The organism is Solwaraspora sp. WMMD406 (assembly GCF_029626025.1).
GTDB lineage: Bacteria > Actinomycetota > Actinomycetes > Mycobacteriales > Micromonosporaceae > Micromonospora_E.
Genome location: NZ_JARUBF010000001.1, coordinates 2819865 through 2877535 on the forward strand (window position 1 = coordinate 2819865; position 57671 = coordinate 2877535).

A 57671-nucleotide genomic window follows, 5' to 3' on the forward strand; every position below is an offset into this window, starting at 1 on the left:
CTCACCGGGGGCGGAGGCGCCGGAGCTGCCGGGCAGGCCGATGCTGCCGACGTACGCCGAGCCGGTCAGGTCGTGGGTGGACACCACCTGGTAGGTCCCGGTGCTGAGCCGGGTCGCGGAGACCACACCGAACCCACGGACCAGGCCGCCGGCCGAGTTGACCACCGCGAAGAACGTCTGGGCGGTCGGTGGCATCCCGGCCCCCGTGGCCGGGACGAGAGCGATGCCGGCCCGTTCGCGGTCGGTCTTGGTGGCGGGCGGTTGCTCGGAGACGGCTGCGGTGGCTGTTTCGTCAGACATGGTGACTCCTCAGGGTATGGGTGCACGGCGTGGACGACTGGCCGTGCGAAGGGGATGAGGGTGACTTCGACCCGGGGGCCCTACCGGAATCGAATCTGACTCCGAGCCTACGTTTGATTGCTCAGAGTAGCTATCTCGAGCGTTGTCCAATCAGAGACAGCCGGCTGAGGCTCTCCCTCAAGGTCGGTCGTCGGCGCTGCCCAGCAGGCGTTTCAGGAGGTCCGCGAGGGGGATCGACTCGCCGTCTCGGCCGCCGGCGCCAATCACCATCCGTGGTTCGGTCGCGGCGATGCGAGCGCCGAAGAGCCATGCGCGCAGACTCGGCGGCACCGACAACAGGTAGAGCTGACCGTCTGTGCCGACGGCGAGTGAGCGGTCCGCCTTGAGGTACCAGCCGTGCAGACCAGTGCGGTACCGAGGCCATCCACGGTATGGGCGGGCCACCAGCGGTACGGGCGCGATGTCGTGCAGCGCGGCTGCCCGAACGAAGTCGGTCAGCAGTCGGGCGGCGTCGCGCGCTTCGACCGCCCGCCGCTGTCGCTGCGCGGCGTCGTGTGCGGCGATCGCCCGTTGACGTCGGTCGGCCCAGTCGTCGGCTTGGCTGGTCTTGTCGATCGGGTCAGCGTGGCCCGCTTGGTCGGCGTGACCCGGGGACGAGTCGTCGACGGACCGGCCTGCCTCACCCATCAGCCCACTGTACGTACACCTCTGACAGCTCCGTCGATGACCCGGTCATCGTACCTGTTTGTTTAGCTTGCAAACTATTGACAGGGGTCGAGCCGCTGTGTGACTGTCTGCTTCTGGCCGGTGGTGGGAGCCGTCACCCGGTCGCGGGACTTTGGGCGACCCGCGCAGACCTCGTCGTGTCCGCATCTTCGCCTGCCGACATCCCGTCGCCGGCTCGACCCGATCTGACCGTGGTCGGCCGATGACAGTGCCCACCAGCCGATCCCGGTCGACCGCTGGTGCGCGTGCCGGCAAGGCGCTTCGTCCGTACCTCGTCAATCCCTTCACCGGATCGTGCAGGAAGGAAGCCGAACACATGCGAAGAACCCTTGCCGGTGCGCTCGCCGCCGCTGTCGTCGTCGGTGCCGCTGCCGTCGCGACCCAGGTGGTCGTCAGCGGTGCCACGTCCCCGGCCCAGGCCGCCGCCGCCGACCCCTACTCGTGGCGCAACGTTCGCGTCGACGGCGGCGGCTTCGTGCCGGGCATCGTCTTCAACGAGACCGAACCCGATCTGATCTACGCGCGGACCGACATCGGCGGTGCCTACCGGTGGGATCCGGCCGACCAGTCGTGGACTCCGTTGCTGGACTGGGTGGGCTGGGACAACTGGGGCTGGAACGGTGTCGCCAGCCTGGCCACCGACCCGGTGGAGACCAACCGGGTGTACGCGGCGGTCGGCATGTACACCAACTCCTGGGACCCCAACAACGGTGCGATCCTGCGCTCGAGCGACCGGGGCGAGACCTGGCAGGCGTACGAGTTGCCGTTCAAGGTCGGTGGGAACATGCCTGGTCGGGGGATGGGCGAACGGCTCGCCGTCGACCCCAACGACAACAGCGTGCTCTACTTCGGCGCGGAGAACGGCAACGGTCTCTGGCGCAGCACCGACCACGGGCAAACCTGGGCCGAGGTGACCAGCTTCCCCAATCCGGGCAACTGGTCCGAGGATCCGGACGATCCCAACGGTTACCTCGATCATCAGCCCGGTGTGGTCTGGGTGACCTTCGACAAGACCACCGGCGGCCCGGGCACCGTCAGCCAGCACATCTACGTCGGTGTCGCCGACTTGGACAACACCGTCTACCGCAGCACCGACGGCGGCGTCACCTGGCAGCGGCTGGCCGGGCAGCCGACCGGCTTCATGGCCCACCAGGGCAAGATCGACTACGCCACCGGGACGCTCTACATCGCGACCAGTGACAACGGCGGCCCGTACGCCGGCGATCACGGTGACGTCTGGAGGTACGCGACCGCGACCGGCGAGTGGACCCGGATCAGCCCGACGCCGTCGGACGACACCGCCAACAACTGGTACGGCTACTCCGGGCTCAGCGTCGACCGGCAGAACCCCGGCACGGTGATGGTCACCGGCTACAGCTCGTGGTGGCCGGACACCTTCATCTACCGCAGCACCGACGGCGGCGACACCTGGACGTCGTTCTACGACATGGCATACCCGAACCGGACCAATCGCTACACGATGGACATCAGCGATTCGCCGTGGCTGTCGTGGGGCGCCAACCCGCAGCCACCGGAAGTCACCCCCAAGCTGGGTTGGATGACCGAGGCCTTGGCGATCGACCCGCACGATTCGGACCGGTTCATGTACGGCACCGGAGCCACCATCTACGGCTCGACCAACCTGACCGCGCTCGACAGTGGCGGCACGGTCGCCATCCGTACCATGGTCAAGGGCCTGGAGGAGACCGCGATCCTCGACCTGGTCAGCCCACCGGTCGGCGATGCCTTCCTCATCTCGGGCATGGGTGACATCGGCGGGTTCCGGCACACCAGTGTGGACACCGCTCCCGAGCTGATGCACCAGCAGCCCAACCTCGGGGCGAACACCAGCATCGACTACGCCGAGCTGAACCCGATGCAGATGGTACGTGTCGGCAACGGCGAGGGCGTCAGCCACATCGCCTACTCGTACAGCACCGGGGAGAACTGGTATGCCGGCGGCGAGCCGGGTGGGGTGACCTCCGGTGGCACCGTGGCGGTGGCCGCCGACGGCAGCCGGGTGGTGTGGAGTCCGGGCGGCGCGGCGGTGCACCACTCGACCAGCTTCGGCGGCTCGTTCAGCCCGTCGACCGGGGTACCGGCGGGCGCGCAGGTCCGGTCGGACCGGGTGAACGGCAGCACGTTCTACGCCTACTCCGGCGGCCAGTTCTTCGTCAGCACCAACGGCGGGCAAAGCTTCACCGCCTCGCCCGCCACCAACCTGCCGACGGAACAGGTCAACTTCAAGGCGGTAGCCGGCCACGAGGGTCACATCTGGCTGGCGGGGGAGACCGGGCTGTTCCGCTCCACCGACTCCGGGGCGAGCTTCACCCCCGTGGCGGGGATCAGCGCGGCCCGTAACGTCGGATTCGGCAAGGCCGCTCCGGGCGCGGCCTACCACTCGATCTATCTGGTCGGCACGATCGACGGGGTGACCGGGGTGTACCGGTCGGACGACACCGGCGCGACCTGGGTCCGGATCAACGACGATCAACATCAGTACGGCAACATGGGTGACGCCCTGACCGGCGACCCCCGGGTGTACGGACGGGTCTACCTCGGTACCAACGGTCGGGGCATCCTGGTCGCCGACCGGCTCGGCGCCCCGCCGTCGCCCACGGCGAGTCCGAGCGTGAGTCCGAGCGTGAGTCCGAGTCCGAGCGTGAGTCCGAGCGTGAGCCCGAGCGTGAGTCCGAGCGTGAGCGTGAGCCCGAGCGTGAGTCCGAGCGTGAGTCCGAGCGTGAGTCCGAGCGTGAGTCCGTCGGTCGGGCCGACTACGCCGGCGCCCGGCGGGTGCTCGGCGACGTACCAGGTGACCGGAACCTGGCCGGGTGGTTTCCAGGGTGAGGTACGGGTGACCAACACCGGCAGCTCCGCCTCGACGGGGTGGACGGTGACGTGGAGCTTCCCGGACGGGCAGACGATCAGCCAGCTCTGGGGCGGTACGCACACTCAGACCGGTGCCACGGTCACGGTCGGCAACGCCGCGTGGAACGGGAGCCTGGCACCGAACGGATCCACCTCGTTCGGATTCCTCGGCAATGTCACCGGCGGCAACGGCGTACCCGCGAACGTGCGCTGCGTCCGGAGCTGACCGCGTTGGGCCCGGTCGCCGTACCGCGCGGCCGGGCCCAACGCGGAAGCCCCGCCCGGCGGGTCATCGCCGGGCGGGGCTACCAGCGGCCTCGTCGACGTCGACGAACTCGATCCGGCTGTCGACGCCGCGCGCGTCGTCTCGGGCGCTGATGGCGGAGCGGGCCATCGCACCGGCCAGCCAGCCCAGCGCGACGCCGGCCGCGCCGGCACCGACGATCCACGCCCACGGCAGGCCGGGACGGCGTCCGGCGAGCGCGTCGAACGCCGCCATCGCGCGGTGTCGGGCCTCTGTGCTGATGGGTCCGACCCGGTGGCCGGCCTCGGCGGCCAACTGAGAGGTCTGCCGGCGGGCCGAACGCGCCGAGTCGCCGGCGGAGCCCACCGCCGAGACGAGATGTTCCCAGGCCTGGTCGGTGATCCGCTGCGGCTTGCGGCGGCGTTCCAACAGGTTGGTCGCGAACATGCTGCTACCTCCTCGTGCGCCACGGGCGTTCGTGGCAGGGTGCCGACGACCGCAGCGCGGCTGCGATCGTTCTCACGTGCCCGGTGGGGGTGTGTGGCAAACGTGCAGCTGGTACCGGTCCTGGTGTTCGCGTCCGCGTCGATCCGGCACGGCGCGGTGCGTTAGCTCACGTATGGGCGATCCGCGTCGTACCGACGGGTCAGTTAGGGTCATTACCTGTCGCCTGTCGGGCGTTCGTCGACCACCCGTGGGCGAGCGGTTCGCCAGTGACGCGGCGCCTCCGACCGGCCCGACCGGCCGCAGGAGGCGCCGCACCGTCTCTCGCCCGCACCACCATCTTGTCGTACCGATCCGCTACGGTAGGAGTGACGGTCAGTCATGGCGTGTACCGCCGATCCTTGGGGGTTATGCTCCAGGATGTCTGATTGTGAGGCACTGTTGTCCGCGTAGGGCCGGAATCCGACCAGGCAGAGGCTGGCGGTGGCGCGTGCGAAGGAATACTCTCGGTCGCGGCCCGCGTACTGACGAGGCGCCCGCAGGGGCGAGTGGAGGTGCTTGCGTGAGCCTGTCGATTGGCACATCGATGCTGCCCGGTGGGGTCGTGGAGATTTCACCGCGTGGCGAAATAGACGTCGACACCGCGCACGAGGTCCGTGAGGCCGTGCAGGCGGTGTTGACCAAGGGCCGTCCGGCCCGGATCCAGCTCAACATGCGGCTGGTGACGTTCATCGACTCGGTCGGCATCAGCGCCATGGTCGCCGGGTTCCAGGCCGCTGAGGTCAGCGGGATCAAACTCGTCGTCACCGAACCCAGTCGATTCGTTCACCGTCAGCTCTGGGTCACCGGGTTGCTGGGTCTGTTCGGTGCGCCGGAGCCCTACGTCGGCGATTCGGCGGACCGCGAGGTCCCGCTACCCGGTGCCTGACGGCCGCCGCTGCCTGCGGAAGCGGTGCGGTCGCCTCGTCTTCGGATTAGCTCCGACGAACGGAGCGGTCCTCCGATGCCGAGCGTATTAGCAGCTCGTTAATCCTCGGTTGTTGACCTTGTCGGGCATGAGATCGTGCCGGAGGATGGTCGCTTGTGACATGGTTACGGGCGGGTACCACCATTCTCCGGCGCTATGTCGTTCTTTGTCCGATCGGCCAGGGCGGCGTGTCCGTGGTCTACCGGGCGGTCGACGTCCAGTCGGCGCGCCCGTTGGCGGTCAAGCTGTTGGCCCCGGCGGCGGCCGGCGATCCCCGGCCACGTGACGACGTCCGTCATGAGGCGATGATTGCCGAGCGGTTGCGGCATCCGAGTGTTCCTCGCGTCTACGACGTCGGCGAACTTCCGCTCGGTGCCGGGGCCAGTTCCTCATACATTGTCATGGAACTCTTCGCCGGCCGGCAGCTGGCGCATCGGTTGGCCGACGGCGCAATAGCCTGGCGGGACGCGGTACGGGTCGCGGCCACCGCCGCAGACCTGCTGGCCGTGGCGCACCGGCGGGGAGTCGTACATCGTGATCTGACGCCACACAACGTGATACTGGCCGCGACCGGGGCCAAGATCGTCGACTTCGGTCTGGCCGCCCTCGTCGACGGATCGAACCCGGCCGGGCCGCCCAGGCCCAGCGATGACGTCTACGCCCTCGGCGTGCTGCTCTACCATATGTTGACCGGCCGCTCGCCTTATCCGGGGCAGTCCGGATCGCCGGTGGGCGGTGCCCGGCACAGCGCCTTGGCGCCGACCCCGGTGCTGGCCGTCGCCGGCCTGCCCCGAGCCGTGGCCGACCTCTGCCGTCGCTGTATGAGCAAACAGCCCGAGGCCCGGCCGACCAGCAGCCAGGCGGCCTTGGCGCTGTGGGGGCTGCTGGACCAGCCGGCTCCGCTCGGCCATCCTGGATTGCTGGACCAGCCAGCTCCGCTCGGCCGGTCGGGTCCGTTGCGGATGCCGACCGCTGGCCCGCCGGTCGCGGCGGCATTGACGCCCGCTGGCCCGCCGGTCGCGGCGGCATTGACGCCTGCTGGATAACAGCGGTCCCGCCCCCACCGCGCTGGTTGTCAGGTGTCCTGGGAGCTTTGGGTTCTATATCCCGATTATCAGCATCTGATCTTGTTTCCGATCATGCCGTGCCGACCCCGGCCGGTACGGCATCGTCGACGACGAGGACCCTTTCCCGGCGCTGTGCGTCGGGAAAGGGTTCCTCCTTCATCGGGTGCCTACGACGCCCGTCAACCCAGCTGGAACGGCACCCGGATCGTCGACGGGGCGGCCGTGGCGGGAGCGTTCACCCGTACCGTCGTCGGCGCATTGCCGATGGCGTTCCAGAGCTCGAGCCGGACACATCCATTGCTCATCGGGGCGAAGCCGCCGCTGGCGGAGAGCAGGCCGGCGCTCTCCCGGTAGGTTTCGGTCCCCGGCACCGGGTCGGTGGCGAAGTAGCGGTAGGTCTCCACCCGCCGGTACGTCCCGGAGCCGGTGAAGTCGTAGGAGATCCGGGCCTGCACGCCCGCGCCGACCGCCGTACCCGCGTCGACCTGCAAGCTGAACGCGGTGGCCGCCGAGCGGTACGGTCCGGTCAGACCGCAGGCCCGCAAGGTGACCGGATCGCGGGGCGTGCCGTCGTGGTTCGCGCCCCCAGCCGACGGGATCGTCACCGTGGTGGCGGCCGTCCCGGCGGTGGAACTCAACACCCCGCCCGAGCGCAGATGGAACAGGTCCGAGGTGACGGGCGGACCGGTCGGCGACGGGCTCGGTGTCGGTGACACCGGCGGGGAGGCACTTGGCGAGGTGCTGGGGCTCGGCGACACCGTGGGGGGTGGGGTGGTGCCCGGGCCGCCGGTGGCGTTGCCGCCGCTCCAGGTGAAGGCGCCGGTGGTCGCCGTACGGCCGGCCGGCACGACGAGCCTGGTGCCATCGGAGAAGGTCACCGTCAATGGTGTGGCGGTGATGTTGGACGCCACGTACGTCCGGGCCCCGCCTCGGTTGAACACCGCGTACAGCGGGGTGTTCGCGGTGATGCCGGTGTCCACCCGACCCAGTGCGGCCAGGTTACGGATCCAGTGGAAGGTGTGTGCCCGACTTTCTCCCTCCTCGACCGGATAGTTAGGGTTCGCCCGCAGGTTGGTCAGGGCGGCGTCGCCGGCGCCGAGTGCCTGGAACGACCAGAGGATGTCCTGCCAGACGGTTGGCGGACCACCGTTGTTGGTGACCAGGGCGTTCCAGTTGGTCGTGACGTAGTCCGGCCGGTAACCGAGGTAGAGCGACCCGCCGGTGATCGGGAGCATGTTGATCCCCTGGATCATCTCCGGCTCAGCGCTGAACCAGGTCGCGTACGCGCCGCCGTCGCCCCAGACCATGCCGACCGACCGGTGACCGAACGCGGTGGGGAAGTTGGTGTCCGACGAGTCGAACCAGTATTCCTGGATGGCCGCCGACTGGGTGGTGTAGATGTACAGTCCCGCGTCGCGGATCGCGGTGTTGCCGGTGGCCAGGCCCCACTGGATCAGCGCGTTGGCGAAGTTCATCCCTTCCGACGACGACTCCTGGTTGTTGCCGGCGAAGAACGCGCCGTGCCCGGAGGCCCAGTCGTGGCCGGCGTAGATGTCGAAGTCGCGCAGGAACGGGAACATCGGGTCGGCCCGGTCCCAGCTGTTGGCGTCGCGGATCAACAGGTTGACCATGCCGCCGTACTGGTTGGTCGACGCCCAGGTCGGGTCGAACTTGGCCAGTGTCGCGGCGGCGGCGATGTAGTAGCCGTAGTGGAAGTGGTGGTCGTTGAGATCGGTGTCGGAGCCGTACGAGGCGGGGTAGCCGACCAGCGTGCCCCAGGCTTGGTCGTAGAAGAAGACCCGCTGGCTCTTGCCCGGGCTGGCGGTGAACCAGTCGGTCAGTCGGGTCCGGATCGCGGCCAGCAGATGATCGCGTTGCGCGGTCCGGCCGAGCTGGTCGGCGATCTCGGCCAGCCGGGCGGCCCGGCCGAGCGCCTTGCCGGTCCAGTAGGTGTCGTTGTTGAACCCGGCGAACGGATCGCCGGACGCGGCCTGGTCCAGGTGGGCGGTCAGCGTCGCGAGATCGGCGCCGGCGCTGGTCGCCACCGCTGGCACCTCAGGCAGTACGCCGTGGAACCGCATCGCGGTGCCGAACGAGCTCGCGCCGACCAGGTTGCGCATCGGGCCTCGGGCCGAGACGTAGGTCTCCGGGATCGGGCTGCCGGCGGCGAGGTGCTTCCACTGGTGGGGGTAGAGCGAGATCACGGTCCCGTTCGTTGATCCTTCGCGGGCCACGGTGGTGACGCTGTAGGTGGCCTGCACGGTGCTGGTCGCCTGCTGGTAGTTCCAGCTCACCCGGGTCCCGGTGACGTGCGCGTGCGCGTACTGGCCGTAGCTGTCCATCAGCGCGACGCGTCGGGCGGTGGTGGTGCCGGGGGTGGTCGGCAGCAGTGCGACGGAGAGGTAGCCCCGGCCGGAGAGCGTCGAGGTGATGGTGGTCCCGGAGACCGTCCAGCTCGCGCCGCTCGGTGCGTAGGCCACGTAGTCGTGGCCGCGCATGGAGAAGCCCACCCGGCTGCCGCTGTGGTGCCAGACCGTCGGGGTGCCGGGAAAGCTCAGTTGCGCGTTGCCGCCGGTGACTTGGGCGTACACGAACGGCAGACCGTGGCCGACGGTGGCCCGCAGGGTGCGGGCGCCGTCCGACCAGTAGGGGCTGACCGTCCAGTCGCTCCAGCCATCGACCTTGACGTCGGGTGCGGCGAGTCCGGCCACGCCGAGGGTGAACTCCCGGGTGTACGGGTAGTGGTATTCGCCGACGCCGGTCGAGGTGCCGGAGATGGCGGCTTCGGTGGTGTACGAGATCCCGAGGCCGCCCGAGGTCGGCTGGAAGGACATCGGGTGGGCGTGCAACGGTTCGGAGTAGGCGCAGTTGTAGCGCTTGAACAGTAGCGACGACCACCAGTCATTGGTGGGTACCGCGCCGGCGGGGGCGTTGGCGGTGACGTACTGCCGGGGGTTGGTGGCGATGGTGCCGCAGGCGGTGGGGGCTGCCGCGCCGGCGGGCCGGGTCGTGGTGTAGCTGCCGGCACCGACGGTGGCGGCATCGGCGGTACGCAGTACGCCGAAGATCAGCCCGCTGGCCACCAACGCCGTGGCGGCGGTGGCGGCCAGGAGCCGGCGTGGGACGCGGCCGGATCCCACTCCACGGATCGACAGGTTCATGGTGCCTCCGGTTTGATCGGGCGCGTCGATGTCGGTAAGAAATTTCACGCCCATTAATGAGTTATTGCCAGGAGGTCACCAGAGCGGCAGACCTCTGTCAATGTCCGGGCACCGGTTTTTTCGAAGTTCCGGACCGGTGGGTCGTCTCTGTTGACAGTGCGGCCGGTGGTGCTATATAAACGCCTGAGAGAGCGCTCTCACGGGCTGTTGGGTCGATGATTACGCTGGTGAGCGGCCATGCTCTCTCATGTCGAAAGAGCGCTCTCAGCGACAGATTGTCAACTGTGGACGGTCGGCGACAGGGTCTTGCCCTCCGCGACGGGGTGCTATTGATTTCGGACGTGGACGCGGCACGAAGGCGGGCTCACCGGTACCGGTGAGCCCGCCTTCGTGCCGCGTCTCGTGCCGCGCTGCCCGATCAGTAGACGGAGAGGTGAACGTGGTTTGTGTGGTCGCTGGACGGGTCGCCGCCCGCGCCGCTGTACGCCTTCCAGCCGCTGCTCGGCAGCCAGATGCGCTTGTACCAGATCACGTAGAGCACGCCGAGTCGGTCGGCGTTGTTGATGTAGTAGTTGGCCAGGTTGTCGCCGTAGGTCTTGTCCCCACCGCTGGCGGCCCCACCGAAGCCGTTCGGCTGGGCTGCGAAGTCGCAGGCGCGTCCCTTCGGGTGCTCACCCGAGCCGCCGTTACGGAAGCAGGAGACGTATCGGGTGAAACCCGCCGCCTTCGCCTGGTTGAGCGCATGCAGGGTCCGTGGCGTGATGCAGCCCGAGGTGGTCGGGTCGTTGATGCTGCACGATTCCGAGGGCCATGAGCCGTTCGCGTTGCGTGGTGCCGGCGTGGCGGACGCGCTGCTCGAGCCCGACGACGACCCGGACGACGACGACCCGGACGACGACGACCCGGACGACGACGACCCGGACGACGACGACCCGGACGAGCTGCTGGCGGCTCGCTCGGCTGCGGCGGCCCGTTCGGCCTCGGCACGTTCCTCGGCGGCGATGGCGACGGCGAGCGCCCGCTCGGCCTGGTTCTTGCGCTGATCCATGATGGTGAGCTGCTTTCGCTGCTCGCGGATCTCGTGGTCGATGGCAGCCTTCGACCGGGTGACCTGGTCGCGGGTGCGGTACAGCTCACGCAGCTGCTTTTCCTCGTTGGCGGTCACGGCGCTCAGCGCGGCCGCCCGGTCCAGGAAGCCTTCCGGCGAGGTGCTGTTGAGCAACGCGGAGACCGGTCCCAGCCGGCCGTTACGGTACGCGCGGTCGACGAGTTGCCCGACGTTGTCGTTGCGCACCCTCAGGTCGGCCTCGATCCCGGTCAACTGTTCGGTCAGTTGCCGTTCGCGTTTGGTCGAGTGGTCGAGCGCTGCCTTCGCGTCGATCCAGCCTTTGGACGCCGCGTCGAGTTCCTTGCGCAGGCTGGGCGTGCCGCCCTCGTCGTCGGCGTCGGCGGGGGCGCGGGTCGGCGGTGCCGCTTCGGCGGACGGGCCCGGCGGGGCCCCGGTGATCGCGATCAGGACCACGGTCAGCGCCGCGAGTAACCCGAACCGGGCTCTCCTGTCAATTGTGGATGTCACGTGCGGAGTTCCTTCCGTCAGCCGCCGACCGGGTTAGCTGACGGGTTCGGGACGGAAGATCCCTACCGCTGGCGCGGATGCACCCCAGGAACGTGGTTCCCCGGCTCGCCGTGAGGCGATTAGGCGACGGCCCCCGCGAGCGCCGGAGGGGCGCCGCCCTGACGGTGGCCGGAGCCGAGACTACCGGCTGTGGAGGCTCCTGTCTCGACATTGACCAACATGTTTTGTCCAGATTAATAGGAAATATCAGATCAGCGAGGTGGCTAGTGTCGCGGGAAGGTCACGAGATTTAAGCATCCACTAATCACCAGTGGGTCGGTCCGCAGGCGTCGGTCGGTGTCGGAGGTTCGACTTGTAGCGTAGCGTGATCGATCCCGAACTCGCGGTGCAAAGCTGTTCTGGCGTCGCGTAGCACCCCGCCGATCTCGGCCGCCGGTTCCACGGTCAGGTGCGCCGAGGCCACCTCCATCCCCGAGGTGAGCGTCCAGACGTGCAGGTCGTGCACGTCCCGCACCCCGGGTACGGCCGCCAGACAGTCCCGCACCCGCGGCACGTCCAGGTGCTTCGGGGCGGCCTGCACCAGGATCCGGATCGCGGCGGTGGCCAGTCGCCAGGTGCGCGGCAGGATGAACAGACCCACACCGACGGCGACCGCCGGATCGGCGTACCACCAGCCGGTGGTGGCGATCACGAGCGCGGCGGCGATCACGCCGACCGACCCGATCAGGTCACCGAAGACTTCGAGGTGGGCGCCGCGTACGTTGATGTTGTCCCGCGCGCCGGCCCGCAGCAGGGCGAAGGCGACCACGTTGGCCACCAGTCCGGCCAAGGCCACCACCAGCATCGGTCCGGCCGGCACCGGCTCCGGTGCCGCGAACCGGCGGACCGCCTCGACCAGTACGTAGACCGCGACCCCGCCGAGCAGGATCGCGTTGGTCAGGGCGGCCAGCACTTCCAACCGGTAGAGGCCGAAGGTGCGCTGCGGATCGTCAGTGGGTCGGCGGGTCGCGGTGATCGCGGCCAGGGCCATTCCGATGCCCAGGACGTCGGTGAACATGTGACCGGCGTCGGAGAGCAGCGCGAGGGAGCCGGTCAGCAGCGCGGCCACCGCTTCGACGACCATGAAGACCGCCAACAGGACGAACGCTGCCCAGAGTCGCCCCCGGTGCCGCAGGCCGGCGGCGCTCGCGCCGTGATCGTGTCCCGCGCCCACGCTCGCCACCTTCCGTCGTCCGGCCCACCAACAGCAGATTAATGCGCACATCGCTATATGTGCAATAAAGAGCGGTGGTGAAGTCGGCCGAGTCGTCTCGCCAAGTCGTCCCGCCGAGTCGAAACCCGCCTACCGGCCGGGGACCTCGCCGAGTCCGACCGAGTCGTCCCGTGCCTCGTCGATGGTGATCAGCCGCTGAGTCGCGCGGGACAGTGCGACATAGAGCGTGCGCACACCTGCCTCCGACTCCGTACGGATCTCGGCGCCGCCGACCAGCACCACCCCGTCGTACTCCATGCCCTTGGCCTGCAAGCTCGACACCACCCGCAGCCGGGGGTCGGCGAAGCCCTCGAGCCAGCCGGCCACCTCCTCGTGCCGGGCCAACGGCGCGATCACCCCCACCGTCCCCTCCACCGCGGTGAGCAGTGCGGTCGCCGCGTCGCGTACCGCCGCAGGCAGCGCCGCCGCCGCGACCCGGTCCTGCCGTGGCACCACGCCGGTGGACCGTACCGCCGCCGGCAGTACGGCGTCGGGCGCGATCTCCCGGATCACCCCGGCCGCCAACTCGAAAATCTCCGCCGGATTGCGGTAGTTGGTGGTCAGCACGAACTCCCGTCGCGGCCGCCGCCCCAACGCCCGGTCCCGGGCCTGGGCCAGCTCGACCGGATCCCCGGTCCACGACGTCTGCGCCGGATCCCCGACCACCGTCCAGGAAGCGAGCCGCCCCCGACGCCCGATCATCCGCCACTGCATCGGCGAGACGTCCTGCGACTCGTCGACCACGACGTGGGCGTACTCCCGGTAGTCGGCGGGCCGCTCGGCGGCCATCGCCCGCGCGGCCCGCTCCCGGTCCGCGAACGTCGTCACCTCCCGGACCCCGGCGGCGACCTGGAACGGATCCCGCCGCTGGCGGCGCGGTTGCGGCGGCCGACCCAGCATCTCGTCCAACTCGTCCAGCAACGCCACGTCGGCGATGGTCGGACCCCGCTGCGGCACGTCCTGCCAGGAAGCCCCGAGCAGTGCGACCTCCGCCGGGTCCAGCACGCCGCGCGCGTACCGGCGCAGCCGTTCCGGCCGGGCCAGCCAGGCCAACACGTGCCGGGGGAGCAGCCGTGGCCACCAGGCCCGCAGGAAGTCCCGGAAGTCGGCCCGCTCGGACAGATCGTCCTCGAACTCGGCCTGTGTCGGCAGCCGGTCCGCCGATACCAGCCGCTGGGCCTGCGCCCACAGCGCGTCGAACAGCCCGTCGATCCCGGCCCGACGTACCTCGTTGCGCCGGGCCCCCCGAGGCAACGCGCGAGCCCGGATGCCGTCCAGCTCCGCCGTCCGCAGCCGCAGCAGCTGACCCCGGTAGAGTAGCCGAAGCTCGGTGGGACCATCGGGTACCGCGTCGCGGACCGCTCGCTCCAGCACCCGCCGCATCCGCAGCGAACCCTTGACCACGGCCACCGCCGCCGGGTCGGTACGGACCGCCGACGTCCCGGGCACCAGTGAGCCCAACGACCGCAAGGTCGCGGTCTCCTCGCCCAGCGCGGGCAGCACCGCGGCGATGTACTCGACGAATACCCCGGTCGGACCGACCACCAGGATCCCGCCGCCAGCGAACCGGCTGCGGTCCGAGTAGAGCAGATACGCCGCCCGGTGCAGCGCCACCGCGGTCTTGCCCGTGCCCGGACCACCCGAGACCACCGTCACCCCGGAGCCCGGCGACCGGATGGCCAGATCCTGCTCTTGCTGGATCGTGGCGACGATGTCGCGCATGCCCCGGCCCTTGGCCCGCGCCAGGGTCGCCAGCAGCGCGCCGTCGCCCACCACCCGCATTCCCGCCGGAGCCGACCCCGGATCGAGCAGGTCGTCGGAGACCCCGGTGACCTGCTCACCTCGGGACTGGATGGTGCGTCGCCGGACCACGCCGCGCGGCTGCGCCGGAGTCGCCTGGTAGAAGGCGGCCGCCGCCGGCGCCCGCCAGTCGATCAACAACGGCTCGGCCTGTTCGCCACGTACCCCGAGGCGCCCGACGTACAGCACCCCGCCCTCGCGGAGATCCAGCCGGCCGAACACCAGTCCCTCATGTTCGGCGTCCAGCAGATGCCGCCGTCGGGCGGCGTGGAAGACCATCGCGTCCCGTTCGACGAGCGCGCCCACGTTGCCCACCCGGGCGAGGCGATAGCCGTCGCGCTCCGCCCGGACCGCGTCGCGTCGCAGTTGCGCCAGCCGGGCGTACACCCGGTCGACGTGCCGCTGCTCGACGGCGATCTCCAGTTCCAGCGTGGTGGCGTCGGTCAACGCAGTAGCTCCTGAACAGTGGGCGAGCCGGCCACGGCGGCACCGGCCGCCAACGGGCGGGTCACGCTCCGGGGACGGGTCCGGCGCAGACGCGGGTACGTACTGACGCCCGGTCGGGCCCGGCAGCCTTAAGACGTTACCGTCCGGCCGCCACCGGACTGCCGTCCGCCGTCGTCGCTGCGCGGCGTTCATACCCGGATGATCAGTCGCCGACAAGTCATGTCCCACCAGATGATCGTGATGGTGAGAAGACTCGCAACATCCTTCCCGACCGGTGGGTAGCACGCCACGCTGCAACCATGTCGTCACCCACCAATCCGTCGCCGGACCCGCGAGCACCGCGGCCGTCCGGGCCGCCGCCACCCGACCACCCCGGGCCGGCAGAGGCACTCGCCGAGCTGCTCGCCGGCAACCATCGGTTCGTGACCGGGCAGCCACGGCACGGCCACGACATCTCGGCGGCCGCCGCGAGCGCGGCCCTCGGTGAGCAGCATCCCATCGCCTTCGTCCTCGGCTGCATCGATTCCCGGGTGCCGCTGGAGGCGATCTTCGATCAGAACTTCGGCTCCATCTGCGTCGGGCGCTCCGGCGCGCAGGTGCTGGACCAGGCGATCGTCGGGTCGATCGAGTTCGCTGTCGAGGTACTGCGCGTACCTCTGGTGGTCGTCCTCGGCCACGAACGCTGCGGTGCCGTCGCCTCCACCATCACCGCGCACCGGGCCGGAACCCGGCCGGACGGCAACGTCGGCTACCTGGTGGACCAGATCGTCCCGGCGGTGACCGACGTCGGCGTCGACCATCCCGAGGTGCAGCCGTTGGCGGTCCGCGCACATGTCCGCCGTACGGTGCGGCGACTGCGGCAGATCGACGCGCTCACCGCCGCGCTGGACGCCGGCCGGATCGACGTCACCGGCGGGGTGTACGACCTCGGCAACGGCCAGGTCGAGATCCTCGACTGACGCGGGAGAACCAGAGCCGACTGACGTGGGGATAACCAGAGCGGTCGATCCCGTCGACGCGGTCGATGGCGCGCTGACGCCTCGCGTACCCCTGACCGGGCACCCGCTCGGACGAACGCGGAGCCCCACCGGCACAGCCGGGCCGGTGGGGCTCCGCGTGATCAGTCGATCGGCCCCGCGGGTCGACGACCACCGTCGGGTCGGGCGATCAGGCCTCGAAGACGCCGGCCTCGACCAGCCGCTTCTCGGCCAGCTCCCAGCCGTGACCAGGGTGCGCGGCGGCGAGGGCGTTGATCTCCGCCCGGATCTTGGCCGCGTGACCCGCACCCGCCAGAACGCGGATCTCCTCGACGAAGGCGTCCGAGTCGGTACGCAGGTGCGAGGTCTTCCCGTTCGTCAGGTTCCGCACGTACGCGTGCTTGCCACCGTTGAGCGGGATCAGGTACTTGAACTCGCCGAGGACGCTCAGGGCACCACCCTGACCGGCCTGGCCGGCGCGGACTGACGCGCGCGCGGTCTTGGAGGTGTTGCTCGCCACGGGGGGACTCCCTTGCAGGACTGACGGGATGAACGGACTGGGTCGTGCTCCGCTCACGAGCTGTGCCGCTCGCTGACCGGGTGTAGCTGGGTGACCGGACACGGCCGGCTGTTTCTCAGTCAGCCGTGTCGCGGTCGGCACACGCCGGCCTCATCCTACCTGATCGGGTGACCAGGCCAGGAGCACCGCTCCGGCGTCAGCAGGCACAACGGCCAGCCCGCGACGGACATTCCGTCGCCGGGCCTGCGGCCGGTACCCGATTTCCCGCCACCAGTTTTCCGATTCTCTGGCGCACCACCCGTCACAGCAGTCATCATTGGTCACACGCGCACCACTCGGTGGTCGAGGTCGTAGGGGAAGACGTACCTCGCTCTCCGGGAGGTCACCGTGCCAACGCGTGGCGTCGTATACGTCCACTCGACCCCGCTCGCCGTGTGCCCTCACGTCGAATGGGCCATATCGCGCGTCCTCGTGGCGCCGGTCAACCTGCACTGGACGGCGCAGCCTCTCGACCCGAGCGGCCGCCGAGCCGAATGCGGCTGGACCGGTCGACCGGGGACCGGGGCCGAACTGGCCGCTGCCCTCCGGCAGTGGCCGATGATCCGTTTCGAGGTCACCGAGGAACCGAGCCCAGGGGCCGACGGCGAGCGCTACATGCACGTACCCGGTCGCGGGCTGTTCCGGGCGACCATCGGCGCGGCCGGTGACATCCAGCTCGGCGAAGACCGGATCCGAGCCATCCTCGCCGCCTCCCCGGCACCCGAAGCCATCGCGCACGCCCTCGACAAAGCCATGGGTACGGCCTGGGACACCGAACTGGAGCCGTACCGGCACGCCGGCGAAGGCGCCCCGGTGACCCTGCTCACCCGGGTCGGCTGACCAGCGGTCGGGCGGTCACCCACGCGGATGACCCGGCTCGGCCCGGCGGACCGGCGTGGTGTCAGGTTGCCGCCGCCCCCGTAGCCTGATGTGATGGCCGGCGTGTTCTCATCACCCCGAGTAACTGTTGCCCTCGCCATGTTCGCCGTACTCGGCGTCACGAGCGGCTGCGCCGGCACTGGTACCGCCGTGCCGAACCCGAGCCCGAACAGCCCGGACAGCCCGGACGGGCCACCAGCCAGCACAGCGGCCACCAGCTCGAGCCAGTCTCCGGCGGCTCGACTCGCCTCGACCCTCAGTGACGAAGACCTGGTCGGGCAGGTGCTCATGCCGTACGCCTACGGCGCGTCGGCGACCGAGGTCTCGGCCGGCTCGGCGGCGGGGAACCAGCGGCTCGCGGGGGTGGACACCCCGGCCCAGATGATCGAGCGGTACCGCCTCGGTGGCCTGATCCTGGTCGGGTTCTCCGCCGACGACCCGACCGGGAGCAATCAGCCCACCACCAACGTCGACAGCACCACCCAGGTCCGTGCCCTCACCACCGGCCTGCAGGAAGCCGCCGCAGGCCTGCCCGCCGCCACGCTGCCCGCCGCCGGCGACCTGCCGTTGCTGATCGGGACAGACCAGGAGTACGGCATCGTCACCCGGATCACCCAAGGGGTGACCATCCTGCCCAGCGCGATGGCCGCCGGCGCTGCCGGCGAGCCGGCGCTGACCGAAGCCGCCTGGCGGGCCGCCGGCACCGAACTCGCCGCGCTCGGTGTCAACGTCGACTTCGCCCCGGTCGCCGACGTCCTGGGCGTCAACAGCACGGTGATCGGGTCGCGATCCTACGGCGCCGATCCGCGCACCACGTCGGAGCAGGTAGCCGCCGCTGTACGGGGGCTGCGGGCGGCCGGCGTGGCGGCCACCCTCAAACACTTCCCCGGACACGGACACACGGCCGTCGACTCACACGGTGACCTGCCGGTCCTCGCGCAGGACCGGGATGCTCTGGCCGGTGCCGACCTGCCCCCGTTCACGGCGGGCATCGACGCCGGTGCCGGGCTGGTCATGTCCGGGCACCTCGACGTCACCGCCGTCGACCCCGGGGTGGCGGCCACCTTCTCCCGCAAGGTGCTCACCGATTTGCTGCGCGGGGAACTCGGCTTCGACGGGGTGGTGGTCACCGACGGCATGAACATGGCGCCGGCGATGGCCCTGCCGCCGGGCGCGGCGGCGGTAGCCGCGATCAACGCCGGCAACGATCTCATCCTGATGCCGCCGGACCTGGCCGCCGCCCACCGGGGCCTGCTCGACGCGGTCCGGGACGGATCGCTGTCCCGGGCCCGGCTGATCGAGGCGGCCACCCGGGTGCTGACTCTCAAACAGCGGCTGGCGGGGTCTGCGCCGCCGCCCATGTCGGTGCTGGGCGCGGCCGGGCACTACGCGGCTGCGCAGCGTCTCGCCGCGGCCGCCGTCACCCAGGTACGCGGGTCCTGCGGCGGCGTCGCCGAACCGGTGACGGTCAGCGCCTCCGGCGGCCGGGACCGAACCCGGGCGTTGCTGATCGAGGCGCTGCGTGAGCGCGGGGTGGAGGTGGTCGCCTCCGGTGGCACCGTGGTCCACCTGGTGGGGTACGGCGACACCGCTGGCGATCTGCGATCCGATGCCCAGGTGATGGTGGCGATGGACACCCCGTACCTGTTGGCGAAGGCGCGGTCCCCGGTGCTGCTGGCGACGTACTCGTCGAGCGCGGCGTCGATGTCCGCGCTCGCGGCGGTACTCGGCGGCACGGCACCGGCACCCGGCCGGCTGCCGGTGCCGGTGGACGGACTACCGGCCACCGTCTGCGCGGGCTGACCGGCGTCGCACCCGCGTCGCACCCGCGTCGCACCCGCGTCGCACCCCAGCGGCGGCGACCCGACCTGCTCCGGCCGTTGCCGGAGCAGGTCGGCGGGAACGGCGTCGAGAGCGGAACCGGCAGATCTGACTCAGTGGTCATACCTGCGGTCAGACCCGGGTGAAGACCAACGCCACGTTGTGACCGCCGAACCCGAACGAGTTGTTGAGGGCGGCGGGGATGTCCAACGGGCGGGCCTTGTGCGCGGCGACATCGAGATCGAGCTGGTCGTCGGGGTCGTCGAGGTTGATCGTCGGCGGCACCATGCTGTCCCGGATCGCCAGTACCGTCGCGATCGACTCCAGCGCACCGGCCGCGCCCAACAGGTGACCGGACATCGACTTGGTGGCGGTCAGGACCGGGTGGTCGCCGATGGCCTCGCGCAGCGCGGTCAACTCGGCGAGGTCGCCCGCCGGAGTGGACGTGGCGTGCGCGTTGACGTGCACGATGTCGGCGCCGGTCACACCGGCGTCGGCCAGCGCCTTGCGGATCGCCCGAGCCGCCCCGATCCCTTCGGGATGCGGCTGCACCATGTCGTACCCGTCGGAGGTGAGCCCGGACCCGGCGAGCCGCGCGTAGACCCGCGCCCCGCGCGCGGCCGCGTGGTCGGCGCGCTCCAGCACCACGATCCCGGCGCCTTCGCCGAGGACGAATCCGTCCCGGCCCTTGTCCCACGGCCGCGACGCCCGTTCCGGGTCGTCGTTACGGGTGGACATCGCCCGCATCGCGGCGAAGCCGGCGATCGGTAGCCCGTGCACGACCGCTTCGGTCCCGCCGGCCACGACCACGTCGGCGCGACCCGCCCGGATCATGTCCAGGCCGAGCGCGATCGCTTCGGCTCCGGTCGCGCAGGCGCTGGCCACCGAGTGCACGCCGGCCTGCGCGCGCAGTTCCAACCCCACCCAGGCGGCCGGACCGTTCGGCATCAGCATCGGTACGGTGTGCGGCGACACCCGCCGAGCCCCTGAGGCCTCAAGGATGTCGTCCTGGGCCAGCAGGGTGAGCGCGCCGCCGATACCGGAGCCCACGCTCACCCCGAGCCGTTCCCGGTCGACGTCGACGTCCGCCAGCCCGGCGTCCGCCCATGCCTCGCCGGCGGCGATCAACGCGATCGCCTCGGACCGGTCCAACCGGCGCAGCTTGACCCGGTCCAACCGTTCGCTGGGTTCGACCGCGAGCTCGGCGGCGATCCGGACCGGCAGCGACGCGGCCCACTCGTGGGTGAGCGGGCCGATTCCGGATTTCCCGGCGAGCATGGCCTCCCAGGTCGACGCGACGTCCCCGCCGAGCGGGGTGGTCGCGCCGAGCCCGGTGACGACGACGTCGACCATCGTCACGCCTGCGCTTCGATGTAGGCGACGGCGTCGCCCACGGTCTTCAGGTTCTGCACCTCGTTGTCCGGGATCTTCACGCCGAACTTCTCCTCGGCGGCCACCACGACCTCGACCATGGAGAGCGAATCGACGTCCAGGTCGTCGGTGAACGACTTGTCCCCGGCGACGTCGTCCGGGTTGACTCCGGCGACCTCTTCGAGGATCTCGGCGAGGCCAGCGGTGATCTCGTCCTTGGTCATGGGTTCTGTTTCCTCTCGTGGATGGAACTGTGGCGCGAGCTCCGTGTCGGTGGAGCTTACGGGCAGCGAACTACCTGCCCGGCGTAGGTGAGGCCGCCGCCGAAACCGAACAGCAGCACGGGGGCGCCCGACGGGATCTCCCGCCGTTCGACCAGTTTCGACAAGGCCAGCGGCACACTGGCCGCGGACGTGTTGCCGGATTCGACGATGTCCTTGGCGACGATCGCGTTCGGCATGCCGAGCCGCTTGGCGATGCCGTCGATGATCCGGGCGTTCGCCTGGTGCGGCACGAAAGCGGCGATGTCGGCCGGGTCGACCCCGGCGCGTTCGCACGCCTGCAGAGCCAGGGGTGCCAGTGCGGTGGTCGCCCACCGGAACACCGACTGTCCTTCCTGCTCGACGTACGGCCGCCAACCCTCGATCCGGACGGCGTCGCTCTTGTCCGGGGCCGAGCCCCAGACCACCGGGCCGATCCCGCTCGGTTCGTCGCCGCTGGTGGCGGTGACCACCGCCGCGCCGGCACCGTCGCCGAATATGATGCAGGTGGAGCGGTCGGTCCAGTTGGTGAAGTCGGACAGCTTCTCCGCGCCGATGACGATGGCGTTGCGGGCGGCGCCGGCCCGTACGGCGTGGTCGACCGTGCCGAGCGCGTAGCTGAAGCCGGAACAGGCGGTGTTGATGTCGTAGGCACCTGGGGCGTGGATGCCGAGCCGCGCGGCGACCCGGCAGGCCACGTTGGGACTGCGGTCGATCGCGGTGCAGGTGGCGACCACGACGAGGTCGATGTCGGCGGGTGTCAGGCCGGCGTTGGCCAGTGCCTTGTCGGCTGCGGCGGCGGCCATGTCGGAGACGGTCTCCGAGTCGGCGATACGTCGGGTGACGATGCCGACCCGGTCGCGGATCCAGGCGTCGTTGGTTTCCACGAGTTGCGCGAGTTCGTCGTTGGTCACTACCCGCGACGGCTGGTAGTGACCGAGTGCCAGGATCCGTGATCCGGTCATCGTTGCTGCCTTCCCGGCGCGCCGCTGCGGTGCGCCCTCACAGTGGGGATCCGCTGATCCGGGCCAAGGGCTGGCCGGGCGCGACCGGGTCGTCGTGGTGGGCGAGCCATTCGGTGAGTACGCCGTCGTCGTGCGCGCCCACCTCGACCGGTCCTTGCCGGGTGGCGACGTGGCCGATCACCTGACCGGCGGAGAGCGGGTCGCCTTCGGCGAGGCCGGCGGCCGGTTCGAAGATGCCGGCGCTGGCCGAGACGACCACGCGGAACTGCATGGTGGGTTCGTGGCGGGGCACCCGTCCGTGTCGCGCGATCAGGTCGCGCGCCGCAGGCAGGTCGTCCGGTGTCTTCAGGGTCACGATCTCCGGTACGCCCCGGTTCTTGAGTTCCCGCTTGACCAGTCCGGCCAGGGTGCCGGCGGGCGGCAGTTCCAGCACGCCGGTGACGCCGAGATCGGCCAGCCGGTGCATGCACAGGTCCCAGCGCACCGGCGCGGTGACCTGGCGGACGAGGCGTTGGAGCAGCTCACGGCCATGGTCGACGGGTGCGCCGTCGAGGTTGGAGAGCAGGATCTTGCTGGGATCCGCCGGGATGACGCCAGCGGCGACCGTCGCCAGCGCCTGCTCGGCGGGAGCCATGTACGGGGTGTGGAAGGCGCCCGCGACCTGCAGGATCGCCACCCGCGCGCCAGCCGGTGGCTGCCCGGCGAACTTCTCCAGCCGGGCGCTGGCCCCGGCGACCACGATCTGACCGGCACCGTTGTGATTGGCGGCGTGCAGTCCGTGGTCGTCGACGGCGCTCAGGACGTCGGACCGGTCGCCGCCGAGTACGGCGGCCATGCCGGTCGGTTCCACCGCGCACGCGGCGGCCATCTCCCGGCCCCGTACCGCGGCGAGGGTGATCGCCGATTCGGCCGGCAGTGCCCCGGCCAACGCGGCGGCGGCGAGTTCGCCGACGCTGTGGCCGGCGACCACCGCGACGTCGTACAGTCCGCTGCCGCGGTGTCCGGACGGGATGGCACCGGGCAGGTGTTCGGCGGCGAGCAGCGCGGCCGCGACCAGCAGCGGCTGGGTCCGGGCGGTGTCCTTGATCTCGTCCGCGTCGGCGGTGGTGCCCAGCCGTACCAGGTCGACCCCGGCGAGCGCGGACCACCAGCGCAGGCGGGCCTCGGCGCCGGGCAGGTCGAGCCAGGGCAGCAGGAATCCAGGTTTCTGGGAACCCTGACCGGGGGAGAGTACGGCGAGCACGGTCATGACTCTTCCCGATACCGATGGGTCACTTGGGTGTGCTGAGGTACCAATCCGCACTAGCGTCGTTGGAGATATCCTACAAACATCGGCGGACGTGTCTATGATTTGCCGGGATTGCCAGCTAGTGGGGCATTCAATTGGTCGGCCGGCGCAGCGGCGGTGGCGGGTCCAGACGCCCGATCGCCAGCGCCATCTGCAACGCGTACGCGTCCCGGGCCACGAACGGGGACAGGCCGGTCACCTCACCGACCCGGCGCAACCGGTAACGTACCGTGTTGGGATGCACGAACAGGGCACGGGCGGTCGCCTCCAACACGCCACCGGTAGCGAGGAAACCGTCCAACGTCTCCAACAATTCGCCCCCGGCCCTGGCCAGGGCGGCGTACACGTCCCGGCGTAGCCGGCGCCGGGCGTCCGGATCACCGGCGAGCGCCCGTTCCGGCAACAGGTCGCCGGCGGCGACCGGGCGGGGTGCCGCCGGCCAGGCGGACGCCGCCCGGAAACCGGCCAACGCCGCCCGAGCCGACTCGGTCGCCTCGTCGAGACTCGCCACCACCGGCCCGACCACCACCGGGCCGGCACCGAAGGCGTCCAACAACGTGCCGGCCGCCGCGAGGGGATCCGGCGCACCGCCGAGCACCACGACCAGGCGGTCGTTGTGCACCCCACCGATGGTCTCCACCCCGACCCGCCGGGCGGCCCGGTAGACGATGTGCAGGACTGCGGTGACCTCACCGCCGGGCGAGCGGCCGACCACCACCGTCACCGGGGAGGCGTCCGCCCAGCCGAGGGCGGCTGCCCGGCTGGCCAGTACGTCGGAGGAGTCGCCGCGCAGCAGGGCGTCCACCAGCAAGGCCTGCAGCCGGGCGTCCCAGGCCCCCCGCGACTCGGCGGCCCGTGCGTAGACCCGGGCGGCGGCGAAAGCGATCTCCCGGGAGAACCGCAGCACCGCTTCGCGCAGCAGTAGTTCCTCACCCGGGGCGGCCAGGTGCGGCACCTCGGCCTCGACCACGTCGATGGTGACCTTGATCAGCGCCACCGTGTGTTGCAGGCTGATCGACCGGGCCAGCGCCCGGGGTGCCGCGGCGAACACCTCGTCGGAGACGGCCTGCGGGCTGCCGGCGGCCCCGCCGCCTTCCTGCAACCACTCCACCAGCGACCGGACTCCGGCCTGGGCCACCATCATCACCCAGGCGCGCTGGTCGGCCGGGAGTTCCCGAAACCATGGCAGGGTCTCGTCCATCCGCGCCATGCTGGCCGACGCCAGCGCACCGGCCGACCGTTCGATCTGCCGCAGCGTGGCGGCCAGGTCCTGCCCTTCCGGTTTGTCGGGACCGCTTGGGGCGTCCGGCCCGTTCCGCGTGATCGGCACGCTGTCAGCCTGCCACGGCCGGCGGGCGCGCCGACACCGGCCGTGCCACCATGGGCGGGTGATAGCGCGTCCACCGCTGGCCGTGCCGCTGCTGGCGCTGCTCGCACTCGCCCTGTTGACCACGGCGTTGATCGTCGATCCGGTCGCGGTGGCGCGGGTGGACGCCCCGGTCAGCGAGTGGCTGCGGGTCCACGTCGAGCGGCTTCCGGTGCTGGTGGCGATCTTGCGGGTGGTGACCGACCTGGCCGCCACCGTGCCGTTTCTCGCCGCCGGTGCCGGCGCGGCCGTGCTCTTCGCGGCCCGCGCCGACCGGGTACGGGCGGCCTTCTGCGCGCTGGTCACCGTGCTGACGCCCGTTGGCTGGGCACTCGGCCAGTGGCTGCTGCACCGGCCCCGCCCGGTCGACGGGTTCATCACGGTCACCGCGAACGGCTTCCCCAGCGGTCACACCTCGAACGCGGCGGCGGCCGCCCTCGCCGTCGTTCTGCTGACCTGGTCCGGCCTCCGGCCGGCCGGCCGGACCTGGCTGGTCGTGACGGCGGCCGTCACGGTCATCGGCATTGCCGGAACGCGGCTCGTGCTGTTGGCCCATTGGCCGGTTGATGTGGTCGGCGGCGTCCTGTTCGCGACGGTCGTCGTATCGGCGGTTGCCCGGTCGCTTCCGAGGAAAGTACCGGGGGGCCAGGCCACGCCCGATTCCCCGCCTGGCAAGGTGTCGTCTCGGGACGGCTAGTGCGAGGTGAGGAGACCATGATGACGTACGGGGGCGCGGGTCCCAGCGGTAGCGCTGGGACCGATCATCCGGGTGAGTGGGGTCAACCGTCCCCGGGCCGGCCTGCCTCGCCGTACGGCGAGGATCGGATCGAGACGTCCAGCCACCGTTCGGCGTCGACCTGCCGGGCGGACCAGCATGGCTGGGCCGGCGCGCACCGGCACGGCGGGGTACGCCCCCGACGCCGGGCGCTCCGGCGGGAGCGTCCGTCACAGCGGTGGTGTTGATCAAACGGTGGTGTCGATCAGCGGGTACGCCGCCGGACCAGCAGAGCGATCCCGGCCAGGCCGAGGGTGATGCCGACCGCCACCGCGCCGTTGAGCAGCAGTGCCTGACGTAGCTCGCCGAGTGCCCGGCCGAGGTCCTCGCCCGGGGTGAGCGCGTCTTCCGGGATCACTCGTTCACCGCCGCCGATCCCGCCACTGATGCTGTCCGGGCGTTCGGGCAGAGGGGCACCGGCGGCCCGCAACGTCTCGGACATGGTCAACCGGCCGTAGAACCAGGCTGCCGTGGACTTGCTGCCGTCGGGTTGCTCCGCCGGGCGGAACGCCTTGGGTCCGCCCTTCGCCAGTGGATACAGCTCGTATGCCCGGGTCGGCTCGTCGTCGATCAGCACCACCAGGAGATATTTGGGGCCGAGGTCGGCCGGTTCCGGCGAGCTGGTCTGACCTGAGCCGGCCAACCAGTCGACCTGTCCGAGGAGGGCGGCGAACAGCTCCGTGTTGCCGTCGGCGTGCACCGCGAGCGGTTCGGCCAGGTCGTCACCTTCGATGGTGACGGTCGTTGGTGCTGGTGGTGCCGCCTGGGCCGGCGTCCCCGCCAGTGTCGTGACGCCGAGCGCCAGTGTCGTGACGCCGAGCGCCAGAAGCAGCGCACCGGCCGCGACGAAACGGCGGCCTGTCCGCTGTCCCATGGTTGTCTCCCTCGCCCCGCGGCGGTTCGATCTCGTTGACGTGCGCACTACCCCGTCGTGTCCCGGCGTAATCCGTGGTGGTCGGATCCGGCCCTCATTGTGAAAGACTCCGCAGGACGCTGGACGGTTGCATCCAGCGGGCGGATTTTCCGGGAACCATCGGAGACCGTTGGCCGACCAACTAGGAGTCGGCCGTTGGTGGTCCGGGCGCATCTGGCGACAGATGGTATCCGGCGAGCGCGATAGGTGGGGTACAGGGTGGTACGCGTTCGGGCGATGTTGCTCGCGGTGTTGATCGGGATGCTTTCCGTGCTATTCGGAGCGTCGCCGGCACAGGCGCACAACGTCCTCACGGGTAGTGACCCGGCCGACGGTGCCGAACTCGCCGAGGCACCACAATCGGTCCGGCTGACCTTCCTGGCCAAGCTCAACCCGGAGCAGACAACGTTGACCGTGACCGGTCCGGACGGCTCGCCAGCGTCGGTCGGCGAACCGCAGATCGACGGCTCGGCCGTCAGCGTCGCGTTCCGGCCCGGCCCGGCCGGGGTGTACATGGTGGACTACGACGTGCTCTCCGCCGACGGTCATTGGGTGCGAGGCGACCTCGAATTCACCGTGACCGTCGGTGCGCAGCCGAGTCCCGAGCCGAGCCCGAGCCCCGCGCCGAGCCCGAGCCCCGCGCCGAGCCCGAGCGTTGAGCCGACGCCCGGTGCCGACGCTTCGGGTCAGGCGTCGGCCGAGGCTCCGGCCACCAGTTCGTCGCCGCCCGATCCCAACGCCACCAGCTCCGAGCAGACCACCACCTGGTGGCCGTGGTTGCTGCTGGTGGTCGTCGTCGTGGCCGTGGCGGGGTTGGCCGGAGCCTTCCTGGTCCGGCGTCGGCGCTCCTGAGCGAGGCCGGCCGGGTCGGCCACAGCGTGGTCGAGCCCCGCCTGACGCGGCCCGTACGGGCTCAGCCCAGCCGGGCGCGGGCCGCCCGCAACCGCCGCAGCGTACGGTCGCCACCGAGCACCTCGAGCGACTCGAACAGTGGCAGGCCGACGGAGCGTCCGGTGATCGCTACCCGGACCGGTGCCTGCGCCTTGCCCAGCTTGAGACCGCGTTCGGCACCGACCTGCTCCAACGCCGCCTTGAGTGGCTCCGCCGACCACTGCGGCAGCGCGGCGAAGGCGGTGATCGTGGCGTCGAGCAGCTCGGCCGATCCCTCCTTCATCGCCTTGGCCCAGGCGGCCTCGTCGACGACCGGCGTGTCCAGGAAGAGGAAGTCCACGTTGGCGACGATCTCGCTGAGGACGGCGATCCGGGTCTGGGCCAGCGGCGCGACCGCCGCGAACGTCGTGGGGTCGTAGTCGACCGGTCCCCACGGCGGCGCGGCGATCGCCGTACCGGTGGGTGCCCCGGCCTCGCCCACGGGCGCGGCGGATGGCTCTGGCCCGGTGGCGGTCAGCCAGGGCTGGCAGGCGGCGATGAAATCCTCGACCGACAGCGCCCGGATGTATTCGCCGTTGAACGCCCGCAGCTTCTTCTCGTCGAAGAACGCCGGGGACGGGTTGACCGCGTCGAGCCGGAACTCCTCCTCGATCACCGACCAGGGGACGATCTCCCGGTCGTCGCTCGGAGCCCAGCCGAGCAGCATCAGGTAGTTACGCATCGCGTCGGCGAGGTATCCCTCGTCGCGGTAGGCCTCCAGGGCGACCTTGTCCCGGCGCTTGGACAGCTTCTGGCGTTTCTCGTTGACCACCACCGGCACGTGGGCCCACACCGGCGGCTTGACCCCGAGCGCCTCCCACAGCAGTTGCTGCTTGGGCGTGTTGGGCAGGTGTTCCTCGGCGCGGATCACGTGGGTGATCCCCTGGGAGATGTCGTCGACCACGTTGGCGAGCAGGAACACCGGCGAGCCGTCGCCACGGGCGATGACGAAGTCCTCGATCAACTTGTTGTCGAACGCCGGTTCGCCGCGGATGAGGTCCAATACCACCGTGGTGCCGGTGTCGGGGGTACGGAATCGCAGCGCGCGCCCCGGGCCGGCCTCGAGGCCTCGGTCACGGCAGAAACCGTCGTACCCCCGGTATTCGCTGCCGGTGCGGGCCTGCACGTCGGCGCGGGCGCAGTCGCAGTAGTAGGCGCGGTCGGCCTGGCGTAGCCGCTCGGTGGCGGCTCGGTGCTCGCCGGCGTTGGTGGACTGGAAGTGCGGGCCTTCGTAGCTGCCGCGGCGGATGCCGATCCAGTCGAGCGCGGTGAGGATGCCCTCGATCCATTCGGGGCGGTTGCGGGCCGCGTCGGTGTCCTCGATCCGCAGCACGAACACGCCGCCGTGCTGCTTGGCGTAGATCCAGTTCTGCAGGGCGGACCGTGCCCCACCGACGTGGAACATCCCGGTGGGCGAGGGGGCGAAGCGTACGCGTACCGTCACGTGCTCCAGCCTACGGCCCGCCGGTCGCCGGTCGCCGGTCGGTCCGGGAGGCGGCCCGGCCTCCGGCCGCTCCTCGGGCACTGCTGACATTGACCGATTCACGAAGGCTGCACCTTTTGAGGTTATTGTGCTTTACGCTGCGGCTGTCATGACCGAGTAGGCGGAGGCGGCAGGCGGATGATCCTCATCGAACGCAGCGGACGGGTCGAGGCACCGATCGACACCGTCTGGGCGGTGATCCGGCAAGCTGAGCTGCTCCCCGAATGGCTCGCCGGGGTGCGGCAGGCCGAGGTGGTGCCCGGCGACGGCCCCGGTAGGCGGATGCGCGTGCACACCGTCGACGGCGCCGCCGCCGACGCCGAGGTCATCGAATTCCAGCCGCCCAAACTGATCGCCTGGCGGGAACGGGCCGCCGGACCCGGCCTGTGGGCCGAGAGCCGCACCGAGGTCCAGGTCGAGCTGACCCCGGAAGGGGACGGCACCGCCGTCCGGTTGACCGTCGTACGGTGGCCCGCCGGCCAGGTCAGCGCCGCGTTGCTGCGACTCGGCAAGCACCGGGTCGGCGCCGACCTGGAGTCGTCGCTCGGCCGCCTCGGCGAACTCGCCGCCTCCCGACACGTCGCCGACCTCTGCTGACCGGCGTTGGGTCACCCCGACCAGATGCCCGACGGGCCCGGCCGAACCTTCGACCGGGCCCGTCACCTCTCGTCATCCGCGCTTCGTCGTCCGCACAGTTTCGTCCGCGAAGTGTCGTCCGCGATCAGGAGTCCCCGCCGGTCTCCCCGACCGGAGCGGCGTTGACGTCGTCGATCGCGTACTTCTTGGCGGCGCCCGCCGGCACCTCGGCCGCCACCTCACCGCTGACCGCCAGTTGGCGCAGCGTCGCCACGGCCACCGACTCCGCGTCGACGTGGAAGTGCCGGCGCAGCGCGTGCCGGGTGTCCGACAGGCCGAACCCGTCGGTGCCGAGCGAGGTGTACGCGCCCGGGATCCACCGCGAGATCAGGTCCGGCACCGCCCGCATCCAGTCGCTGACCGCCACCACCGGCCCGGCGGCGTCGGCCAGGGCGGTGTGTACGTACGGCACCCGCTGCTCGCCACCCGGGTTGAGCAGGTTGTGCTCCTCGCAGGCGATGGCGTCACGACGCAGCTCGGTCCACGAGGTCACCGACCAGACGTCGGCCGCCACCTGCCAGTCCTCGGCGAGCAGCTGCTGGGCCTTGAGCGCCCACTGCATGCCTGTGCCGGAGGCGAGGATCGTCGCCCGGGGTGCCTCGCCGCCGTCGGCCCGACTCACCTGTGGAGCCGGCGAGTACCGGTAGATGCCCTTCAACAGTCCTTCGACGTCGAGGGAGTCCGGCTGGGCCGGCTGCAGGATCGGCTCGTTGTACACCGTCAGGTAGTAGAAGATGTTTTCCGGCGACTCGCCGTACATCCGGTGCAGGCCGTTCTCCACGATGTGCGCGATCTCGAACGCGAACGCCGGGTCGTAGGCCACCACCGCCGGGTTGGTCGCGGCGAGCAGGTGCGAGTGACCGTCCTCGTGCTGCAGGCCTTCACCGTTGAGCGTGGTCCGCCCGGCGGTGGCACCGAGCACGAACCCCCGGGCCATCTGGTCGGCCGCCGCCCAGAAGGCGTCGCCGGTGCGCTGGAAGCCGAACATCGAGTAGAAGATGTACAGCGGGATCATCGGCTCGTCGTGGGTGGCGTACGAGGTGCCGGCGGCGGTGAACGACGCCACCGAGCCAGCCTCGTTGATCCCCTCGTGCAGGATCTGCCCGGCGGTGGACTCCTTGTACGACAGGAACAGCTCCCGGTCCACGGCGGTGTACTTCTGCCCGTGCGGCGAGTAGATCTTCTGCGTCGGGAACAGCGAGTCCATGCCGAAGGTACGGGCCTCGTCCGGGATGATCGGCACCCACCGCTTGCCGAACTCGCGGTCCTTCATGATGTCCTTGAGCAGCCGGACGAAGGCCATCGTGGTGGCGACCTTCTGCTTGCCGGAGCCGCGCTTGACGTCGCCGAAGCGTTCGCTGTCCGGGATCGCCAGCGGGCGGCCTACGGTCCGCCGGGTCGGCACGTACCCGCCGAGGGCCTTGCGGCGCTCCTGCAGGTAGGTCATCTCCGGGGAGTCGTCGGCCGGGCGCAGGTACGGCGGAAGGTAGGGGTTCGCCTCCAGTTGCTCGTCCGGGACGTCCAGGTAGAGCCGGTCCCGGAACGTCTTGAGGTCGTCCAGGGTCAGCTTCTTCATCTGGTGGGTGGCGTTGCGGCCCTCGAAGTGCTGGCCGAGCGTCCAGCCCTTGATCGTCTTGGCCAGGATGACCGTCGGCTGGCCGGTGTGCTCGGTCGCCGCCTTGTACGCCGCGTACAGCTTGCGGTAGTCGTGCCCGCCGCGCTTGAGGTTCCAGATCTCGTCGTCGGACAGACCCTCGACCATCTTGCGAGTGCGCGGATCGCGGCCGAAGAAGTGCTCCCGTACGTACGCCCCGGATTCGGCCTTGTACGTCTGATAGTCGCCGTCCGGCGTGGTGTTCATCAGGTTGACCAGCGCGCCGTCGGTGTCGGCGGCCAGCAGCGGGTCCCACTCCCGACCCCAGACGACCTTGATCACGTTCCAGCCGGCGCCCCGGAAGTAGGCCTCCAGCTCCTGCATGACCTTACCGTTGCCGCGTACCGGGCCGTCCAACCGCTGCAGGTTGCAGTTGATCACGAAGGTGAGGTTGTCCAGCTCCTCGCGCGCGGCCAGGCCGATCGCGCCCAGCGATTCCGGCTCGTCCATCTCACCGTCGCCGAGGAACGCCCATACGTGCTGGTCGGAGGTGTCCTTGATGCCCCGGTGCTGCAGGTAGCGGTTGAACCGGGCCTGGTAGATGGCGTTGATCGCGCCGAGACCCATCGAGACGGTGGGGAACTCCCAGAAGTCCGGCATGAGCCGGGGGTGAGGGTAGGACGGCAGCCCACCGCCGGCCCCGGCGTGAGAGAGCTCCTGGCGGAAGCCGTCGAGTCGCTTTTCCGACAGCCGGCCCTCGACGTACGCCCGGGCGTACATGCCGGGGGAGGCGTGGCCTTGGAAGAAGATGTGGTCGCCGCCGCCGGGATGGTTCTTGCCGCGGAAGAAGTGGTTCATGCCCACTTCGTAGAGGGACGCCGCGCTGGCGTAGGTCGAGATGTGGCCGCCGACGCCGATCTCCGGCCGCTGTGCGCGGTGCACGAGCACAGCGGCGTTCCAGCGGATGTACGCGCGGATCCGCCGCTCGATCATCTCGTCGCCGGGGAACCAGGGTTCGCGTTCCGGCGGGATGGTGTTGATGTAGTCGGTCGTGGTCAGCGGCGGCACCCCGACCTGACGCTCCCGAGCCCGTTCGAGCAGGCGCAGCATGACGTACCGGGCGCGTTTGGCACCGCGTTCGTCGATCACTCCGTCGAGTGACTCGACCCATTCGCTGGTTTCTTCAGGGTCGATGTCCGGAAGCTGGCTCGGCAGGCCGTCGCTGATCACCGGGCGCTTGCGTTCCGTGGCCACAGGCGTTCCCTCAGTTGTGTGTGGGATAGGTCTCTACCGACCCATCCTGCCCCCTGAAGGCCGGTTGCGTCACGCGTGGCCGCCATAGAGGCGATCTGAGACACAGATACTTGTCGGTAACCGAGGGGTCCGGCCAGCGGTGACGGCCGACTGCACGGTGCGACGGCGGCCCGAGACGTCAGCCGGAAGACTAGCCGGCGAGGAACGAGAAGCGGACCTTGCGGTCGGCGTTGTCGCCGTTCGGGTCGACCAGGCAGATCGACTGCCAGGTGCCCAGGGCGAGCCGTCCACCCAGCACCGGCAGGGTGGCGTACGGGGCGACGAACGCCGGCAACACGTGGTCGCGGCCGTGCCCGGGGGAGCCGTGCCGGTGCCGCCACCGGTCGTCGGTCGGCAGTACGTCGTCCAGTGCGGTGAGCAGGTCGTCGTCGGAACCGGCACCGGTTTCGATGATCGCGATCCCGGCGGTGGCGTGCGGCACGAACACGTGCAGCAGCCCGTCGCCACGCCCGGCGACGAAGCGTCCCGCCTCGGCGGTGATGTCCCGTACCGCCGGGCGGGTACCGGTCCGGATCGCGATCACCTCGGAGTCCATGCCGCCAGTCTGCCATCCGAGCCTTCGCCGGGTGGCGCGCGGCGAACGCCGCGCGCCACCCGCGGCAGCGGTGCGTGCTCAGACCGCGATGTCGCGCCGGGTGAAGCGCCAGGTGCCGGCCGCGACCAGCGCGGCCGCGACACCGAGGAGCAGCAGTACGCCGCCCGCCTGCACCCCGTTGACCAGCGGGTCCCCGGCCAGGTACCAGCGGAACGGGGAGAGACTCCGGGTCCATTCCAGCGCCTCGACCTGGGGCAGGACGGCGTTGGCCAGGTAGCCGAGCACGGCGACCACGGCGCCGACGCCGAGCGCCGTGGCGCGGCTGCCGGTGGCGGCACCCACCCCGTACGCCAAGGCGGCGAACGCGATGCCGAACAGCACCAGGTGCAGACTCATCGCGGCCAGTTCGCCGACTCCGACGGCGGTGAACTCGGCCGGCCCACGGATCGCGATCAGGGCCAGCCAGAGCAGCGCGCCGGTCAGCGCCAGCCAGACCGCCACGGCGGCGAACCGCTGCAGCGCGGCCTTCGCCCGGCCGACCGGGTGGGCCAGCAGCAGATCCAGCGAGCCGGCCTCCTCGTCGCCGGCGATCACCCGCGCTCCGGCGGTGATCCCGAAGACCGCCACCAGCAGTGGGATCAGCAGGCCGAAGACGGCGCTACCGAGGTAGCCGGCGGGGCTGGTGACGTCGTTGAAGTTGAACGCCTCCAGCATCCCCTCCGGGTAGGCCGCCATCGCCTCGGCCATCTCCGGCGTCTGCATCGTCGGCCAGAACGAGGCGTACATGGCGCCGACAGCGGTGATCGCCACGGCCCAGGTCAGCATCGACCGGCTGGTGTCGCGCAGGGCCTTGGTGAACGGGTCAGACAGCAACATCGTCGGCCCCCTCACGGCGGTAGAAGGTGAAGAAAAGCTCTTCCAGGTCGGGCTCCTCCGACAGCATGCTGATCACCGTGTGCCGGCTCGCCGCCTTGATCAGCGCGTCCGCCCGGCCGTCGAGCCGGCAGCGCAGCCGCTCACCGATGGCCACCACGTCGCTGATCCCGGGCACCGCCGCGAACTCGCTGGCGTCGACCGGGGCGTCGAAGACGATCTCGATCTGGCGTACGGCGCGTTCCCGCAGGTCCTCGACCCGCTCGACGGTGACCAGCCGGCCGTCGCGGATGATCCCGACCCGGTCGGCGGTCTGCTGCACCTCGCTCATCACGTGTGAGGACATGAAGACGGTCTGCCCGGCGGCCTTCGCCGCACGGACCATCGCGACGAACTCCTGCTGCAGGAACGGGTCCAGGCCGCTGGTCGGCTCGTCGAGGATGAGCAGCTCGGGGGAGTGCATGAACGCCTGCACGACGCCGACCTTCTGCCGGTTGCCCTTGGACAGTCCTTTGATCCGCCGGCCGAGATCGAGGTCGAGGCGTTCGGCCAGTTCGGTGATCCGGGCCTTGGGCACCCCGCCACGGAGGTTGCCCAGGTAGGTGAGAAGTTCCCGGCCGGTCTGCCGCCCGTCGACGATGAAGTCGCCGGCCAGGTAGCCGATCCGGCGGCGCAACGCCACGCCGTCGGCGCGCGGGTCGAGCCCCAGGACGCGGGCGGTGCCGCTGGTGGGGCGGATCAGGTCCAGCAGGAGCCGGATCGTGGTGGACTTGCCGGCTCCGTTGGGGCCGAGGAAGCCGTACACCTCGGCGGTCTCGACCTGCAGGTCCAGGCCGGTGAGGCCGCGGTTGCGGCCGTACGTCTTGACGAGTCGCTCGGTACGGATGGCCGGTTCAGCCATCGGACCTCGCCTCCTTGCCTGTTCTGGGGTGTTTCCCGGACTGCCGACGCTCCGCTTCGAAGCGTTGGACGATCAACGGCATCTCGCGTTCGATGAACGCGTAGAAGTCGCGCAGGTAGACGAGCCGTTCGCTGGTGCGCGCCTGCGGACCACCGATCAGGTCCACTCCCCGATCCAACAGCTCGCGGAAGATCCGGAACTTGTTGGTGATCTCGGGCTTGGTGAGGCCGGTCGGTTCGATCTGATAGGCCACTCCCCGCCGACCGGGCTGCGGTACGCGGATCACCAGCCCGCCCTGTTCGAGCAGGCGGATGCTGGTGCTGACCGAGCCCTTGGACAGCTCCAGCGCGGCCGCCAGGTCGGTGCTGGTCTGGCTGGGCGGGTCGCAGATCAGCAGCCAGCCGAGGATCTTGCCGGCCGCCGGTGGCAGACCCATTCCGCCCAGTACGACGCCCGCTTCCTCGGCGTAGCGCCGAGCCGGGGGGAGTTCCTCCAACATGATCAACCTCGTTGCAATGTTCAAAAGTTTCTGAACCAAGTGTAGTCAGGTGTGGCAAGCGGCCCCGCATCCACCCGGCGCGGCTGTCCTGCCCGTGGCGGCGCGCCTGCGGCGCGGCTGTCCTGCCCGGTGGCGGCGCGCCTGCGGCGCGGCTGTCCTGCCCCGTGTGGCCATCGCGCGTAGCATCGCGACCATGACCTCCCCGGCCACCAGCAGCGCTGTCGCCTGCCCCGACCCGGTCGAGAGGTGGCACCCGCGCCACCCGGTGGCCGGGGAAGGCGGCGGTCGGTAATGCTGTCCGACGTGACCACTCCGCAGGATCTCGACGAACGGTTCCGCACCGCGGTCGCCACGATGCCCGACGCGGTGGAACGACGCGCCGTCGAGGACCCGGTCCGCGACGGCACCGGCCTAACTGGACGAAGCGCCCTCGCGCTGTTCGACGCACAACTCGCCAGCCGGCATCTCGACCTGGCCAAACGGTGGCTACGCAGCTTCGGCGAGGGGTTCTACACCGTCGGCTCCTCCGGACACGAGGGCAACGCCGCGCTGGCCGCCGTCGTCCGGGTCACCGATCCCGCGTTGCTGCACTACCGCTCCGGCGGGTTCTACTGTGCCCGGCTCGCCCAGGCCACCCCGCCGGCCGAGGACCACATCGACGACGGGACCGACGGCGACGGCGGCGGTCCGGAAACCGATCCGATCGCCGACGCGGCGCGGGACGTGCTGCGGGGGGCGGTGGCCTCCGCCGCCGACCCGATCACCGGCGGCCGGGGAAAAGTCTTCGGCAGCACCGCGCTCAACATCATCCCGACCAGCGGCACCGCCGGCGCCCACCTGCCCCGGGCGGTCGGGCTCGGACTGGCCATCGACCGGATGCGCCGGGTCGCCACCGTCCGGCAACGCCAGCCCGGCCCGGCCCGGACGGTCGGCACCACCCGCCAGTATCTCGAACCGCGCTCCCCCTGGCCGGACGACGCGATCGTCATCTGTACCTTCGGCGACGCGTCGATCAACCACGCCAGCGCCACGGCGGCCCTCAACACCGCCGGCTGGGCCGACCACGCCGGCCTGAAGGTGCCCGTCCTGTTCGTCTGCGAAGACAACGGCCTCGGCCTCAGCGTCCGGTCACCCGACGGCTGGGTCGCCGCCGCGCTACGGTCCCAGCCCGGACTGCGCTACCTCGCCGCCGACGGGTGCGACCTGGTCGACACGTACGACACGGCGGCCGAGGCGGCGGCCTGGGTGCGCGAACACCGCCGACCCGCCGTACTGCACCTGTCCACCGTACGGCTGATGGGTCACGCCGGCGCCGACGCCGAGGCCGTCTACCGCAGCGCCGACGACATCGACCGGGACGTGGCGCGTGATCCGCTGGTCGACACGGCGCGGCTGCTGATCGGCGCCGGCCTGGCCACCCCGGACGAGATCATTTCCCGGTACGACGAAGTCGGCTGGCAGGTCCGCAAGGTCGCCGAGGAAGTCATCGGCGAACCCAAACTGGACGCCGCCGCCCGGATCGTCGCGACCATCGCCCCCCGCCGACCGATCCGCGTCGCCCGGGTGGTCGCCGATACCGGAGCCCGAGCCGCCGGAGCGGCGGCGACGACCCGCGCCGCCACTCTCAGCACCCGGCTTCCGGAAGAACGCGGGCCGTTGACCCTCGCCCAGACGATCAACGCCACCCTCGCCGACGCGCTGCTCACGTACCCGGCGATGACGGTCTTCGGCGCCGACGTCGCCGCCAAGGGTGGTCTGTACGGCGTGACCGCCGGGCTGCGGGACCGGTTCGGACCCCACCGGGTCTTCGACACCCTGCTCGACCAGACCTCCATCGTCGGCCTCGGCCTCGGTGCCGGGCTGGTCGGCCAGCTGCCGGTGCCCGAGATCCAGTACCTGACCTACCTGCACGCCGCGGAGGACCAGCTGCGCGGGGAAGCGGCCGCCGTACAGTTCCTGTCTCAGGGCGGCTACCGCAACCCGATGGTGCTGCGGGTACCCGGGCTGGCCTACCAGGACAGCCTCGGCGGGCACAGCCAGAACGACAACTCCCTCGCCGTCCTGCGCGACATCCCGGGGCTCGTGGTCGCCGTACCGGCCCGGGCCGAGGACGCCGCCGGGCTGCTGCGCTCCTGCCTGGCCAGCGCTGCCGTCGACGGCAGCGTCTGCGTGTTCCTCGAACCGATCGCCCTCTACGACACCCGTGACCTGCACACACCCGACGACGGGCACTGGCTGGCGGCGTACACGCCGCCAGCCGACTGGGGCGGCGGGCACATCCCCGTCGGCCGGGCCCGCACCTACCTGGTCGGCGCCGGCGAGGACCTGACGATCATCACCTTCGGCAACGGCGTACGGATGTCGTTGCGGGTCGCGGCCCGGCTGGCCGCCGAAGGCGTCGGTTGCCGGGTCCTCGACCTGCGGTGGCTCGCCCCGCTGCCGGTGGCCGACATCACCCGGGAGGCGACCGCGACCGGCCGGGTCCTGATCGTCGACGAGACCCGTCGATCCGGCGGGGTCGGTGAGGGAGTGCTGGCCGCCCTCGTCGAGGCCGGGTACGTCGGCGCCGCCGCCCGGGTGGCCGCGCTGGACTCCTACGTCCCGATCGGTCCCGCCGCGCGTCAGGTTCTGGTCGACGAAGATGCCATCACCCAGGGTGCCCGAGCGCTGCTGGCACGGTAAATTCCGGTGAACTCGGTGCGCCACTTGCGCCCGGCCGCACAACTGTGTGAACTACCGGCTATCGGTGTCTGATGGATACCGGCAGCTCAAGACGAGGAGGCAAGCAACAGTGAGCGCGACCGCTGGTCAGGCCGCCGACGGCGTACGGAGCCTGGCGGACCGGTTCGGCATCGAGCCGGGCATGGTGGTCATGGAGATGGGCTATGACGACGACGTCGACCAGGATCTCCGCGACGCCCTGACCGACCGCTGCGGGGAGTTGGTCGACGAGGACACCGACGAGGTCGTCGACGCGGTGCTGGTCTGGTACCGCGATGGGGACGGCGACCTGTTCGAGCTCCTGGTCGACGCACTCGGCCCGCTGGCTGACAACGGTGTGGTGTGGCTGCTGACGCCCAAGGCCGGGCGCGAAGGCCACGTCGAGCCGAGCGACATCAGCGAGTCGGCGCCCAGCGCCGGCCTGCAACAGACTTCGATGGTCAACGCTGGCAAGGACTGGAGCGCCGCCCGGCTGGTGTCGCCGCGTGGTGCCCGGGCCAAGAAGTGAACAAGGGAGAGGCAATGCCCGTCGAGGTGGGAACCGTCGCACCGGATTTCGTGCTGAAGGACCAGAACAACCAGGAGGTCGCGCTGGCCGACTTCCGTGACCGGCGGGCCGTGCTGCTGGTCTTCTACCCGCTGGCCTTCACCGGCACCTGTCAGGGCGAGCTGCAGGCGGTCCGGGACGACATCGACGCCTACGTCAACGACGACGTGCAGACGTTGACCGTCAGCGTCGACTCGGTCTACGCCCACAAGGTCTGGGCGGAGCAGGAGGGCTTCCAGTTCCCGCTGCTCGCCGACTTCTGGCCGCACGGCGCGGTCGCCCAGGCGTACGGGGTGTTCAACGAAGCGGCGGGGATCGCCAACCGGGGAACCTTCCTCATCGACAAGGCGGGAGTGGTCCGGTTCGCCGAGATGAACGGGCCCGGTGAGGCACGCGACCAGCAGGCCTGGCGCAAGGCGATCGCCGAACTCGCCGGCTGACCATCGCGCCGGCTGACCATCGCGCCAGCTGACCATCGCGCCAGCTGACCATCGCCGAGCCCGCCGGTTGATCACCAACCGGCGACTCGAGCGGGACCGGCCGACCGTCCGGCGGGTCCCGCTGACGGCTGGTGCGCCGGGGACGGACGTCCCGGGCCGTGGGAACGCGCCCGCTGATCCCGGCCGGCGGCAGGGTAAGCTGACCGCCACCGGGACGAGAAGTACGGTCATGCCCGGGCGCGTAGCTCAGTGGGAGAGCACTCGCCTTACAAGCGAGGGGTCGCAGGTTCGAAACCTGCCGCGCCCACCCATCACGACCAGCGACGGAACGTCGTCGAGGGTCAGCCAGCCGGCCCGCTGACAGCAACAGCGTTCACGACAGCCCCCATCGCCTCATCCGGGTTCGAATGCCGTTCGGCGCCGCTCCGTGATGCAGGTCGCCAATGGACACATACCGCTCGGCAGCCGTCGGAGTTGGCTGACCGGGTCACTACCCGCTGGCTTGAGCCAGTTGGAAGTCAATGGCGAACACTTGTTGGCGGCTGGCTTGAGCCAGTTGGGGTAACGTGGAGCGTGCTGTTGACCCTAGTGACAGGCGGCAGACATGGACGAGCCGACCAGCACCGACAAGCGACCACCCAGCCGACGCATAGCCGATGACCTGCGCCTAAGCATCCAGGCGGGCGAGTTGGCACCCGGTGGCAAGCTGCCGTCGGAGCGAGACCTTGCCGCCAGGTACGGCACGGCACGCAACACCGCCAGGGAAGCGATCAGCATCCTGCAAGGGGAGGGCCTGGTCGTCGTGCAGCACGGGCGCGGTGTCTACGTCCGCCCCAACCGGCCCCTGATGCGCCTCGGTGCCAACCGCTACTCCCGTCAGCTCCGCAACGAAACGGGACTGTCGCCGTTCCGCATCGAGGTCACGAAACAGGGCCGCGTACCCCGGACCGAATGCCGGTCGGTCACCCGCGACGCCCCACCGCCGGACGTCGCCGAACGCCTCGGCCTTGACGCGAACACCGCGACCATCATCCGGCGGGAGAACTGGTACTTCGCCGATGACGAGCCCGTACAGGTCGGCGTGACGTACATCCCCGTCAACGTCGCCGACGGGTCGCCGCTGGCGACCGAGCGGACCCTCGGCGAGGGCAGCATCTACGCCAGGTTTGAAGAACTCGGCCACCGGATCACCCGCATCCGCGAGGAGATTTCGGCGAGGATGCCGTACCACGACGAGTCGACCGGGTTGGGGATGCCGCCCGGCGTACCGGTCATCGAGGTGCTGCACACCAGCTTCGACGAGCAACACACCCCGTTCGAAGTCACCAGGTTCGTGATGCGCGGGGACCTGAACGGCCTGGACTACGACATGCCCGTAGAGGACTGACAGGATCGCCTGATGAGTCGAGGCAGTCTCGTCCGGCTGATGATGCTCGCGTTGCTCTGGGGGTCAGGATTCCTCTGGATCAAGCTGGCGCTACGCGGCTTCACCCCGGTGCAGATCGTCCTTGTCCGCCTGGCCCTCGGTGCACTGGTGCTCGTCCCCGTCGCCTTGCACCGGGGGCTGCGGTTCCCTACCGACCGGAGAACCTGGGGGCATTTGTTCGTCGCCGCGCTGGTCGCCAACGCCATCCCGTACACCCTGTTCGGCATCGGCGAGCAGACCGTTGACTCCGGTGTCGCCGGGGTACTCAACGCCACCACGCCCCTGTGGACGGCGCTGATCGCATTCGTCGTGGGGACCGACCGCACGGCGACGTGGTCGCGGGGATCCGGACTGACCCTCGGCTTCGTCGGCGCGGTCGTCATCTTCACGCCGTGGGAGTCGGCGAGCGAGGTTGCCAGCTGGGGAGGGCTGGCGATCCTGGCGGCGTCCGCCAGCTACGGAATCTCCTACGTCTACATGGGCAGGTTTCTCACCAACCGGGGAATCGCGCCGATCATGCTGTCAGCCGCACAGCTCGCTGCCGGAACGATCCTGATGATCCTGGCTCTGCCCCTCGGCGGACTGACCATGCCTGACCTCCGCTTCGACGCGGTGGTCAGCCTGCTGATCCTGGGCGTCTTCGGCACCGGGGTCGCCTACGTGCTCAACTACCGGCTCATCACCGACGACGGCCCTACCCTGGCATCCACGGTCACGTACCTGCTGCCGGTCGTCGCGGTGGTACTCGGCTTCCTGGTCGTCAACGAGCGGGTGACCGCGTTCATGGTTCTCGGCATGTTCCTGGTCCTGGCGGGCGTCGCGCTGGTGCAGCGCCGACCTCAGCGGACCGAGGCCACAGCGCCCGTGCCCCTCGGAAGGAATCGGAATGATCGTCGTTGACCCGAATTTCGTCCGACTGATGCGCAGACTTCGACTGGAACGCGGGATGTCGTTCCGGGACTTGGCAAAGAAGGCGTACTTTTCACGCTCGTACCTGTGCGAGATCGAGAACGGCAAGAAACCACCCAGCCTGCATCTTGTCAAGGCGCTCGACGCTTGCCTCAACGCCGAAGGTCAGCTTGCGCGACTCGTGACCACGGTCCCCGATGACCGGGAAACCGAACGACGATCCCAATCTCCATCTCGATACACGGCCTGTGGCGATGGCACGGACCGTGCCGTGGAAGCGTGGCAGACGCGTTCGCCGTGGTCAGCGCAGTTGGGCGGACCGGCGCTCGTCAGCGCATCCCAATGGGCGCATGTCGCGACGATGCTCTACGACGTATTCGTCCGTAGTCGACCACCGCTCATGCGCCTCGGGCCAGATCGGTATGCCAACCCGTCCCTACGGCAGCAGAACCTGACACCGTTCGCTGCCGAGGCAAGCACGCAGGGGCGCGCACCACGTGTCGAGTGCCGCAACGTATCCCGACTGCGGCCACCAATCGACGTAGCCGCCATGCTCGCACTGGACCCGGATGACACCGTCGTTCTCCGAGAGGACACGTACCTTGCCGACGGCCAACCTGTCCAACTCGGCCACACATACCTCCCAACGAAGGTAGTTGGAACATCAACCCTCGCGACCGAACTGGACTTGGGGCCAGGGGGGACCTTCGTGGCCCTTGAGCGACTCGGATACCGGGCCACACGGATCCGAGAACAGATCACCACCCGATTCCCGACTCGCGACGAGGCAGAGGCGCTGAACCTCCCGCCCGGTGTGCCCGTCATCGTGCTGCTGCACGCCTCCTTCGACTCCGACGGCATCCCGTTCGAAGCGACCCGCTACGTCATGCGTTCCGACGCCATGGCGGTGCAGTACGTGGCGGAGGTCGATGCCTGACCGCCGGTGCCGGTTTGTGAAAAAGTCGTCGTAGGGCCGGGCGTACGGACGGCCAGGACATGGTGACTGGTCGGCGGAGACATCGGTCCGCACGCCCTGCGGGCCACGCCGTAGTCTGCTCGGACCTACTTCGTCCCTGTGGGAGTGCCGTATGAGCGAGGAGACCTGGCTTGCCGCGCGCCTGATCCCGACGTCGGGCATCAATGGTGCGGAAGAGCAGGAACGACGTGCGACGTCGGCTCTCCTCGCCGTACTCAGCGCGGTCCGTGAGTTCGGCAGAGCGATGACCCAGCCGTACGGCGCGCCGGTCGGTTCGGTGCAGACCTTCATCGAGGTCCCGTTCAAACTGGGCGACCGGAAGTTCTTCCCGGACGGCGTCATCCGGGTGGTCCGTGGTCAGCGGCAATGGACCGCTCTGGTGGAGGTCAAGACGGGAAGCGGTGAGTTGCAGACCGAGCAGCTCGAACGCTATCTCGATATCGCCCGAGACCACGGGTTCGATGCGCTGATCACGATATCCAACGAGATTCCGCCGGTCCCCGGACAGCACCCGACGCCGGTTGACAAGCGGAAGCTGCGGCGTGTCGCGCTTCATCACGTCCCGTGGTCGGAGGTGCTGACCGTGGCGGTGATGCAGAAGGAATATCGGGGCATCGCCGATCCGGATCAGGCGTGGATCCTGGGCGAGTTGATCCGATATCTGGAGCATCCCCGCTCGGGTGCGCTCGAATTCAGTGACATGGGGCCGAGTTGGGTCCCGGCGCGCGAGGCGGTGAACGCGGGGACGCTGCGCCCCGGTGACGTCATCGCCGCCGACGTGGCGGGCAAGTTTGACGCGTTGGTCCGATTCGCCGGACTCAAGCTGGGCAGGACACTGGGTACGGAGATCCTGCCCGCGCTCAGCCGACGCGAACTGGCCGATCCGGCGGCCCGCACACAGGATCTGGTGCAGCAGCTCACGACGGCGGGGTCGCTCACGACGGCGGGGTCGCTCACGGCGGGACTGCGGATACCCGGCGCGGTCGGCGTTCTGTACGTTACCGCCGATTTGCGGGCGGGCAAGATCACGTGCCATGTCGGTGTGGACGCGCCCCGTCGAGGCCGACCGACGACGCGGGTCAACTGGCTCGTACGGCAACTCAAGGACGTGTCCGGGACCATTCGCCTCGAAGCGTTCTCGGCGTACGCGAGAGGTCCCGGTAGTGCCGAACTGCTGGAAACCGTACGAGAGAATCCCGCTCTGCTGGTCGCTGACCGGGGCAGGGAGATCAAGTCGTTTCGGATCGCGTCGGTCTCGCCGTCGGGCACGAAGCGCGGCGTCGGTCGGCAGTCGTTCATCGACTCGCTGCTCGACGCTGTCGACACCTTCTACGAGCAGGTGTTGCAGAACCTGAAACCGTGGATTCCGACGCCGCCGAAGATGCGTTCGGTTGAGGACGCAGTCGACGTGGAACCGGTCGCACCCGCGCTGGTCTCGACTGCGATCTCCTCCCAGGACGGTCCGCAGACCGCCGGAGCGGACTCGGCAGAGCCTGTCCCTGTCCCTGTCCAGGAGGCGTGAGCGTCAGGTGGTTGTCTGCGGGCCGGCGATCGTGTGGTCCCGATCACCGCTGGCGGCGGCTGGCGAGCCACAGTCGGTGGGCGAACAGGCCGGCGTATCCGGCGAGCACCGCACCGAGCAAGGTGAGCGCGCCGCCGTCGGCGCCGGTGCGGGCGGTGTCGAGCAGTACGCCGAGCATCGCCGCGCCGACGATCAGCGACACGTGGTTGGAGGCCCAGAAGACCACCGGGGTCATCCGTCGCTGGTCGAGGTCGCGCATCTCGCCCCGGCGCAGCCGCAGCACCAGCCAGACGGAGATCGCGGCGGTCGCCGTCATCGGCGCCCAGACCAGCCAGGGCACCCAGCCAGCCACGGCGAAGCCGGTCAGCGCGGCGTACGCGACCGGCTGGGCGGTGACGATGATCCGTACCGCCCGGTCGTAGCCGACGATGACCGGGACGGTGCGCTTGCCGACCTGGGCGTCGGAGCGGCGGTCGCCGAGGTTCATCACCATCATCCGTACGGTCTGCAGCAGCGCGGTCGGGGCGAGGATCGCCAGCAGCAGGACCGGTACGGTGCCGGTCTGCAGCAGCACGGCGACCACCGGCCACAGCCCGTTGAGGATCGCGGCGACGGTCACCTCGCCCAGTCCCCGGTAGTTGAACCGGCCGGGTGGCGCGGTGTAGAACCAGGCCAGCACGACGGCGGCGGTGGCGGCCAACCGGGCCGGCCAGGTCGGCATCGCGACGATCATGAGTTGCGCCACAGCGGCCAGCACGAACGCGGTGCCGAGCGCCACCACCGGCGGCACCAGCCCGTCGACCAGTGCGCGGCTGCCGCCGGTCCATGGCGTGAAGTAGACGTTGGCCCGATCTGCCGCGAGGTCGAAGTACTCGTTGCAGTAGTGCGTCATCAGGTGAACGGTCCAGGCGAACAGTTGTGCCAGGACGTACCAGCCGAGCAGCAGCGGATGACCCTGGTGCACCGAGACCGCCACGGCGAGCCCTACCGGTAGCAGGTTGTAGAGCAGAAACCGCAGGCGGGCCAGTCGGACGAAGCCGCGCCAGTCGATCGGGGCGGTCTGACCCGGGGTGTCGGTCGCGGGATCGGTCGCGAGCTCGCTGACCGGTTGGTTCGTGACAGCCATCGTTTGGCGTACCTTTCCGTAGCTGGCTCGTCACTTCATCTTGGGTGTGGATTGTTACCGGTCATGGCGGGTTTTCGGCCGACTCGCCGCGGGGTCGCTGGTGTGCCGGTGGAGTCGGCAACGGCAGGCGGCCCGCAGTCCGTCGTCAACTCTGGATCGGCGAGTTGACCTCGTCGGCTGTACTGCCGGCGGCTTGGATGACCAGCACTTCACCTGTGGGGGTGTGTGAATAGATCACTCGCCGGCCGACCCGGCGACTGCTGACCAGTCCACAGTCCCGCAGCACGGACAGGTGTTGACTCACCGCGCCAGGGGTGACCCCGATCTCCGATGCGAGTTCGGTCGTGGACGTCGGGGCGAGCAGCGCTTCGAGCACCGCCGCGCGGACGCCGCCGATGAGCGCGGCGAGCGGACGGGCCTGTTGGGCGTCGTGACTGAAGATGCTCGCGGTCCAGGGCTTCGGATAGACGATCATGGGCTGTAGCGGCGGGAGCATGGTCAGCACCTTGGGACCGCAGAAGACGCTGGGCACCAACACGATTCCTCGACCACCCAGCTCCTTGCGGTACTCGTAACTGCTGTTGGTGATCAACGTGTTGTCGGTCCACCGCACCCGTTCGTTGAGTGAGGAAAACACGCCGGCCGCGCCGACGTTCTCCATCACCTGCATGCGGGAGCGCACGTCGAGCCGTAACTGGGTGCGCAGATGCGACCAGCAGGGCGCCAGTGCCAGCTGCCAGTAGGTGTCGAGTAGCCGTACCAGGGTGCGGATCCCTGTCTCCGGAGCGTCGAGCATCTTCTGCTGCAGGGTCGCGTTGGCGGTGCGCCACGACTCTGGTGTGACCTGGTCGACCATCAGCCACTCCACCTGCTCGCGGAACTGTGCGATCGGGGTTTCTCGGATGATCTCCAGCTCGCTGGCGAAGGTGGGCGGCTCGGTGCCCGGAGCTGGCGTGAGGAAGTCCGGGATGTATCCGGACGGTGGGATGACCGCGTTGAGCGGTGCGAAGTCCACGCTTCGCAGCTTGTCCAGGGTCGCGCGAGCCCAGGGTAGATGCAGGTGCCGGCGTTGCGGCGTGGCCAGGACTCTGAAGCTGTGCACCGCCTCACCAACCGGCGACAGCGCGAATCTGAGTTTCGCGAGGTCGTCCGCGGTGGCGATGTATTCGATCATCGATCTCACTTCCGTCTGATCCCGGGCGAACGTCTGATCTGTTCAAGGGGTTGCCTGGCGGGTCGAGCACCACGCGGGCGCTGGCGACGCCGACGTGGGATGTCGGCCGGCGGGGGTGGCCCGGCCCGTACTCGGTTGGTGGTGCCGGGCGGCGGCCGGCCGTACCGAACGGGCTACTGGGCCATAGTGGACCACCGAGTCTTGTCGGTCCACGAAGGATGCCCCCTGGTAGCGAACCTAGCTGGACGTATAGACATCGGCTTGGACAGATTTCTTGCTGAATCAGGGATAGGTGGAAGCGCGCTCTTGCTCGCCCGGAGTCTAACAAGGCCGATCTACGGCAAGTGCCTGCTTGTTCGGCCGTCCGCCGCAGCGGGTATAGGTGACTGTCGACATCCGGCCACCCGGTCTGAACTGGCAATATTCATGCTAACTGATTCACTGGTAGGTCGGTAGCCGGGCTGGGGTCGAATGCGGTGAGCTGTATGTCGGTATTGCGACGGACATTCGAGGCATATGGATCGAACGGGCTTCCGGCCGAGTGGCGCGTGACTCGGCGCCGTAGTCAAAAGCCCTAGTCGGAGCACGGATTGAGGTCCGCCGTGGTGCCGATTTAGGGGCAGCTAAAAATCTGGGTCGGCGTGGATCGTGCGGCTACGCTCGTGCTTGCTTGCCGGCTGGCAAACCCTGACTAGTAACTCGCCTGACTGGTAACTCGGTTTCCATCCCACCTCCCGCCATGGCCTGCGGTGGTGGAGCCGAGTCGACGAACCGGGGGAACAAGGAGTGGGCTCATCGGGTGCGAAACCGCGCCGGTGGTGTGAAGTGCTGTCACCGGCGGGGGTGCGCTGGACGCTCCCATGACCCCTGACGTTCGTCGACCGGACGTGTCGAGTCGTCGACAAAGGGGTCTGTGGCCGATGGTTACGCAGATCACCGTCGGCGTCATCAGACTGGTGGACGCTGCGCGGAGAGAGGAGTGGTACTGCGGCGACAGATGCGCCGTGTGCCGAGTGGCACCGAGCCGCGTAGCGACCCTGCAACAGGTGCTCGAAGTGGCTCTGTCGCCTGCAATGTCTGCCGGATGTCCGACGCAGCTGGTACGGGTTCTGGACTTATCACGGCACCTGCGATTCCCGGACGATCTGCGACGTGGGCGATGCTGAATCGTCCAGCCGGGCGACCGAGGGTTGATCGGAATTATTGGTAACGACCCTTCATTCGTACGTACAACGTTGGGTGAACGGCCGGGGTGGCCAGGAAAACGGAGGTTCCATGCCACGAAATGACGGGCTATTGACCGTCGCCGACGACCTCGTCGCGCTGTTCCGTCGGTCCGCGCGTCGCCATCCGGACCGCACGGCGATAGTGCACAACGGGCAGCCGATGACGTACGCCGAGCTCGACGCGGCCGTCGATCGTGTCGCCGATCAGCTCGGGCCGAACCCGGGGGTGATCGGAGTCTGGACCAGCCGCTCACCCGACACCATCGTTCACCTGCTCGGTGTACTGGCGGCGGGCGGCACCTACTGTCCGATCGACCGCGCATACCCAGCCGAACGCCGCGACGCGCTGCTGCTCGCCAGCGGCGCTCGTACCACGCTGCCGACCTCGACCGCCGTACCGACCGTGGCGGCCGCCGTCGGCGCCGCGCCGGACCGTGTCTCGGACGGCGAGTATCCCGCGTACATCCTGTTCACCTCGGGCTCCACCGGAGTTCCCAAGCCGGTGCTCACTCCTCGCCGGGCGATCACCGCCTCGGCGAGCGCACTGGCCGCGCTGTTCGACCTGACCCCGCAGGACCGAGTCCTCCAGTTCGCGTCGCTCAACTGGGACACCTGCTTCGAGGAAATCCTGCCGAGCCTGATCAGCGGCGCGACGCTGGTCTTCAACGACGAGGCGTACGCCGGATCCTTTCCCCGGCTGCTTCGCATGGTGGCCGCCGAGTCGATCACCATGCTCGACCTGCCGACCGCGTTCTGGCACGAGTTGGTGCACTACCTGGTCGAGTACGAGACGACGCTGCCGGACAGCGTACGGCTGGTGATCATCGGCGGAGAGGCCGTCAGCGCGGCCCGCCTCGCCGACTGGCGGTCGCTGGACACCGCTGGCATCCGGCTGATCAACACCTATGGCTGCACCGAGACCACGCTCGTCACCCACGCGGCCGACCTGCACGGACCACTCGCCGCCGGCGCCACCTCCGGGCCGGCTCCCATCGGCTGGGCGCTGCCGCACGTCCGCGAGGACATCAGCGACGAGGGCGAGTTGCTGATCGCGGGTCCGTCGGTCGCCGCCGGCTACCTCGGCCTGCCGACTGAGACGGCCGCCCGGTTCGTCACCCGGGACGCCGGCGACGGACCAGAGGTGTACTTCCGGACCGGTGACCGGGTCAGTCGCCGACCCGACGGGGCGCTGTCGCACGAGGGACGCCTCGACAACCAGATCAAGGTTCGGGGAGTACGCGTCGATCCCGGCGAGGTCGAGACGTACATCGCCGAACACCCGGGCGTCGCGGCCACCGTCGTCGTTGGTGTCACGGTCGCCAACCACACCACTCTGACCGCGTACGTGGTGCCGAAGGTCCGGGCCGACCCGCCGACACCGGTCGATCCAGACCTGTTCGGCGCGGACGTCCTCGCCTACCTGCGGAGCCGCGTACCCCGTCATCTCATTCCCGATCGGATCACGGTCGTGGCGGACCTGGTCTACACACCCAGCGGCAAGGTCGACCGCGCTGGAACCCACCAGCGTCATCGATCCACCCGCCGTCCAAGGAGCTGATCACAAGTGAGCGTTGCCGTAGTGACCGAGATCTTCCGCCGAGTCCTGGATACCGATGACGTCGGCGAGACCTCCGACTTCTTCGCGTTGGGTGGCGATTCCCTGCTCGCCACCCGCGTATTGAGCGCGGTGGCCCGTGAGTACGGCGTCGAACTGTCCTTCGAGGACTTCGTCGACGGTCCCTCACCCGATCTGCTGTTCTCCACGATCGTGAGCGTCAGCCAATGAAGGTCGTCGTGGTCGGCGCGGGACTCGGCGGTCTGACCGCCGCGGCCGGCTTGGCGAAGGCCGGGATCGACGTGACCGTGCTGGAGGCCCAGGACCGGGTCGGTGGCCGGACCCACGGTATCGAGGTGGCCCCCGGCAACTGGGTCGACGCCGGCGCCGCCTACCTGGGTGAGAGGCACACCGAACTGCTGGCGTCGCTGGCCGAGGCGGGTCTAAAGACCACGCCGACCGGCATGTCCGGGGACAGCACCTTCGCCGTCTCCGCGTCTCAGTCCGCCGCGCCGACGACCCGCTCCGGCCGGTTTCCGCCGCTCAGCGCGGTCGCTCTCGGCTCCATGTTCGATCTCCTCGACGAACTGACGGCCACGGTGCGGGTGGACGCGCCATGGCTCACGCCCAACGCCGCCGAGTTGGACGCGACCACCGCCGAGCAGTGGGCCGACCGCCATCTCACCCACCCGGACGCGAGAAGGTTCTTCCCGCTGTTCCTCGGCGAGATGATGGCCGCCGACCCGGCCGACGTGTCGGTGCTGCACATGGCGTTCTACCTGCGGTCGGGTGGCGGCCTCAGATATCTCAACGCGTTCGAGGGCGGCGCGCAGGAGGAACGGGTCGCCGGTGGCGCCCACCAACTGTGCGAGTCACTCGCCGAGCGGCTCGGCGAGCGGGTGCGGTTGGGGGAGCCGGTCACCGCCATCGATCAGGACGCCGACGGGGTGACGGTACGGACGAGTGGTGGCGCCTACCGCGCCGACCGGGTCGTGGTGGCCCTGCCTCCGCTGCTGGCGGACGCGATCAGGTACGAACCCGCGCTCCCGGCGCCCCGTTCCACCGCCGCGACGGCTCCCGGCTGTGCGGTCAAGGTGCACCTGATCTATCCGAGTCCGTTGTGGCGGCAAGCGGGACTGTCGGGCTGGTCGGTCAGCGCACAGGGACCGCTGCTGTCTACCGTGGACGACTCGCCCGAGGGTGGCGTCGGGGTCCTCACCGGGTTCGTCACCGGTGCCGCCGCCCGCGACTACGGCGCACTGCCGTTCGCCGAGCAGCGCGAAGCGGCACTCGCGCAGGCGCGGCTGCTCTTCCCGCGACTGCCCGAACCGATCGGGTTCTTCGTCACCGACTGGGTGAACGCCGAGTACAGCCGGGGCTGCTACGCGGCGCTGCTCGGCCCCGGTGATTGGACGCGCGTCGGTCCCGACCTGGCCCGCGCACACCAGCGGGTGCACTTCGCCGGCACGGAGACCAGCACCGAGTTCTTCGGCCTGATGGAGGGAGCGATCCGCTCCGGACATCGGGTCGTGTCGGAAATTCTCGCCCTCAACTGAGCTAGGAGAATCTCGATGAGTGGCAACAGCCCTCTCGCGCCCATGTCGGTGCGGCGAGAGATGATGACCGACCCCACGTTGGGTGCCGGCAACTTCCTCCAACGCGCCTTGGAGCTCAACCCCAACCGGGACGTTCCCTACGCGTTCACCCACTCCACCGACCATCGCGGCAACGTCGTGCTCCGCGGCCACAGCCTCACCGATCTGGCCGCGCTGCGCGACCGGTACGCCAGCTGGTATTGGGCCAACGGCGTCAAGCCCGGCGACCCGGTGGGCATCCTGGTCGCCGAGGGCCTCGAACCGCTGCTGCACTACTTCGCGCTGACCGCTCTGGGCGCGATCCCCGTTATGATCAACGACGCGATGCCGGTCAAGCCCGCCATCCGCTACCTGGACCACGTCGGCGTGGTCGGCGCGGTGGCCGACGACCCGACCCGGCTCGTCGCCGGATACCGCGCCAACCAGCGCCGGCCGCGGTTCGTGGTCCCGTCCTCGGAGATCAAGGCCTACGACCCGGACAGCGGCGGGTTGCCGCAGAACTACCCGTACCAGCACGCCGACGACGAGGTCGTGGCACTGATCCACTCGTCCGGCACCACCGGCGTGCCGAAGTCCACCATGCTCGCCCACAAGCAGTTCTGGGACGGCAAGCAGCCACGCATGGTGCGGTTCCCGGCCGAGCCGTACGACAAGCTGATGTCGTTGATGCCGCACACCCACGCCGGTGGGCTCAGCTACTTCCTCACCACCACCCTGATCGGGGTGCCGACCGTCGTGATGGGTGACTGGCGCCGGGAGACCGTCGAGCCGGTCATGGAGGCCTTCCAGCCGACCATGGTGGCGTCCTTCCCCCGTACGTACGTGCAGCTGGCCACCGGGGAGCTGCCGGTGCGCGGCGCGGCGAAGGTGCACAGCTGGTTCAACACCGGCGACAGCGCCCACTACGGGCACATCAGCCGGCTCGTCACGCTCGGCGAACGGCCGGCCGGCCTGATCAAGCCGTGGCTGCTGCCGAGCGACGCCGCTGCCGAGGAAGCCCTGCCGGGGTCGCAGTTCATCGACGGACTGGGTTCGTCCGAGATGGGCATGGCGCTGTTCGGGCAGGTCACCACCCCCGAGTCCGAGCGTAACGACCGGTGCGTGGGCAAGCCGACCGAGGTCGTCCGGAAAGCCACCGTGCTGGACGAGCAAGGCCGGGAACTGCCGGTCGGCGAGGTCGGACTGCTCGCGGTGCAGACGCCGTCGCGTACCCCCGGCTACTGGAACGACCCCGCGCTGACCCGCAGCTTCGAACTCGAGGGCTACTGGCTGACCGGCGACGTCGCCTATCGCGACGCCGAGGGCAACTTCTACCACCTGGACCGCACGGTCGACGTGATGGACACCGCGTCCGGTCCGTGTTACAGCCTGCCGATGGAGGAGGTGCTGCTCGCCGACTGCGGCGACCTCTTCTACGACTGCTCGGTGGTCGGTGTGCCGTCGCGTGACAACGGCGCGATCGTACCGGTGGCGGTGGTCCGACTCCAGGCGTCCGCAGGCGACCCGACCCCCGAGGACCTGCTGGAACTCACCAACAAGGCGTTGGCGCAGGCCGGCCTGCGGACGCTCGCCGCGCTGCTGGTGGCCCGTTCCGCCGCGGACTTCCCGACCGGTGTGACCGGCAAGGTACTCAAGCGCGAACTGCGAACCAGGCTCGCGACGCTGCTCACCGACGAGAACCGGCGCTCCGAGTACGCCGCTTGAGATCTCTGACTGGGCCCGGCGCGGTACCTGCCGCGCCGGGCTCGGACGGAGACCCGACACATCGCGTACGGGGGAGCCGTGACCGAAAGCAATGCCACCTCACTGTGCATCATCGGGTTGGGACCGCGCGGTCTGTCGGTGGCGGAACGGCTTGTCGCCAACGCCGCGATCAGCGACCGCCCGCTGACCATCCACCTGGTCGATCCGTACGTGCGGATCGGTGGCCGGGTGTGGCGGGTCGACCAGTCCGAGCTTCTACTCATGAACACGGTCGCCTCCCAGGTCACCATGTTCACCGACGACAGCGTGCGCTGCGACGGCCCGATCGTCAGCGGCCCCAGCCTGTACGAATGGGCGCAGCTGGTGCTGTTGATGGATCCGGGCGGTGAGTATCCCGCACACGTACTCGCCGAGGCCGGCCGGCTCGGCCCCGACTCCTACCCGACCCGGGCCTTCTACGGCCACTACCTGCGGTGGGTGCTCGACCGGGTGGTGAGCACCGCGCCGGCGACGGTGTCGGTGCACCGGCACGCCCGTACCGCCGTCCGGCTCGACGACGCGGCCGATGGTACGCAGAGCGTGACCTTCGACGACGGGACCCAGCTGACCGGGCTGCAGTCGGTGGTGCTGACTCTCGGCCACGTCGACATGCCGGTGAGCGCGGCCGAACGGCAGCTGCGGGCGTTCACCGACCGGCACGACCTCACGTACCTGCGTACCGGCAACCCGGCGGAGGCCGATCTCAGTCGGATCAGGCCGGGGCAGGCGGTCGCTCTGCGCGGCATGGGGCTGAACTTCTTCGATTACCTGACCTTGCTGACCGTCGGGCGGGGCGGGCGGTTCGTCTCCGACGGCGGCCGACTGACCTACCAGGCGTCCGGTGCGGAACCCCGGATCTTCGCCGGTTCCCGGCGGGGTGTGCCCTACCACGCCCGAGGCGAGAACCAGAAGGGAGCCTTCGGCCGGCACATGCCGATCTTCCTCACTCCCGAGGTGATCCACGGGTTTCGGCACCGTCGCGAGGCGGGCCAGCCGGTCGAGTTCGTCGCGGACGTGTGGCCACTGGTCGACCGCGAGGTCCGGGCCGTCTACTACCACGCGCTGATCGCCGGCCGAGCCGACCAGGCGACCGCCGACGCGTTTTTGGCCGAGTTCGGTGCGCAGCGGACGCCACCGCCCGGAGCCGACGACGAACTTCTGGACCGTTACGGCGTAGCGGAGTCCGACTGGTGGGACTGGAACCGGATCGCTCGACCTTACGGCGACCGGCGGTTCACCGACCAGACCGACTACCAGGACTGGCTGCTGGCTCACCTGCGGCACGATGTCGAACAGGCCCGGCTCGGCAACGTCACCGGACCGCTGAAGGCGGCCCTGGACGTGTTGCGTGACCTGCGCAACGAGGTCCGACTCGTCGTCGACCACTCCGGCATCACCGGGAGTTCCTACCGGGACGAGTTGCAGCGCTGGTACACCCCGTTGAACGCGTTCGTCTCCATCGGACCACCGGCCACCCGGATCGAGGAGATGATCGCCCTCATCGAGGCTGGGGTGCTCACCGTCATGGGGCCCGGGCTCGAAGTCGGTCCGGCCGAACTCGGCGCGACCGATATCGGTCCGGCCGACGACGGTCTGGCCGACGTCGGTGGGGCGGACGACGGCGCAGGCCGGAGCGGCGCGGCGTTGGTGGTCAGGTCGACGGCGATCCCCGGATCGGAGCTGACGGTGACCGCGTTGATCGAGGCACGGTTGCCCGACGTCGATGTACGGACCACCGACGATCCGTTGCTCAGCAGCATGCTGTTGCGCGGGCAGTGCCGGGCGTACGAGATTCCGGACAGCTCCGACGGCAGTTACCGGACCGGGGCGTTGGCGGTGACCCGGCGACCCTGCCGGCTGGTCGACCGTACCGGGCGGGTGCATCCGAACCGGTACGCGTTGAGTATCCCCACCGAGATCGTCCACTGGGCGACCGCGGCGGGCATCCGACCTGGTGTCGACTCGGTGATCCTCGGCGACGCCGACGCCATCGCCCGAGCCTGCCTGGCTGTCGACGCACGCGGCGTACCGGCCCAGCGGCAACCATCCACCCCGGCCCCGGGCCGGGTGCTGGCCGGTCCCAGAGGAGGGGCCTGATGACCGGACACACATCTGACCAACCGGGTACGGACGCCGGGCTGCTCAGCCCGTCGTGGGCCGCCGCCGGGGTGCACCCGCTGCTGTCCGACGAGGCCTGGGTCGCGGCGATGGTCGAGGTCGAGGTCGCCCTGGCCACGGTGCAGGCCCGGCTCGGGGTGGTGCCACCGTCGGCGGCCGAGGCCATCGCCCGGACGGCGGCGGCGACGTCTCTCGACGTCACCGCGATCGCCCACCGGGCCACCGGCGCCGCGAACCCGGTCGTCGTGCTGGTGCAGGAGTTCACCCGGGCGGTCGCGCAAACCGATCCGTCGGCGGCCGAGTACGTCCACCGTGGAGGCACCAGCCAGGACATCCTCGACTCCGCGGCGATGCTGCTGGCCGGCCGGGTCCTGGACCGGATCGACGCCGACCTGGTCCGGATCGCCGGATCGTTGGCGGCGCTGGCCGCCGGACACCGGGACACCCCGATGGCCGGGCGTACCCTCACCCAACACGCGGCACCGGTCACCTTCGGGCTCAAGGCGGCGGGCTGGCTCACCCTCGTCCTCGACGCCGTCGACCGGGTCCGGCGGGTACGGGCCGGTCTGCCGGTGCAACTGGGCGGTGCGGCGGGCACGCTCTCCGCCTACCAGGCGTACGCCGGTTCAGCCGGCGGCGCCGGCACCAGCGGCGCTGGTCACGGGATGACGCTCATGGCGGGCCTGGCCGGCGAACTCGGGCTGGCCGAGCCCGCCGCGCCGTGGCACACCCAGCGGACGCCGCTGGCCGACCTCGGCTGGGTGGCGAGTGTGGTGACCGGCGCGCTCGGCAAACTCGCGGTCGACGTGCTCGGCATGTCGCGCACCGAGGTGGGCGAAGTCGCCGAGCCGACCGGGGAGGACCGTGGCGTCTCCTCGGCCATGCCCCAGAAACGTAACCCGGTCCTGGCGACGGTGATCGTCGCGGCGGCACGTCAGGTGCCGGCGTACTCGCTGGTGCTCGCCCAGAGCATGCTCGCCGAGGACGAACGCGCGGCCGGTGGCTGGCAGTCCGAGTGGCAGCCGTTGCGCGAGGTCCTGCGATTGGCCGCCGGCGCCGCCACCGCCGGCGTCGAGCTGGCCGCCGGCTTGTCGGTCTTCCCGCAGCGGATGGCCGCCAACCTCAACCTCACCGGCGGTGCCATCGTCTCGGAACGACTCAACGTGGAGCTCGCTCCACTGCTGGGCAAGGCCGTGGCCAAGAAGCTGCTCGCCCGGATCTCCCGCGAGGCGGCTGCCACCGGCAAGCCGTTCGCCGAGCTGCTGGCCGTGGCGCCCGAGCTCGACGGTCGGTTCGCCGACGCCCGGGTGGCCGACGAGCTGCTGGACCCCGCCAACTATCTGGGCGCAGCCGACGAGATCGTCGCGCGCGTGCTGCGCCGTCATCAGTACACCAACGCGCAGGGACATGAGGATCGATGACTGTCTTTCCGGACATCCGGCCCGGCAACGAGATCGACCAACGGCAGCCCTACGAGTACGTCCGCACCCCGCTCGTCGAGCCGGACTGGCGCCGGCTGCCCGGGTGGCGTGACGTCACCGCGGAGCAGTGGCGCGACGCCCAGTGGCAGCGTGCGCACTGTGTGAAGAACATCAAGCAGTTACGCGCGGTCGTCGGGAACCTGTTGGACGAGCACTTCTACGAAGACCTCGCCGCCGACCAGCAGCAGTTCGCCACGATGAGCATGCTTCTGCCGCCGCAGATGCTCAACACGATGGCACCGCACACCGTGTCCGACCCAGCGGCCTTCACCGCCGCGTTTCTCGCCAATCCGGTGCGCCGCTACATGTTGCCGGTCCACAGCGACCGGGACGCCGTCGCGCCCAGCCACCCGTACGCGGAGCGGGACTCGCTGCACGAGGCGGAGATGTGGGTGGTGGAAGGGCTGACCCATCGCTACCCGACCAAGGTCCTGGCGGAACTAGTCTCCACCTGCCCGCAGTACTGCGGGCACTGCACCCGGATGGACCTGGTCGGCCTGGCGACCCCGCAGGTGGAAAAGACCCGGTTGGCGTTGCGTCCCGTCGACCGCCAGGACCAGATCGTCGACTACCTGCGCCGTACCCCGACGGTGCGCGACGTGGTGGTGTCCGGCGGGGACGTGGCCAACGTGCCCTGGCCGCAGCTCGAGGCGTTCCTGATGCGGCTGCTGGCGTTGGATTCCATCCGCGACATCCGGCTGGCGACCAAGGCGATGATCGGGCTGCCACAACACTGGCTGCAGGCGACGGTACGGGCCGGGCTGGAGCGGGTGGCGCGGGTCGCCGCGAGCCGGGCCGTCAACCTGGCGATCCACACCCACGCCAACCACGTGGCGTCGGTGACTCCGCTGGTCGCCGAGGCCGCTCGCGCCGCGCTCGACGCAGGCGTCCGCGACGTCCGCAACCAGGGCGTGCTGATGCGCGGCGTGAACGACACCGCGACCGATCTGCTGGATCTCTGTTTCGCGCTGCAGGGCGAGGCCAACATCCTGCCGTATTACTTCTACATGTGCGACATGATCCCGAACGTCGAGCACTGGCGGATCAGCGTCCTCGCGGCGCAACGGCTGCAGGACGACATCATGGGTTACCTGCCCGGATACGCCACCCCACGGATCGTGTGCGACGTGCCGTACGTCGGGAAGCGATGGGTGCACCAGGTGGCCGAGTACGATCACGAGCGTGGCATCTCGTACTGGACCAAGAACTACCGTACCGGCGCCGAACGGGTCCTGTCCGACGACGCGGCGTCGGTTCTGAACCGGCCGTACGCCTACTACGACCCGATCGGGACGCTGCCGGAAAGCGGCCGCCGCTGGTGGCGCGAGCACGGTGGTCCGATCGGTGGAGGAGACACGCCCTGATGGACGTCGTGAAGCTGAACCGCCGCGCCGTATCGGTCAGCGCGGACATCGTCGCCGCGTTCGGCGACGATGCGCTGGCCGCGCCCACCCCGTGCGCGCAGTGGGACGTACGCCGGCTGCTGGCACACATGACCGCGCAGCACAACGGCTTCGCCGCCGCCGCTCGTGGTGCGGGATCTGACGACGCGGTGTGGGCGGAGGAACCGCTGGACGATCCGCGCGACGCGTACGGCGCCTCGGCGCAGCGGGTGCTCGCGGCGTTCGACGAACCCGGGGTGCTGGACCGCATGTTCGTCCTGCCCGAGATTCGGCGCGACAGCGGCTTTCCGGGCCGAATGGCGATCGCCTTCCACCTGCTCGACTACCTGGTGCACGGCTGGGACGTCGGCGCCGCGGTCGGCGCACCGCCGGCTTTCGACGACGAACTCGTCGCCGCCGGTCTGGAGGTGACCCGGCGGTTCGTCCCGGACGGTCCGGCCCGGAGCCTGCCCGGCGCGGCGTTCGCGCCACCCGTCCCGCCGGTGGCGGGCTGGTCCGACCAGGAACGTCTGCTGGCCCTGCTCGGTCGCTCCCCGTCCTGGCCGAACTGACCATGGGTGCCGTCGCCCGCCAGGTGTTCGCTGACCTGCCGTACCCGATCGTCTCCGCGCCGATGGCCGGCGGGATGTCGACTCCGCGACTGGTGTCGGCGGTGTCGGCCGCCGGTGGCCTCGGTTTCCTGGCCGCCGGTTACCGCACCCCCGACGACCTGCGACAGGACATCGACGAGGTGCGCGCGGCGGTCGAGGCGCCGTTCGGCGTCAACCTGTTCGTTCCGGGTGAGCGCAACGGCGTCGACCCTGCGGTGGCGGCCTACACTCGGCGGCTCGCCGCCGAGGCCGACCGGTACGACGTGGTTCCCGGTGAGATGCCGATTGACCACACCGACGGCTGGGACGAAAAGCTGGACCTGCTGGT

45 protein-coding genes, 1 tRNA gene, 2 pseudogenes and 1 riboswitch (2 of these 49 cut by a window edge) are annotated in these 57671 nt (G+C 69.9%); of the genes and pseudogenes, 26 read left to right on the forward strand and 22 right to left on the reverse strand.

Annotated elements, in window-relative coordinates; all coding sequences use genetic code 11:
* Together O7632_RS12855 and O7632_RS12860 are read right to left on the reverse strand one after the other, a co-directional pair.
* On the reverse strand, positions 1-300 hold the 5' portion of the coding sequence (locus O7632_RS12855) for a hypothetical protein (protein WP_278114308.1). Its footprint begins 108 nt before the window's first position; only the first 300 of its 408 coding nucleotides appear in the window; its start codon is at positions 298-300; its stop codon lies off the left edge, out of view.
* Positions 301-477: 177 nt separating this feature from the next.
* On the reverse strand, positions 478-987 hold the full coding sequence (locus O7632_RS12860) for a hypothetical protein (protein WP_278114310.1): 510 nt from the start codon (positions 985-987) through the stop codon (positions 478-480).
* Between the two features lie 355 nt (positions 988-1342).
* Between O7632_RS12860 and O7632_RS12865 the strand changes: the two genes are divergently transcribed.
* Positions 1343-4120 carry a cellulose binding domain-containing protein gene (locus O7632_RS12865; protein WP_278114312.1) on the forward strand — a complete coding sequence of 926 codons (2778 nt, stop codon included), beginning with the start codon at positions 1343-1345 and terminating at the stop codon, positions 4118-4120.
* A 63-nt stretch (positions 4121-4183) separates the two neighbouring features.
* Here O7632_RS12865 and O7632_RS12870 read toward each other — a convergent pair whose 3' ends face one another.
* Complete coding sequence (locus O7632_RS12870; protein ID WP_278114314.1) at positions 4184-4585, reverse strand: hypothetical protein; 402 nt, start codon at positions 4583-4585, stop codon at positions 4184-4186.
* Between the two features lie 559 nt (positions 4586-5144).
* Here O7632_RS12870 and O7632_RS12875 point away from each other — a divergent pair.
* Entirely contained in the window at positions 5145-5510 is a 366-nt protein-coding gene (locus O7632_RS12875; protein WP_278114316.1) for an STAS domain-containing protein, read from the forward strand.
* Positions 5511-5665: 155 nt separating this feature from the next.
* Positions 5666-6595, forward strand: a complete 930-nt coding sequence (locus tag O7632_RS12880; protein WP_278114317.1) for a serine/threonine-protein kinase — start codon at positions 5666-5668, stop codon at positions 6593-6595.
* A 200-nt stretch (positions 6596-6795) separates the two neighbouring features.
* Here O7632_RS12880 and O7632_RS12885 read toward each other — a convergent pair whose 3' ends face one another.
* The 4 genes from O7632_RS12885 to O7632_RS12900 form a co-directional block, all read right to left on the reverse strand.
* Positions 6796-9777, reverse strand: a complete 2982-nt coding sequence (locus O7632_RS12885; RefSeq protein WP_278114319.1) for a glycosyl hydrolase — start codon at positions 9775-9777, stop codon at positions 6796-6798.
* Between the two features lie 418 nt (positions 9778-10195).
* Positions 10196-11353: a hypothetical protein gene (locus tag O7632_RS12890; protein ID WP_278114321.1), complete on the reverse strand. Its 1158-nt coding sequence runs from the start codon at positions 11351-11353 to the stop codon at positions 10196-10198.
* A gap of 6 nt (positions 11354-11359) precedes the next feature.
* Positions 11360-11489: riboswitch (cyclic di-AMP (ydaO/yuaA leader) on the reverse strand.
* Between the two features lie 168 nt (positions 11490-11657).
* The gene (locus tag O7632_RS12895) at positions 11658-12566 is read right to left on the reverse strand and encodes a cation diffusion facilitator family transporter (RefSeq protein WP_278114323.1); all 909 of its coding nucleotides are present in this window, start codon (positions 12564-12566) and stop codon (positions 11658-11660) included.
* 129 nt (positions 12567-12695) lie between these two features.
* A complete protein-coding gene (locus O7632_RS12900; protein WP_278114326.1) occupies positions 12696-14852 on the reverse strand; it encodes an AAA family ATPase in 2157 nt (718 codons plus the stop codon).
* Positions 14853-15151: 299 nt separating this feature from the next.
* On the opposite strand from O7632_RS12900, the gene O7632_RS12905 reads away from it, so the two are divergent.
* The gene (locus tag O7632_RS12905) at positions 15152-15811 is read left to right on the forward strand and encodes a carbonic anhydrase (protein ID WP_278114327.1); all 660 of its coding nucleotides are present in this window, start codon (positions 15152-15154) and stop codon (positions 15809-15811) included.
* Positions 15812-16019: 208 nt separating this feature from the next.
* Here O7632_RS12905 and O7632_RS12910 read toward each other — a convergent pair whose 3' ends face one another.
* Positions 16020-16349 (reverse strand): hypothetical protein, encoded by a 330-nt coding sequence (locus tag O7632_RS12910; protein ID WP_278114329.1) that lies wholly within the window; start codon positions 16347-16349, stop codon positions 16020-16022.
* A gap of 387 nt (positions 16350-16736) precedes the next feature.
* On the opposite strand from O7632_RS12910, the gene O7632_RS12915 reads away from it, so the two are divergent.
* Complete coding sequence (locus tag O7632_RS12915) at positions 16737-17228, forward strand: DUF3145 domain-containing protein (protein ID WP_278114331.1); 492 nt, start codon at positions 16737-16739, stop codon at positions 17226-17228.
* A gap of 93 nt (positions 17229-17321) precedes the next feature.
* Entirely contained in the window at positions 17322-19070 is a 1749-nt protein-coding gene (locus tag O7632_RS12920; protein WP_278114333.1) for a glycoside hydrolase family 3 N-terminal domain-containing protein, read from the forward strand.
* 150 nt (positions 19071-19220) lie between these two features.
* Here O7632_RS12920 and fabF read toward each other — a convergent pair whose 3' ends face one another.
* The 5 genes and pseudogenes from fabF to O7632_RS12945 all read right to left on the reverse strand — a co-directional run bounded on the left by fabF (position 19221) and on the right by O7632_RS12945 (position 24310).
* The gene (fabF, locus tag O7632_RS12925; RefSeq protein WP_278114335.1) at positions 19221-20447 is read right to left on the reverse strand and encodes a beta-ketoacyl-ACP synthase II; all 1227 of its coding nucleotides are present in this window, start codon (positions 20445-20447) and stop codon (positions 19221-19223) included.
* Positions 20444-20683, reverse strand: coding sequence for an acyl carrier protein (locus O7632_RS12930; protein WP_278114336.1), 240 nt, complete (start codon positions 20681-20683; stop codon positions 20444-20446). Before O7632_RS12930 ends, fabF begins: the two co-directional genes overlap by 4 nt.
* A gap of 56 nt (positions 20684-20739) precedes the next feature.
* Positions 20740-21684 (reverse strand): beta-ketoacyl-ACP synthase III, encoded by a 945-nt coding sequence (locus tag O7632_RS12935; RefSeq protein WP_278114338.1) that lies wholly within the window; start codon positions 21682-21684, stop codon positions 20740-20742.
* A 37-nt stretch (positions 21685-21721) separates the two neighbouring features.
* Positions 21722-22927, reverse strand: a complete 1206-nt coding sequence (locus O7632_RS12940) for an acyltransferase domain-containing protein (protein ID WP_278120013.1) — start codon at positions 22925-22927, stop codon at positions 21722-21724.
* Positions 22928-23063: 136 nt separating this feature from the next.
* Positions 23064-24310: pseudogene (locus tag O7632_RS12945) on the reverse strand (helix-turn-helix domain-containing protein).
* A gap of 50 nt (positions 24311-24360) precedes the next feature.
* On the opposite strand from O7632_RS12945, the gene O7632_RS12950 reads away from it, so the two are divergent.
* Positions 24361-25035 carry a phosphatase PAP2 family protein gene (locus O7632_RS12950; protein WP_278114339.1) on the forward strand — a complete coding sequence of 225 codons (675 nt, stop codon included), beginning with the start codon at positions 24361-24363 and terminating at the stop codon, positions 25033-25035.
* A gap of 283 nt (positions 25036-25318) precedes the next feature.
* On the opposite strand, the gene O7632_RS12955 is transcribed toward O7632_RS12950, so the two are convergent.
* Positions 25319-25987, reverse strand: a complete 669-nt coding sequence (locus tag O7632_RS12955) for a hypothetical protein (RefSeq protein WP_278114340.1) — start codon at positions 25985-25987, stop codon at positions 25319-25321.
* A gap of 258 nt (positions 25988-26245) precedes the next feature.
* On the opposite strand from O7632_RS12955, the gene O7632_RS12960 reads away from it, so the two are divergent.
* On the forward strand, positions 26246-26878 hold the full coding sequence (locus tag O7632_RS12960) for a copper resistance CopC family protein (protein WP_278114341.1): 633 nt from the start codon (positions 26246-26248) through the stop codon (positions 26876-26878).
* A 61-nt stretch (positions 26879-26939) separates the two neighbouring features.
* On the opposite strand, the gene gltX is transcribed toward O7632_RS12960, so the two are convergent.
* Complete coding sequence (gltX, locus tag O7632_RS12965; RefSeq protein ID WP_278114342.1) at positions 26940-28400, reverse strand: glutamate--tRNA ligase; 1461 nt, start codon at positions 28398-28400, stop codon at positions 26940-26942.
* Between the two features lie 177 nt (positions 28401-28577).
* Here gltX and O7632_RS12970 point away from each other — a divergent pair, with 177 nt between their 5' ends.
* Positions 28578-29036, forward strand: coding sequence for an SRPBCC domain-containing protein (locus O7632_RS12970; RefSeq protein ID WP_278114344.1), 459 nt, complete (start codon positions 28578-28580; stop codon positions 29034-29036).
* Positions 29037-29160: 124 nt separating this feature from the next.
* Here O7632_RS12970 and aceE read toward each other — a convergent pair whose 3' ends face one another.
* The 5 genes from aceE to O7632_RS12995 form a co-directional block, all read right to left on the reverse strand.
* On the reverse strand, positions 29161-31923 hold the full coding sequence (aceE, locus tag O7632_RS12975) for a pyruvate dehydrogenase (acetyl-transferring), homodimeric type (RefSeq protein ID WP_347403569.1): 2763 nt from the start codon (positions 31921-31923) through the stop codon (positions 29161-29163).
* A gap of 190 nt (positions 31924-32113) precedes the next feature.
* Complete coding sequence (locus O7632_RS12980; protein ID WP_278114346.1) at positions 32114-32518, reverse strand: YjbQ family protein; 405 nt, start codon at positions 32516-32518, stop codon at positions 32114-32116.
* 78 nt (positions 32519-32596) lie between these two features.
* Positions 32597-33394 (reverse strand): ABC transporter permease subunit, encoded by a 798-nt coding sequence (locus O7632_RS12985; protein WP_278114347.1) that lies wholly within the window; start codon positions 33392-33394, stop codon positions 32597-32599.
* Positions 33381-34292: an ABC transporter ATP-binding protein gene (locus tag O7632_RS12990; protein ID WP_278114349.1), complete on the reverse strand. Its 912-nt coding sequence runs from the start codon at positions 34290-34292 to the stop codon at positions 33381-33383. Before O7632_RS12990 ends, O7632_RS12985 begins: the two co-directional genes overlap by 14 nt.
* A complete protein-coding gene (locus O7632_RS12995; RefSeq protein WP_278114351.1) occupies positions 34285-34791 on the reverse strand; it encodes a helix-turn-helix domain-containing protein in 507 nt (168 codons plus the stop codon). Before O7632_RS12995 ends, O7632_RS12990 begins: the two co-directional genes overlap by 8 nt.
* A 291-nt stretch (positions 34792-35082) precedes the next feature.
* On the opposite strand from O7632_RS12995, the gene O7632_RS13000 reads away from it, so the two are divergent.
* The 8 genes from O7632_RS13000 (at position 35083) to O7632_RS13035 (ending at position 43332) form a co-directional block, all read left to right on the forward strand.
* Positions 35083-37473, forward strand: coding sequence for a transketolase C-terminal domain-containing protein (locus O7632_RS13000; RefSeq protein ID WP_278114353.1), 2391 nt, complete (start codon positions 35083-35085; stop codon positions 37471-37473).
* A 109-nt stretch (positions 37474-37582) separates the two neighbouring features.
* Complete coding sequence (locus tag O7632_RS13005) at positions 37583-38020, forward strand: DUF3052 domain-containing protein (protein WP_278114354.1); 438 nt, start codon at positions 37583-37585, stop codon at positions 38018-38020.
* Positions 38021-38034: 14 nt separating this feature from the next.
* On the forward strand, positions 38035-38499 hold the full coding sequence (locus tag O7632_RS13010) for a peroxiredoxin (protein WP_278114356.1): 465 nt from the start codon (positions 38035-38037) through the stop codon (positions 38497-38499).
* A gap of 235 nt (positions 38500-38734) precedes the next feature.
* Positions 38735-38806: transfer RNA gene (locus tag O7632_RS13015), tRNA-Val, on the forward strand.
* Between the two features lie 297 nt (positions 38807-39103).
* Positions 39104-39886, forward strand: a complete 783-nt coding sequence (locus O7632_RS13020; protein WP_278114357.1) for a GntR family transcriptional regulator — start codon at positions 39104-39106, stop codon at positions 39884-39886.
* 12 nt (positions 39887-39898) lie between these two features.
* Positions 39899-40825, forward strand: coding sequence for a DMT family transporter (locus O7632_RS13025; protein WP_278114360.1), 927 nt, complete (start codon positions 39899-39901; stop codon positions 40823-40825).
* On the forward strand, positions 40812-41771 hold the full coding sequence (locus O7632_RS13030; RefSeq protein ID WP_278114362.1) for a UTRA domain-containing protein: 960 nt from the start codon (positions 40812-40814) through the stop codon (positions 41769-41771). Before O7632_RS13025 ends, O7632_RS13030 begins: the two co-directional genes overlap by 14 nt.
* 151 nt (positions 41772-41922) lie before the next feature.
* Positions 41923-43332: a stress response protein gene (locus O7632_RS13035; RefSeq protein WP_278114364.1), complete on the forward strand. Its 1410-nt coding sequence runs from the start codon at positions 41923-41925 to the stop codon at positions 43330-43332.
* 43 nt (positions 43333-43375) lie between these two features.
* On the opposite strand, the gene O7632_RS13040 is transcribed toward O7632_RS13035, so the two are convergent.
* Together O7632_RS13040 and O7632_RS13045 are read right to left on the reverse strand one after the other, a co-directional pair.
* Complete coding sequence (locus O7632_RS13040) at positions 43376-44458, reverse strand: prenyltransferase (protein WP_278114366.1); 1083 nt, start codon at positions 44456-44458, stop codon at positions 43376-43378.
* Positions 44459-44603: 145 nt separating this feature from the next.
* Entirely contained in the window at positions 44604-45632 is a 1029-nt protein-coding gene (locus tag O7632_RS13045) for a metalloregulator ArsR/SmtB family transcription factor (RefSeq protein WP_278114369.1), read from the reverse strand.
* A gap of 1275 nt (positions 45633-46907) precedes the next feature.
* On the opposite strand from O7632_RS13045, the gene O7632_RS13050 reads away from it, so the two are divergent.
* From O7632_RS13050 to O7632_RS13090, 9 genes and pseudogenes are all read left to right on the forward strand, one after another.
* Positions 46908-48416 (forward strand): amino acid adenylation domain-containing protein, encoded by a 1509-nt coding sequence (locus O7632_RS13050; protein WP_278114370.1) that lies wholly within the window; start codon positions 46908-46910, stop codon positions 48414-48416.
* A gap of 6 nt (positions 48417-48422) precedes the next feature.
* Positions 48423-48644 carry an acyl carrier protein gene (locus tag O7632_RS13055; RefSeq protein WP_278114371.1) on the forward strand — a complete coding sequence of 74 codons (222 nt, stop codon included), beginning with the start codon at positions 48423-48425 and terminating at the stop codon, positions 48642-48644.
* On the forward strand, positions 48641-49969 hold the full coding sequence (locus tag O7632_RS13060) for an FAD-dependent oxidoreductase (RefSeq protein ID WP_278114373.1): 1329 nt from the start codon (positions 48641-48643) through the stop codon (positions 49967-49969). Before O7632_RS13055 ends, O7632_RS13060 begins: the two co-directional genes overlap by 4 nt.
* A 15-nt stretch (positions 49970-49984) precedes the next feature.
* Positions 49985-51712 (forward strand): class I adenylate-forming enzyme family protein, encoded by a 1728-nt coding sequence (locus O7632_RS13065; RefSeq protein WP_278114374.1) that lies wholly within the window; start codon positions 49985-49987, stop codon positions 51710-51712.
* 78 nt (positions 51713-51790) lie between these two features.
* Positions 51791-53848: an FAD/NAD(P)-binding protein gene (locus O7632_RS13070; protein WP_278114376.1), complete on the forward strand. Its 2058-nt coding sequence runs from the start codon at positions 51791-51793 to the stop codon at positions 53846-53848.
* Entirely contained in the window at positions 53848-55290 is a 1443-nt protein-coding gene (locus O7632_RS13075) for an adenylosuccinate lyase family protein (protein WP_278114378.1), read from the forward strand. The genes O7632_RS13070 and O7632_RS13075 overlap by 1 nt, the downstream gene beginning before the upstream one ends.
* Positions 55291-56714: pseudogene (locus O7632_RS13080) on the forward strand (lysine 2,3-aminomutase).
* Positions 56714-57304: a TIGR03086 family metal-binding protein gene (locus O7632_RS13085; protein WP_278114382.1), complete on the forward strand. Its 591-nt coding sequence runs from the start codon at positions 56714-56716 to the stop codon at positions 57302-57304. Before O7632_RS13080 ends, O7632_RS13085 begins: the two are co-directional and overlap by 1 nt.
* 2 nt (positions 57305-57306) lie before the next feature.
* Positions 57307-57671: the beginning of a nitronate monooxygenase gene (locus O7632_RS13090; RefSeq protein ID WP_278114384.1), read on the forward strand. Its footprint extends 736 nt past the window's final position; 365 of the gene's 1101 nt are visible here — the first part of the coding sequence; its start codon is at positions 57307-57309; the stop codon falls past the right edge of the window.

Excerpts from the sequence above, each read along its gene's own strand:
- O7632_RS12885 (WP_278114319.1), bottom strand. The coding sequence starts at position 9,777 with ATGAACCTGTCGATCCGTGGAGTGGGATCCGGCCGCGTCCCACGCCGG.
- O7632_RS12865 (WP_278114312.1), top strand. The coding sequence starts at position 1,343 with ATGCGAAGAACCCTTGCCGGTGCGCTCGCCGCCGCTGTCGTCGTCGGT.
- O7632_RS13035 (WP_278114364.1), top strand. The coding sequence starts at position 41,923 with ATGAGCGAGGAGACCTGGCTTGCCGCGCGCCTGATCCCGACGTCGGGC.
- O7632_RS12955 (WP_278114340.1), bottom strand. The coding sequence starts at position 25,987 with ATGGGACAGCGGACAGGCCGCCGTTTCGTCGCGGCCGGTGCGCTGCTT.
- O7632_RS13060 (WP_278114373.1), top strand. The coding sequence starts at position 48,641 with ATGAAGGTCGTCGTGGTCGGCGCGGGACTCGGCGGTCTGACCGCCGCG.
- O7632_RS13010 (WP_278114356.1), top strand. The coding sequence starts at position 38,035 with ATGCCCGTCGAGGTGGGAACCGTCGCACCGGATTTCGTGCTGAAGGAC.
- O7632_RS13000 (WP_278114353.1), top strand. The coding sequence starts at position 35,083 with ATGCTGTCCGACGTGACCACTCCGCAGGATCTCGACGAACGGTTCCGC.
- O7632_RS12870 (WP_278114314.1), bottom strand. The coding sequence starts at position 4,585 with ATGTTCGCGACCAACCTGTTGGAACGCCGCCGCAAGCCGCAGCGGATC.
- O7632_RS13040 (WP_278114366.1), bottom strand. The coding sequence starts at position 44,458 with ATGGCTGTCACGAACCAACCGGTCAGCGAGCTCGCGACCGATCCCGCG.
- O7632_RS13085 (WP_278114382.1), top strand. The coding sequence starts at position 56,714 with ATGGACGTCGTGAAGCTGAACCGCCGCGCCGTATCGGTCAGCGCGGAC.
- O7632_RS12860 (WP_278114310.1), bottom strand. The coding sequence starts at position 987 with ATGGGTGAGGCAGGCCGGTCCGTCGACGACTCGTCCCCGGGTCACGCC.
- O7632_RS12905 (WP_278114327.1), top strand. The coding sequence starts at position 15,152 with ATGTCGTCACCCACCAATCCGTCGCCGGACCCGCGAGCACCGCGGCCG.
- O7632_RS12930 (WP_278114336.1), bottom strand. The coding sequence starts at position 20,683 with ATGACCAAGGACGAGATCACCGCTGGCCTCGCCGAGATCCTCGAAGAG.
- O7632_RS13030 (WP_278114362.1), top strand. The coding sequence starts at position 40,812 with ATGATCGTCGTTGACCCGAATTTCGTCCGACTGATGCGCAGACTTCGA.
- O7632_RS13025 (WP_278114360.1), top strand. The coding sequence starts at position 39,899 with ATGAGTCGAGGCAGTCTCGTCCGGCTGATGATGCTCGCGTTGCTCTGG.
- O7632_RS12990 (WP_278114349.1), bottom strand. The coding sequence starts at position 34,292 with ATGGCTGAACCGGCCATCCGTACCGAGCGACTCGTCAAGACGTACGGC.
- O7632_RS12985 (WP_278114347.1), bottom strand. The coding sequence starts at position 33,394 with ATGTTGCTGTCTGACCCGTTCACCAAGGCCCTGCGCGACACCAGCCGG.
- O7632_RS12980 (WP_278114346.1), bottom strand. The coding sequence starts at position 32,518 with ATGGACTCCGAGGTGATCGCGATCCGGACCGGTACCCGCCCGGCGGTA.
- O7632_RS12995 (WP_278114351.1), bottom strand. The coding sequence starts at position 34,791 with ATGTTGGAGGAACTCCCCCCGGCTCGGCGCTACGCCGAGGAAGCGGGC.
- O7632_RS12935 (WP_278114338.1), bottom strand. The coding sequence starts at position 21,684 with ATGACCGGATCACGGATCCTGGCACTCGGTCACTACCAGCCGTCGCGG.
- O7632_RS13075 (WP_278114378.1), top strand. The coding sequence starts at position 53,848 with ATGACCGGACACACATCTGACCAACCGGGTACGGACGCCGGGCTGCTC.
- O7632_RS13065 (WP_278114374.1), top strand. The coding sequence starts at position 49,985 with ATGAGTGGCAACAGCCCTCTCGCGCCCATGTCGGTGCGGCGAGAGATG.
- O7632_RS12920 (WP_278114333.1), top strand. The coding sequence starts at position 17,322 with ATGGCCGGCGTGTTCTCATCACCCCGAGTAACTGTTGCCCTCGCCATG.
- O7632_RS12970 (WP_278114344.1), top strand. The coding sequence starts at position 28,578 with ATGATCCTCATCGAACGCAGCGGACGGGTCGAGGCACCGATCGACACC.
- O7632_RS13020 (WP_278114357.1), top strand. The coding sequence starts at position 39,104 with ATGGACGAGCCGACCAGCACCGACAAGCGACCACCCAGCCGACGCATA.
- O7632_RS13050 (WP_278114370.1), top strand. The coding sequence starts at position 46,908 with ATGCCACGAAATGACGGGCTATTGACCGTCGCCGACGACCTCGTCGCG.
- O7632_RS13045 (WP_278114369.1), bottom strand. The coding sequence starts at position 45,632 with ATGATCGAATACATCGCCACCGCGGACGACCTCGCGAAACTCAGATTC.